Source organism: Streptomyces paromomycinus, from assembly GCF_003865155.1.
GTDB lineage: Bacteria > Actinomycetota > Actinomycetes > Streptomycetales > Streptomycetaceae > Streptomyces > Streptomyces chrestomyceticus.
Genome location: NZ_BHZD01000001.1, coordinates 3,371,082 through 3,427,150, shown reverse-complemented (window position 1 = coordinate 3,427,150; position 56,069 = coordinate 3,371,082). Strand labels below are relative to the sequence as shown.

General features: G+C 72.8%; 52 protein-coding genes (1 of these 52 only partly in view). 28 read left to right on the top strand and 24 right to left on the bottom strand.

From position 1 onward, the window contains the following. The 3 genes from OEIGOIKO_RS13865 to OEIGOIKO_RS13855 form a co-directional block, all read right to left on the bottom strand. Positions 1-165 carry the beginning of a magnesium and cobalt transport protein CorA gene (locus OEIGOIKO_RS13865; protein WP_125058680.1) on the bottom strand. 966 nt of this gene lie to the left of the window's left edge, so only the first 165 of its 1,131 coding nucleotides appear in the window; the start codon lies at positions 163-165; its stop codon lies beyond the left edge, outside the window. Positions 166-661: 496 nt separating this feature from the next. Continuing rightward, a complete protein-coding gene (locus OEIGOIKO_RS13860) occupies positions 662-2,002 on the bottom strand; it encodes a CynX/NimT family MFS transporter (RefSeq protein WP_125054310.1) in 1,341 nt (446 codons plus the stop codon). Next, entirely contained in the window at positions 1,995-2,756 is a 762-nt protein-coding gene (locus tag OEIGOIKO_RS13855) for a FadR/GntR family transcriptional regulator (RefSeq protein WP_125054309.1), read from the bottom strand. Before OEIGOIKO_RS13855 ends, OEIGOIKO_RS13860 begins: the two co-directional genes overlap by 8 nt. Positions 2,757-2,971: 215 nt before the next feature. Here OEIGOIKO_RS13855 and crcB (OEIGOIKO_RS13850) point away from each other — a divergent pair, with 215 nt between their 5' ends. From crcB (OEIGOIKO_RS13850) to OEIGOIKO_RS13830, 5 genes are all read left to right on the top strand, one after another. Continuing rightward, the gene (gene crcB, locus OEIGOIKO_RS13850) at positions 2,972-3,502 is read left to right on the top strand and encodes a fluoride efflux transporter CrcB (protein WP_125054308.1); all 531 of its coding nucleotides are present in this window, start codon (positions 2,972-2,974) and stop codon (positions 3,500-3,502) included. Continuing rightward, positions 3,499-3,873 (top strand): fluoride efflux transporter CrcB, encoded by a 375-nt coding sequence (gene crcB, locus OEIGOIKO_RS13845; RefSeq protein ID WP_125054307.1) that lies wholly within the window; start codon positions 3,499-3,501, stop codon positions 3,871-3,873. The genes crcB (OEIGOIKO_RS13850) and crcB (OEIGOIKO_RS13845) overlap by 4 nt, the downstream gene beginning before the upstream one ends. 232 nt (positions 3,874-4,105) lie before the next feature. Next, the gene (locus tag OEIGOIKO_RS13840) at positions 4,106-4,465 is read left to right on the top strand and encodes an STAS domain-containing protein (RefSeq protein WP_031001192.1); all 360 of its coding nucleotides are present in this window, start codon (positions 4,106-4,108) and stop codon (positions 4,463-4,465) included. Between the two features lie 163 nt (positions 4,466-4,628). Continuing rightward, the gene (locus OEIGOIKO_RS13835; RefSeq protein WP_170251700.1) at positions 4,629-5,372 is read left to right on the top strand and encodes an ANTAR domain-containing protein; all 744 of its coding nucleotides are present in this window, start codon (positions 4,629-4,631) and stop codon (positions 5,370-5,372) included. 25 nt (positions 5,373-5,397) lie between these two features. Then, positions 5,398-5,943, top strand: coding sequence for a GNAT family N-acetyltransferase (locus tag OEIGOIKO_RS13830; RefSeq protein ID WP_246177334.1), 546 nt, complete (start codon positions 5,398-5,400; stop codon positions 5,941-5,943). 180 nt (positions 5,944-6,123) lie between these two features. On the opposite strand, the gene snpA is transcribed toward OEIGOIKO_RS13830, so the two are convergent. Continuing rightward, entirely contained in the window at positions 6,124-6,771 is a 648-nt protein-coding gene (gene snpA, locus OEIGOIKO_RS13825; protein ID WP_125054305.1) for a snapalysin, read from the bottom strand. 223 nt (positions 6,772-6,994) lie between these two features. Here snpA and OEIGOIKO_RS13820 point away from each other — a divergent pair, with 223 nt between their 5' ends. Further along, positions 6,995-7,954 (top strand): LysR family transcriptional regulator, encoded by a 960-nt coding sequence (locus OEIGOIKO_RS13820; RefSeq protein ID WP_244955122.1) that lies wholly within the window; start codon positions 6,995-6,997, stop codon positions 7,952-7,954. An 86-nt stretch (positions 7,955-8,040) separates the two neighbouring features. On the opposite strand, the gene OEIGOIKO_RS13815 is transcribed toward OEIGOIKO_RS13820, so the two are convergent. The 5 genes from OEIGOIKO_RS13815 to sodN form a co-directional block, all read right to left on the bottom strand. Beyond that, positions 8,041-8,760, bottom strand: coding sequence for a GAF and ANTAR domain-containing protein (locus OEIGOIKO_RS13815; protein WP_125054304.1), 720 nt, complete (start codon positions 8,758-8,760; stop codon positions 8,041-8,043). A 23-nt stretch (positions 8,761-8,783) separates the two neighbouring features. Beyond that, positions 8,784-9,641, bottom strand: a complete 858-nt coding sequence (locus OEIGOIKO_RS13810) for a GAF domain-containing protein (protein ID WP_125054303.1) — start codon at positions 9,639-9,641, stop codon at positions 8,784-8,786. Positions 9,642-9,668: 27 nt separating this feature from the next. After that, complete coding sequence (locus tag OEIGOIKO_RS13805; RefSeq protein ID WP_125054302.1) at positions 9,669-11,537, bottom strand: CheR family methyltransferase; 1,869 nt, start codon at positions 11,535-11,537, stop codon at positions 9,669-9,671. After that, positions 11,537-12,136, bottom strand: coding sequence for a chemotaxis protein CheB (locus OEIGOIKO_RS13800; RefSeq protein WP_125054301.1), 600 nt, complete (start codon positions 12,134-12,136; stop codon positions 11,537-11,539). Before OEIGOIKO_RS13800 ends, OEIGOIKO_RS13805 begins: the two co-directional genes overlap by 1 nt. A 185-nt stretch (positions 12,137-12,321) precedes the next feature. Next, positions 12,322-12,717, bottom strand: coding sequence for a superoxide dismutase, Ni (sodN, locus tag OEIGOIKO_RS13795; RefSeq protein WP_125054300.1), 396 nt, complete (start codon positions 12,715-12,717; stop codon positions 12,322-12,324). A 186-nt stretch (positions 12,718-12,903) separates the two neighbouring features. On the opposite strand from sodN, the gene sodX reads away from it, so the two are divergent. Further along, positions 12,904-13,368 (top strand): nickel-type superoxide dismutase maturation protease, encoded by a 465-nt coding sequence (sodX, locus tag OEIGOIKO_RS13790; protein WP_032926229.1) that lies wholly within the window; start codon positions 12,904-12,906, stop codon positions 13,366-13,368. Here the strand turns inward: sodX and OEIGOIKO_RS13785 are convergent. Then, entirely contained in the window at positions 13,272-13,901 is a 630-nt protein-coding gene (locus OEIGOIKO_RS13785; RefSeq protein ID WP_031001212.1) for a CGNR zinc finger domain-containing protein, read from the bottom strand. The genes sodX and OEIGOIKO_RS13785 overlap by 97 nt on opposite strands. Positions 13,902-13,980: 79 nt before the next feature. Here OEIGOIKO_RS13785 and OEIGOIKO_RS13780 point away from each other — a divergent pair, with 79 nt between their 5' ends. After that, the gene (locus tag OEIGOIKO_RS13780; protein ID WP_125054299.1) at positions 13,981-14,742 is read left to right on the top strand and encodes a class I SAM-dependent methyltransferase; all 762 of its coding nucleotides are present in this window, start codon (positions 13,981-13,983) and stop codon (positions 14,740-14,742) included. Between the two features lie 102 nt (positions 14,743-14,844). On the opposite strand, the gene OEIGOIKO_RS13775 is transcribed toward OEIGOIKO_RS13780, so the two are convergent. The 3 genes from OEIGOIKO_RS13775 to OEIGOIKO_RS13765 all read right to left on the bottom strand — a co-directional run bounded on the left by OEIGOIKO_RS13775 (position 14,845) and on the right by OEIGOIKO_RS13765 (position 17,621). Further along, entirely contained in the window at positions 14,845-15,597 is a 753-nt protein-coding gene (locus OEIGOIKO_RS13775) for an amino acid ABC transporter ATP-binding protein (RefSeq protein WP_078623906.1), read from the bottom strand. A gap of 17 nt (positions 15,598-15,614) precedes the next feature. Further along, complete coding sequence (locus OEIGOIKO_RS13770) at positions 15,615-16,562, bottom strand: amino acid ABC transporter permease (RefSeq protein ID WP_125054298.1); 948 nt, start codon at positions 16,560-16,562, stop codon at positions 15,615-15,617. Positions 16,563-16,646: 84 nt separating this feature from the next. Beyond that, a complete protein-coding gene (locus tag OEIGOIKO_RS13765) occupies positions 16,647-17,621 on the bottom strand; it encodes an ABC transporter substrate-binding protein (protein ID WP_125054297.1) in 975 nt (324 codons plus the stop codon). Positions 17,622-18,159: 538 nt separating this feature from the next. On the opposite strand from OEIGOIKO_RS13765, the gene OEIGOIKO_RS13760 reads away from it, so the two are divergent. The 3 genes from OEIGOIKO_RS13760 to OEIGOIKO_RS13750 all read left to right on the top strand — a co-directional run bounded on the left by OEIGOIKO_RS13760 (position 18,160) and on the right by OEIGOIKO_RS13750 (position 21,319). Continuing rightward, positions 18,160-19,425, top strand: coding sequence for an NAD(P)-dependent malic enzyme (locus tag OEIGOIKO_RS13760; RefSeq protein ID WP_125054296.1), 1,266 nt, complete (start codon positions 18,160-18,162; stop codon positions 19,423-19,425). A 241-nt stretch (positions 19,426-19,666) separates the two neighbouring features. Beyond that, positions 19,667-20,629 (top strand): zinc-binding dehydrogenase, encoded by a 963-nt coding sequence (locus tag OEIGOIKO_RS13755; protein ID WP_125054295.1) that lies wholly within the window; start codon positions 19,667-19,669, stop codon positions 20,627-20,629. 39 nt (positions 20,630-20,668) lie between these two features. Continuing rightward, on the top strand, positions 20,669-21,319 hold the full coding sequence (locus OEIGOIKO_RS13750) for a HutD/Ves family protein (RefSeq protein WP_125054294.1): 651 nt from the start codon (positions 20,669-20,671) through the stop codon (positions 21,317-21,319). Here OEIGOIKO_RS13750 and OEIGOIKO_RS13745 read toward each other — a convergent pair. Next, on the bottom strand, positions 21,282-22,196 hold the full coding sequence (locus tag OEIGOIKO_RS13745) for a LysR family transcriptional regulator (RefSeq protein ID WP_125054293.1): 915 nt from the start codon (positions 22,194-22,196) through the stop codon (positions 21,282-21,284). The two genes, OEIGOIKO_RS13750 and OEIGOIKO_RS13745, sit on opposite strands and share 38 nt — an antisense overlap. 128 nt (positions 22,197-22,324) lie before the next feature. Here OEIGOIKO_RS13745 and OEIGOIKO_RS13740 point away from each other — a divergent pair, with 128 nt between their 5' ends. Beyond that, positions 22,325-22,936 carry a short chain dehydrogenase gene (locus OEIGOIKO_RS13740; protein ID WP_125054292.1) on the top strand — a complete coding sequence of 204 codons (612 nt, stop codon included), beginning with the start codon at positions 22,325-22,327 and terminating at the stop codon, positions 22,934-22,936. A gap of 36 nt (positions 22,937-22,972) precedes the next feature. On the opposite strand, the gene OEIGOIKO_RS13735 is transcribed toward OEIGOIKO_RS13740, so the two are convergent. Further along, the gene (locus OEIGOIKO_RS13735) at positions 22,973-23,254 is read right to left on the bottom strand and encodes a hypothetical protein (protein ID WP_125054291.1); all 282 of its coding nucleotides are present in this window, start codon (positions 23,252-23,254) and stop codon (positions 22,973-22,975) included. Positions 23,255-23,391: 137 nt separating this feature from the next. Between OEIGOIKO_RS13735 and OEIGOIKO_RS13730 the strand changes: the two genes are divergently transcribed. The 3 genes from OEIGOIKO_RS13730 to OEIGOIKO_RS13715 all read left to right on the top strand — a co-directional run bounded on the left by OEIGOIKO_RS13730 (position 23,392) and on the right by OEIGOIKO_RS13715 (position 25,203). Then, positions 23,392-24,171 (top strand): TetR/AcrR family transcriptional regulator, encoded by a 780-nt coding sequence (locus OEIGOIKO_RS13730; RefSeq protein WP_246177333.1) that lies wholly within the window; start codon positions 23,392-23,394, stop codon positions 24,169-24,171. 259 nt (positions 24,172-24,430) lie between these two features. After that, positions 24,431-24,640: an RNA polymerase sigma factor sigma-70 region 4 domain-containing protein gene (locus OEIGOIKO_RS13720; RefSeq protein WP_031001233.1), complete on the top strand. Its 210-nt coding sequence runs from the start codon at positions 24,431-24,433 to the stop codon at positions 24,638-24,640. Next, on the top strand, positions 24,640-25,203 hold the full coding sequence (locus OEIGOIKO_RS13715; protein ID WP_125054290.1) for a Clp protease N-terminal domain-containing protein: 564 nt from the start codon (positions 24,640-24,642) through the stop codon (positions 25,201-25,203). The genes OEIGOIKO_RS13720 and OEIGOIKO_RS13715 overlap by 1 nt, the downstream gene beginning before the upstream one ends. A gap of 72 nt (positions 25,204-25,275) precedes the next feature. Here OEIGOIKO_RS13715 and OEIGOIKO_RS13710 read toward each other — a convergent pair whose 3' ends face one another. The 4 genes from OEIGOIKO_RS13710 to OEIGOIKO_RS13695 form a co-directional block, all read right to left on the bottom strand. Further along, on the bottom strand, positions 25,276-26,160 hold the full coding sequence (locus OEIGOIKO_RS13710) for an SCO6745 family protein (protein WP_125054289.1): 885 nt from the start codon (positions 26,158-26,160) through the stop codon (positions 25,276-25,278). A gap of 204 nt (positions 26,161-26,364) precedes the next feature. Then, complete coding sequence (locus OEIGOIKO_RS13705; RefSeq protein WP_125054288.1) at positions 26,365-27,522, bottom strand: PadR family transcriptional regulator; 1,158 nt, start codon at positions 27,520-27,522, stop codon at positions 26,365-26,367. Between the two features lie 5 nt (positions 27,523-27,527). Then, the gene (locus tag OEIGOIKO_RS13700) at positions 27,528-28,406 is read right to left on the bottom strand and encodes a DUF4097 family beta strand repeat-containing protein (protein WP_125054287.1); all 879 of its coding nucleotides are present in this window, start codon (positions 28,404-28,406) and stop codon (positions 27,528-27,530) included. A gap of 210 nt (positions 28,407-28,616) precedes the next feature. Next, positions 28,617-28,796 (bottom strand): DUF6104 family protein, encoded by a 180-nt coding sequence (locus tag OEIGOIKO_RS13695; RefSeq protein ID WP_030017204.1) that lies wholly within the window; start codon positions 28,794-28,796, stop codon positions 28,617-28,619. Positions 28,797-28,947: 151 nt separating this feature from the next. On the opposite strand from OEIGOIKO_RS13695, the gene OEIGOIKO_RS13690 reads away from it, so the two are divergent. From OEIGOIKO_RS13690 to fxsT, 7 genes are all read left to right on the top strand, one after another. Then, entirely contained in the window at positions 28,948-29,358 is a 411-nt protein-coding gene (locus OEIGOIKO_RS13690; protein ID WP_125054286.1) for a CU044_2847 family protein, read from the top strand. Beyond that, entirely contained in the window at positions 29,358-31,628 is a 2,271-nt protein-coding gene (locus tag OEIGOIKO_RS13685; RefSeq protein WP_125054285.1) for a VMAP-C domain-containing protein, read from the top strand. Before OEIGOIKO_RS13690 ends, OEIGOIKO_RS13685 begins: the two co-directional genes overlap by 1 nt. Before the next feature lie 188 nt (positions 31,629-31,816). After that, positions 31,817-32,875 carry an AAA family ATPase gene (locus OEIGOIKO_RS13680; RefSeq protein ID WP_125054284.1) on the top strand — a complete coding sequence of 353 codons (1,059 nt, stop codon included), beginning with the start codon at positions 31,817-31,819 and terminating at the stop codon, positions 32,873-32,875. Positions 32,876-32,881: 6 nt separating this feature from the next. Beyond that, the gene (locus tag OEIGOIKO_RS13675; protein ID WP_125054283.1) at positions 32,882-36,187 is read left to right on the top strand and encodes an SAV_2336 N-terminal domain-related protein; all 3,306 of its coding nucleotides are present in this window, start codon (positions 32,882-32,884) and stop codon (positions 36,185-36,187) included. Between the two features lie 81 nt (positions 36,188-36,268). Next, positions 36,269-36,502 carry a YxD-tail cyclophane-containing RiPP peptide gene (locus OEIGOIKO_RS13670; protein WP_125054282.1) on the top strand — a complete coding sequence of 78 codons (234 nt, stop codon included), beginning with the start codon at positions 36,269-36,271 and terminating at the stop codon, positions 36,500-36,502. Between the two features lie 167 nt (positions 36,503-36,669). Then, entirely contained in the window at positions 36,670-37,890 is a 1,221-nt protein-coding gene (locus OEIGOIKO_RS13665) for an FxsB family cyclophane-forming radical SAM/SPASM peptide maturase (RefSeq protein ID WP_246177332.1), read from the top strand. 93 nt (positions 37,891-37,983) lie between these two features. Further along, positions 37,984-40,989, top strand: coding sequence for an FxSxx-COOH system tetratricopeptide repeat protein (fxsT, locus tag OEIGOIKO_RS13660; protein ID WP_125054280.1), 3,006 nt, complete (start codon positions 37,984-37,986; stop codon positions 40,987-40,989). A gap of 89 nt (positions 40,990-41,078) precedes the next feature. On the opposite strand, the gene OEIGOIKO_RS13655 is transcribed toward fxsT, so the two are convergent. The 4 genes from OEIGOIKO_RS13655 to OEIGOIKO_RS13640 form a co-directional block, all read right to left on the bottom strand. Continuing rightward, positions 41,079-44,903, bottom strand: a complete 3,825-nt coding sequence (locus OEIGOIKO_RS13655) for a multifunctional oxoglutarate decarboxylase/oxoglutarate dehydrogenase thiamine pyrophosphate-binding subunit/dihydrolipoyllysine-residue succinyltransferase subunit (protein WP_125054279.1) — start codon at positions 44,901-44,903, stop codon at positions 41,079-41,081. A 237-nt stretch (positions 44,904-45,140) separates the two neighbouring features. Then, positions 45,141-46,358: a sensor histidine kinase gene (locus tag OEIGOIKO_RS13650; RefSeq protein ID WP_246177331.1), complete on the bottom strand. Its 1,218-nt coding sequence runs from the start codon at positions 46,356-46,358 to the stop codon at positions 45,141-45,143. Continuing rightward, positions 46,355-47,095, bottom strand: coding sequence for a response regulator transcription factor (locus OEIGOIKO_RS13645; RefSeq protein ID WP_125054278.1), 741 nt, complete (start codon positions 47,093-47,095; stop codon positions 46,355-46,357). Before OEIGOIKO_RS13645 ends, OEIGOIKO_RS13650 begins: the two co-directional genes overlap by 4 nt. Positions 47,096-47,173: 78 nt before the next feature. Next, positions 47,174-47,959, bottom strand: a complete 786-nt coding sequence (locus OEIGOIKO_RS13640) for a spermidine synthase family protein (protein ID WP_371858917.1) — start codon at positions 47,957-47,959, stop codon at positions 47,174-47,176. Between the two features lie 427 nt (positions 47,960-48,386). Between OEIGOIKO_RS13640 and OEIGOIKO_RS13635 the strand changes: the two genes are divergently transcribed. The 5 genes from OEIGOIKO_RS13635 to OEIGOIKO_RS13615 all read left to right on the top strand — a co-directional run bounded on the left by OEIGOIKO_RS13635 (position 48,387) and on the right by OEIGOIKO_RS13615 (position 54,301). Then, positions 48,387-49,043 carry a rhomboid-like protein gene (locus OEIGOIKO_RS13635; protein WP_125054277.1) on the top strand — a complete coding sequence of 219 codons (657 nt, stop codon included), beginning with the start codon at positions 48,387-48,389 and terminating at the stop codon, positions 49,041-49,043. Positions 49,044-49,145: 102 nt separating this feature from the next. Beyond that, entirely contained in the window at positions 49,146-49,535 is a 390-nt protein-coding gene (locus tag OEIGOIKO_RS13630) for a VOC family protein (RefSeq protein WP_125054276.1), read from the top strand. Positions 49,536-50,438: 903 nt separating this feature from the next. Continuing rightward, positions 50,439-52,898: an endopeptidase La gene (lon, locus tag OEIGOIKO_RS13625; RefSeq protein ID WP_125054275.1), complete on the top strand. Its 2,460-nt coding sequence runs from the start codon at positions 50,439-50,441 to the stop codon at positions 52,896-52,898. Positions 52,899-53,028: 130 nt separating this feature from the next. Then, positions 53,029-53,625: a Uma2 family endonuclease gene (locus tag OEIGOIKO_RS13620; protein WP_170251699.1), complete on the top strand. Its 597-nt coding sequence runs from the start codon at positions 53,029-53,031 to the stop codon at positions 53,623-53,625. Positions 53,626-53,632: 7 nt separating this feature from the next. Then, positions 53,633-54,301 (top strand): Uma2 family endonuclease, encoded by a 669-nt coding sequence (locus OEIGOIKO_RS13615; protein ID WP_307721230.1) that lies wholly within the window; start codon positions 53,633-53,635, stop codon positions 54,299-54,301. Here OEIGOIKO_RS13615 and OEIGOIKO_RS13610 read toward each other — a convergent pair. Further along, complete coding sequence (locus OEIGOIKO_RS13610; RefSeq protein WP_125054274.1) at positions 54,258-55,115, bottom strand: lysozyme; 858 nt, start codon at positions 55,113-55,115, stop codon at positions 54,258-54,260. The two genes, OEIGOIKO_RS13615 and OEIGOIKO_RS13610, sit on opposite strands and share 44 nt — an antisense overlap. A gap of 289 nt (positions 55,116-55,404) precedes the next feature. On the opposite strand from OEIGOIKO_RS13610, the gene OEIGOIKO_RS13605 reads away from it, so the two are divergent. Then, positions 55,405-55,944, top strand: a complete 540-nt coding sequence (locus OEIGOIKO_RS13605; protein ID WP_032926168.1) for a MarR family winged helix-turn-helix transcriptional regulator — start codon at positions 55,405-55,407, stop codon at positions 55,942-55,944. Positions 55,945-56,069: the final 125 nt, after the last annotated feature.

Here is a 56,069-nt window from a genome sequence, read left to right as displayed (position 1 = left end):
GACGGCGTCCTCGGCCGGGTGGTCGCCGGGCTGCCGGACGCCGTTCTCGTAGACGGCGCAGTTCACCACGGCGGTGCCCAGCGGTGACCGCGCGGGGTGACTGAGGTCGACGCCGCGGCGCTGCTGCTGCGGCAGCCGGACCGCTTTACGAAGGTTGCTGATCACCGACACCGCACCAGTATGGACCGGCTGCGGGGCAGGGCGGGAGGCGTGACGGCGGCTCCCGCCCCACCGTCACAGCTCCCGCCCGTACGGACCGGCGCGCTCCGGCCCGCTCCTGCCAGTACGGGCTGACCCGCTTCGGTTCTCCCGGACCGGCCCGCTTCGGCTCTTCCGGACCGGCCCGCTTCCGCCCGTACGGGCTGGCCCGCTTCGGCTCTCCCGGACCAGCCTGCTCCGGCCCGCCCGGATCGGTCCCGCTTCGGCTCTCCCGGACCAGCCCGTTCCCGCCCGCCCGGACTGGCCCGCTCCGGCTCTTCCGGACTGGCCCGCTCCGGCGCGTCCGTACCGAGTCAGCATCGGGTGGGCAGAGGCCCGCGCCCGGATCTACGCGCAGAGGCCCGCGCCCGGCTCTACGCGCAGAGGCCCGCGCCCGCCTCTACGCGCAGAGGCCCGCGCCCGCCTCTACGCGCAGGGGCCGGCCCCGGGCGCCGTACCGGTCTCAGTGCCCGGCGACGTGCCGTGGACGCGCGGCGCCGAGGCCCATGGCCACCTGTGGGACGAGCAGCACCAGCAGCACGACCACCGGTACCGTCCAGCCGCCCGAGGCGTCGTGCACGGCGCCCAGCACCGCGGGCCCGGTGGCCGCCAGGATGTAGCCGAAGCACTGGGCCATGCTGGACAGCTGCGCGGTGTGCCGGATGTCCGGGGCGCGCTGGACGATGAACAGCAGGGCCAGGCTGATCGCCGCGCCCTGGCCGAGGCCCAGCAGCGTCATCCACACGTACGCACCGCCGGCCGGCGCGGCCAGCATCCCGGCGAACCCGGCCGCGCAGAGCACTGCGCCGATCGTGGCCAGCGCACCGGCCGACAGCCGACGGCCGACGATCACCGGGGCGAAGAAGGAGCCCGCGATGCCCAGCAGCGAGGAGAACGACAGCATCCAGCCCGCGTCGCCCGCGCTCATCCCGGCGTCGGTGAGCATGGTCGGCAGCCAGGCGGCCGCCGCGTAGTAGCTGAGGGACTGGAGGCCCATGTACAGGGTGACCTGCCAGGCCAGGGGGGAGCGCCACAGGCCGCGTACCGGGTGGGCCGCCTCACGGGCGGCGGAGGCGGAGGTCCGCGTACGGCTGCGGGTCTGCGGCAGCCACACCACCAGCGCGACGACCGCCAGCGATCCCCAGCACGCCAGCGTGGCCTGCCAGCTCAGCCCGGCCGCGCGCTGCACCGGCACGGTGACACCGGCCGCCAGGGCCGCGCCGCCGAACAGCGACATCGAGTACAGGCCGGTCATCAGCCCGGACCGGGCCGCGAAGTCGCGCTTGATCAGGCCGGGCAGCAGCACGTTGGCGACGGCGATGCCCGCGCCGATGACGACCGTCCCGGCGAACAGCGCCACCACCGAGTCCAGCAGCCGCAGCGCCGTACCCGCGCAGATCAGCGCCATGGTGCCGAGGAGTGAGCGCTCCATGCCGAAGCGGCGGCCGAGCCGCGGCGCGATCGGGGCGAGCAGGCCGAAGCAGAGCAGCGGCAGCGCGGTCAGCAGGCTGGTGGCCGCGGCCGACATGCCGCTCTCGTCGTGGATGGTGCCGGCCAGCGGGGACACGGCGACGAGGGCGGGGCGCAGGTTGAGTGCGAGGAGGATGACGCCGGCGGCCAGGTAGAGCGCGCGGCGTCCGGTGGCGCCGGGCGCCGGGGCGGGCGGGGCGGCATCCCCGGCCGGAGCGCCGGCGGGTGCGTCAGTGGCTGCTTCAGTGGGTGCGCCGGTGGGCGCGTCAGCGGAGGCGTCCGGCCGCGCGGCGCCCGGGGCGCTCAGGGTGGCGGCCGGTCCGTGGTCATGCATGGTCTTCTTCTCCTGGGCTTGCTTCGCGTGCTCGGGGGGCCGCCGCCGGGGCCTCGTCGTCGGGACGTGCGGCGCGCAGCGCGTCCATGGCCTCGGTCAGGTGGGCCAGCGCGGCCCGCTCGGCGGCGTCCGGGTCCCGGGCCTCGACGGCGTCGACGATGGCGGTGTGCGCGTCGAACTGGTGGCGGACGGAATCGGGGAGCGGCCTGCGGACGACGGCCTGGAGGGTGGCGCGCAAGGCGTCGCTGAAGTGCTCGTACAGCTCAGCGAGGACGCTGTTGTGCGCGGCGGCCGCGACGGTCCGGTGGAAGTGCATGTCCGCGTCGATGAACGCGCAGACGTCGCTGTTCTCCCAGGCGCGGTCGCGCTCGGCGAGGGCGGCCCGCAGCGCAGCGAGGTCGTCGTCGGTGCGGCGCAGCGCCGCGTAGCGGGCGGCGTCGCGTTCCAGGGACGCCCGGACCTCGTACGCCTCCAGGTCGGCGGCCCGGCGCAGTCTGCGCTGCACGGCCGCGCCGAAGTCGCTGTTGGCCCGCACGTACGTCCCGTCGCCCTGCCGCGGCTCCAGCATCCCGGTGTGCACGAGGGCGCGGACCGCCTCGCGGACGGTGTTGCGGCCCACGTCGAGCGTCTCGACGAGGACGGGTTCGGCGGGGATCTTCCCGCCGACCGGCCACTCGCCGTCGGCGATGAGCTGTTCCATCTGCTCGATGACCAGACCCACCAGGCTGGTGCGGGCGGTGCTGCGCAGCGGCATGGACGCCGTCCTCCCTCTCGATTCCACCGGTGATGGGAACATCCCATGTTTGGCGGTGTCAAACGGTCGGGGTTAGCCTGGCATCGCCGGTGATCCTGCGATCACGGCGCGGCGGTGGGGCCCGCCGGACCCGAACCGCGGCCGTCCGAGGCCGCCAACGGTCCCTGCTTGCAGAGCGGAACGCAGCACGCACGCACCGCGCGAGTAGGAGACGTATGACCACCGGAGCCCCCCGCCCGGCGACGTCCGGCGCCACGGCCCGCCCGGCCGCACCGCACACCGCCGAGCCGTCCGAGCTGTCCGCAGAGCAGCCGGCCCGCTCCCGTCCGCAGCCGCCCTGGCAGGGGCAGTGGCCCGTCGTCGGCGCGGTCGCGCTCGGCGGCGGCATCGGCGCGGCTCTCCGGTACGGGGCCACGCTGCTGTGGCCCACCGCCCCCGGGACGTTCCCCACGACGGTCTTCCTGGTCAACGTCGTCGGCTGTGCGCTGATGGGCGTCCTGATGGCACTGATCACCGAACGGGGGACGCCCCACCCGCTGCTGCGCCCGTTTCTCGGCACCGGAGTCCTCGGCGGCTTCACGACCTTCTCCACGTACACCGCGGACATCCGGCACCTGACGGACACTGGGCGGCTCGCCGTCGGCCTGGCCTACCTGGCGGCCACCCTGCTCGCCGCGCTGGCGGCGGTGTGGGCCGCGCACGCGGGCACCCGGTACGCACTGACCCGCCGCGGAGGTGCGCGGTGAACTGGCTGCTCGTGGTGGCCGGCGGGATGGCCGGTGCGCCGCTGCGCTTCCTTACGGACCGCTTCGTGCAGTCCCGGCTCGGCGCGGCCTTTCCCTGGGGGACGTTCACGGTCAACGTCGTGGGTTCGCTGGTGCTGGGGCTGCTCACCGGTGCGGTGGCGGCGGGCGCCGCCTCCTCCTCCCTGTACCTCCTGCTCGGTACGGGCCTGTGCGGAGCGCTGACGACGTACTCGACCTTCTCGTACGAGACGCTGCGGCTGGCCGCCGGCGGGGCGCGGTGGCGGGCCGCCGCGAACGTGGCGGCGAGTGTGGCCGCCGGTCTCGCCGCGGTGTTCGCCGGGGGGTCTCTCGCCGAAGCGCTGTGGATCTGAACAAGTCCGAGCGGGCCCGGAGCGGTACGGGGGTGACCGTACGGGTCGGGTGGGCTCGCCCGTGCGACGCGGCCCCCGTACGAGTGAACGAATGCGGTCGAGTTTCGAACGGAACCTTTCTTCACCGCCGCCCGACGCACAGCCGGAATACGCTGATGGCGCGGTGCCCCGGACCCCGGTTCGCACGAAGAACAGTCAGTGCGGCATGTTTGATTTCAGGGGCGGGATCGCTATGGACCTCCACCACCGGATCGGTGTCAACAAGATCAACGTCGTGCGGCCCGAAGGGGAGTTGGACCTCATGACCGCTCCGCGCCTGCGCACCCTGCTGCGGCGCGGACACAGCCGCGCCACCGGCCCGCCCCGGGTGATCGTCGATCTCGGAGCGGTGACCTTCATGGACTGCTCCGCCCTGCGGGAGCTGTGCGCCGCGCAGAACTGGGCCGTCGAGCAAGGCGGCTGGCTGCGCGTCGTGCACGCCCACCGCGGTATCGCCACCCTGCTCAGGGCGACCCGGCTGACCGGCCGCTTTCCCCGCTACGCGAGCGTACGGGACGCGCGGTGCGACCAGATGGCGAACTGTTCGCCGTAGCGCGGGTGTCCGCCCCCGCCGGGTGCGGTTACCCGATCCGATGCCCGTGGCGCAGGCGGTCTCCCGCCGGAGGCTTGCCGGGGGCATAGTAGCCGTGCGGCTTCGATCCGAGAGACGATGGACACGGGCCACGACCGGTCGAAGGCGGAAAGGGATGATTTCCATGGCCCGTGAAGAGCCCCTGACACAGGTGTGGGCGGACTTACCCGAAGGACTCGTCGGCGACGTCGACTGCGCCGAGCTGCTGCGCCGCCTGTCCGCGCACTGCGCAGGCCTGCTCGGCGCCGCCGCGGCCGCCGTCCTCCTCGCCGACGCGCACCACCGCCTCCGGGTGGTCGCCGACTACGGCGACACCGCCCGCCTGCTGGGACCGGACGGGCCGCAGGAGGCCTGCGACCCGTATACCGACTGCTACCGCAGCGGCACCGCCGAGACGGACATCGCCCTGACCGACCCGCGCACCGCCGCACGGTGGCCGCACTTCACCGCCCTCGCGCGGGAACGCGGCCATGTGACGGCACACGCGCTGCCGATGCGCCTGCGCTCGCGGACCGTCGGCGTCCTGGCGCTCTTCTCCGGCACCGCCGTACCGCTCGGCGAACAGGCCGGCGCGTTCGCCCGGTCCCTGGCCGACCTCCTGGCCGTCACCGCCGTACAGCACAAGAGCCTGGAACGCAGCCACGCCGAGCGGTCCCAGCTGCAGCACGCGCTCAGCTCCCGCGTCGTCATCGAACAGGCCAAGGGCATGCTCGCCGAACGCTGGACGACGAGCGTGGACGAGGCGTTCACGGTCTTCCGTACCTATGCCAGGGCCCACCGCAGACGGCTGCCGGACCTGGCCCGCGAGGTCGTCGACGGCACGCTCGACAGCGGCCTCGTCATGGAGTACTTCCTCAACCGAAGGTGATTTCCTGGACCCTGTGGAGGACCGGATGGCAGAAGTCTTCTTGCGGCGCCTGACCAGGTGGCAGGCCGAGGCACAACGCGAGGCCGTCGCCGACCTGTACGTCGAGGCGTACCGCGGCCCCTCGGGCGAGGAGTTCCGCGGCCGGGGGGCCTTTCTGCAGCGGTTCGCGGAGCACATCCAGCGCCCCGGCTTCGAGATGGTGATCGCCAGCGACCCGGCGCTGGTCGGCTGCGCCTACGGTTTCCCCGCCGAGCGGGACGGCCGGTGGTGGCAGGGGTTCAACGGGCAGGTACCGCGTGAGCTGGAGGAACTGACGGCCTCGGGACGGGTGTTCGTGGTCGCCGAGCTGATGGTGCTGCCCGCGCACCGGCGCGGCCACGTCGCCACCCGGCTCCAGGAGACCCTGCTGGTCCGCAGCAACGCCACGGCGGTCGTCACCCTCGTCGAGACGGCGAACGGAGCGGCGCTCTCCGCGGTACGGGCGTGGGGGTGGCAGCGCACGGGCCGGCTGCGCCGCTCCGACGACGGAGAACCGGAACTGGAGGCGTGGAGCCGGGAGCTGGCGCACTGAGGCACGGCGCATCGGTACGAACAGGGCCGGGCGCGCGGCGCGGAACGCGTACGCGCGCGGCAGGGCTCCGGGGAGCCCGCCGCGCGCGTAGACGTTGTCGGACCGCGGCGCTCGCGCGCCGTAGTTTCCCGGGGCCGTGGCGTTGTCACGCCTTACCGGACCTGCCGGGGGAGGGGCCCGTCAGGGGCGTACGCCCTTGAGTCCGTTGGCCCAGAGCTGGTCCACCTTGGCCCGCTCGGTCTGGTCCGGCTGCGCGTTCGTGCAGGACGGGCCGGGGCCGCCGCCGGACATCAGCTCGCTGCACGGGCCCTCGTAGTGGTCCGGCAGACCCAGCACGTGGCCGGTCTCGTGCGTGGTCACGCGGGTCGAGTCGTACTCCTGGTTCTGCTTGTAGTCCAGGAAGACGAAGCCCTTGCCGTGGCCGTCGGTGCTGGCGTAGGAGCCGCGCGCGTCGTTGCCCTCGCGGTACTGGAAGTCGCCGCCGCTGCCTTCCTGCAGCTTGACGTTCTGCACCGCGCCGTTCCAGATCTGCGCGCTCTGCGATATCTGGCTCTTGAACGTGGGAGCCGCGCTCGCGTCGTAGGTGACGGTGACGACCTTGAGGTTCGGGTGGGCCGCCTGCTTGGCCTTGACCGACTTCATGACGGCCTGGAAGAACGCCTTGGTGTCGGCCTGCTCGGCGGCCGAACCGGCGTACGCGGCGGCGGTGACCCGGTGGGTCTGGGGTGCGGAGGAGGCGGAGGCCGCCGTCGCGGGGACCGATGCCGCCAGCGTCGCGACGAGGCCCAGGCCGAGTGCGGCCGACAGCGCGGTCTTGGGAGATCTCATGGTGGGGGGACTCCTTATCGCCCGTGGGGCCGTACGGTCGCCGTGTGGGGCGGCGGCCGGGGCCCTGCGGAGGAACTCTTGGTGCCGGAGAGTCTGTTCGAGAAGATCCGGGGCGCGGAGATGGCAGGTGGCGATAGCACCAGGTGATACCCCGGGGCGAAGCCGGCCCGAGCGTGCCCGAAGAGTCTGGTGTGACGTGCGCAAACGTCGTTATGCTCCGGTCGTGGAGCTCGAAGTGAGGCACCTTCGTGCGCTGTGCGCGATCGCCGACGCGGGCAGCGTACGCAAGGCCGCGCGGCAGCTGGGCATGACCCAGCCTTCCCTGACGACCCAGCTCCGCCGCATCGAGAACGCCCTGGGCGGCCAGTTGTTCTTCCGCGAGCGGACCGGCAGCCGGCCGACGCCGCTGGGGCACTCGGTGCTGAGCCGGGCCCGGCCGATAGTGGCCGACATGCGGGCGCTGGTCGACGAGATCGCCTCCGCCTCCCTGCGGGCCGGCGGCGCACGGCTGTGCATCGGCAGCACCAGCAGCCGGGCGGTGGCGGGCTGGCTGCGACGGCTGCGGGCCAGGCTGCCCGACACGGACACCGCCATCCGTATCGACGTGTCCGCCAACGCGCTGTTGCAGATGGTGGCGATGGGCCAGCTCGACGTCGCCTTCGTGCACGAGGTGGAGGGCGCGCCGCTGCGCCGGCCCGACGGCCTCGTCGAGCGGGAACTGATCGCCCGGGAGCCGCAGTTCGTCGCCCTGGCGGCCGACCACCCGGCGGCCCGCCACCCGGTGGTCGAACTCGCCGAGCTGGCCGGTGACCAGTGGATGGTCGACCCGTCGGTGGACGGCGAGTGGACCGGGCTGCGCCGGGTCTTCGCGGCCGCGGGCCTGGACCCCCGGGTGGTGCACGGGGACTACCTCACGGCGGCCGACCTGGTCGCGGCCGGCGAGGTGGTCGCCCCTTGCCAGCCGACCTCCCGGCCCCGGCACGGCATGGTCATCCGTCCGCTCCGCGGCGACCCGCTGGCCGTCCGGCTCTTCATGGCCCACCGCCCCGGCGCCGCCCCGGCCGCCCCCGCCGACGCCCTCTTCGCCGACCTGACCGCCTCGTACATGGAGGTGGCGTGGGAGAGCACGGCGTACCGCGAGTGGCTCGTACGGCACGACGGGCCGTTGCCGATCGGGACGTGAGGCGGTGCCGGACCCGGCCGTACGGCCGTGCGCGCCGCCCGTGACCTCCGGTCAGGCAGCCCCGCCCCCCCGCGACCACGCTGCCCTCACTTCGGATCGAGCCGGCCCTCCACCACCTCGCGGGCGACGTCGGTCAGCAGTCGCTGGTGGGAGCGGGCGTAGCCGCGCAGGACGGTGAAGGCGGCGTCGGGGGAGAGGTCGTGGCGTGCGGTGAGGGCTCCCTTGGCCTGTTCGATGACGACCCGGGTGGTCAGGGCGTGCTCCAGTTGGGCGGCGAGGGTGCGGCTCGCCTCCACCTCGTGCTCGCGCAGCAGGGTCACGGCGGCGAAGTCCGCGAGTGACTGGCCCAGTGCCATCAGGTCGCCGGTCAGCGCGGTCCGGCGGGTGGCGAGCAGGACCAGGGCGCCGACCGGGCCGGAGTGGCCCCTTATCGGCAGGGCGGCGGTGTGGGTGCAGCCCAGGGCGAGCGCGCGGGGCGCGTAGCGCGGCCAGCGCTGCCGGGCGACCGCTCCGCTCAGGGCCGTGCCGCCGAGCGGGCGGCCGGTGCGGCGGCAGGCGGGGCCGGGGCCTTCGCCCCAGGTGACCGCGTCCGTTTCGAGGCGGCGTACGTCGGCGTCGGAGGCCGCGACCCGGGGGGCGTCGCGGGCGCCGGTGGAGAAGGTCACGGCCGTCGCGCGGACCGCGAGCAGTTCCTTGCTGCGGTCGGTGAGCCGCTTGAGCAGGGTGGGGACGCCGGGCGGTCCCTGTCCTCCGCCGCCCGCCAGCTCCACGAAGACGGAGGCGAGATGGTGCGGAGCTGTGGTCATGGGTTGAGGTCCCCTCGGTGGGTTCAGCTGCCCTGGGCGAGTTTCAGCGTGCCGCGTACGACCTGCTCGGCGATGGCGTCCGGTGGCTGCCCGTCGGCGAAGGCGCGCGCCTTGATCATGGCGAGCGCGTCCTGCACCCGGCAGCCGGCCTGGACGGAGAGTATTCCGGCGGCCTGCTGGACGCAGTCCCGGTGATCGGCGTCCTCGTACAGTTCGGGGTCGGCGTCCGGGCCGAGGAGCACCGTACGGGTCAGTGCGTCGGCGATCACCGTGAGCGTGCCGGCGCCGGCCGTGCCGTCGCCGGGGTCGAAGACCGCGAGCGCGCCGATACAGCTGCCTTCGGTGCGCAGCGGAGCGGTGAGCACCTCGTGGATGCCCAGGGAGGTCAGCGCGGGACCGTAGGCGGGCCAGCGGCTCTCGATGGCCCGGCCGGACGCCGAGACCAGCCGGCCGCTCGCCGAGGCGTCGTGCGCCGGGCCTTCGCCGAGCATGAATTCCAGGTCCTGCGCGGCCCGGGAGGGCCCGTCGGACGAGGCGACGGAGAGCTGGCCGTGGTCGGTCCCCATCAGGGTGAGGGCCGCGCTGGTCGTCCCGCACGCCTCCGCGACGCCGGTCATGAAGCGAGGGCGGCTGGTCTCGTCCCCGCTCCACGCGGACATCCGTTCGGCGTAGGCCTCCTGGAGGCGCGCCGACGACAGGTGGCACTCCGCCGACCGCCGGTAGGCGTCCGCCAGATGGAGGTGCAGGTCACCGCCGGCCGAGGCCGCCAGGATCTCCTGCTGTTCGGCGCAGGCCGCGGCATGCTCGGCGCGCTGGCGGGCCCTGGCCGCACGGCGACGCGCCAGCTGTGCCTGGACGTCCCTGCGTTGACCCCAAACCATGTCCTCAGCGTACGCCCATGGTGGCGCTCAGTCGCTGTTATCGCCCCGGTCCGCCTCCAGCAGCAGGACCACGCCGCCGTTGTGCCGGTCGAAGGGGGAGCACAGGACGTTGCAGGTGATGGGGCGGCCGATCCGGTTGACGGCGGAGACCCGCGAGGGCGACGTCCGCTTGCCGGATTCCAGACACTTCTCCACGGCCGGGCGCAGCATCTCGGTGGGCAGCCCGAAGTCCAGCGAGAAGAACGGTTCGTCGATCACCTCGTCCGGGCGCAGGCCCCACATGTCCACCGCGCCGCGGTTCCAGCTCTTGACCTTCAGCTCCTTGTCGAGGACGACCACGCCCGCGGCGATGGAGGTGACGACCCCTTCGAGGAAGGCACGGGCCTCGTCCAGCTCCTCGGTGCGGGTGCGCATCTCCTCGTTCATCGTCTCCAGTTCCTCGTTGCCCGACTGGAGCTCTTCGTTGGTGGTCTCCAGCTCTTCGTTGGTCGACTGGAGTTCCTCGTTGGTGGTCTCCAGTTCCTCGATGCTCGACTGGAGCTCTTCGTTGGTGGTCTCCAGCTCCTCGTTGGTGGACTGGAGTTCCTCGTACGCCGTCTCCAGGTCCTCGCGGACCCGCTTGTTCTCCGACTTGAGCTGGGTGGCGACGGTGACGTCGGTGAAGGTGATGTTGGTGGCGGCCAGCAGTCCGTTGGAGCCCATCAGCGGCTGGATGAGGATGTCGAAGTACTGGATCTCCTCGCCGACCCGCCGCTCGGCGCCGTTGACCCGCAGGGTGCGGCGCTCGTGGGTGGCCTGCTCGATCAGCGAGCGCAGCTCGACGGGGCGGTAGGAGATCTCCAGGTCCTGGAAGGGCCGGCCGATGTCGTTGGAGGTCAGGCCGAACTGGGCCCGCGCCTGGCTGTTGATCAGCACCGCGGTGCCCTCGCCGTCGACCGCGATGGCCGGGGCGGGGTTGGCGTCCAGGATCAGGTCGCGCAGCTGCCGGCTGCGGGCGGCGGTGGTCAGTTTCTCGGTGCTTGTCCCGACCCGGATCTTCGCGGGCGTGGAGTGGTACGGCGGACCGGCGTCCCCGGGGCGCCGCCGGAAGGAGCGCTGGCGCATGCTGAGCACTTCGAACCGCTCGGCGTCGTTGAGCAGCATCTCGGCCTTGCCGAGGAAGAGGAAGCCGCGCTCGCGCAGGGCGAAGTGGAACCGGTCGATGATCTGCCGCTGCGCCTCGACGTTGAAGTACATCAGGGCGTTGCGGCAGACCAGCAGGTCCAGCCGGGAGATCGGGGCGTCGCGGGTGATGTCGTGCCGGCCGAAGATGACCCGGCGCCGCAGGTCGGTGCGGAAGTTGAAGCGGGTGCCGTTCTGCTCGAAGTAGGTGTCGCGCAGCTCGGGGGAGAGCGGCTCCAGCGCCTTGGCCGTGTACAGGCCGGAGCGGGCGTCGCGCAGCGCTTCCTCGTCCACGTCGGTGGCGTAGATCTTGACCCGGTTCAGGGCCTCCTCGACGCCCATCGCCTCGGCGAACATGATGGCGAGGGAGTACGCCTCCTCACCGCTGGAGCAGCCCGCGCTCCAGACCCGGATCTCCTCGTCGGCGGCGGTGTCCGCGAGCAGCTCGGGCACCACCTCGCGTTGCAGGAACGTCCAGGCGTCCGGGTCGCGGAAGAAGGACGTCACATTGATCAGGATGGTGTTGAAGAGCGCGTTGAACTCGTCGGCGTTCGTCTCCAGGCGGTCGCGGTAGTCCGCGTAGGTCTCGGTCTCCACATCCGCCATCCGCTTGCGGATGCGCCGGCCCAGCGACGAGCGCTTGTAGCCGGTGAAGTCGAATCCGCGGGCGTCCCTCAGGAAGCCGAGCAGCTGCTCCAGTTCCTCGTCCGTCTCGACATCCCGAGCTTGACCCATTACTGCCTCTTGGTCTCGACAAGACCGCGGATCACCGCGGCGATCTCTTCCAGGGGCAGCACGAAGTCCACCGAACCGGTGCCCACCGCTGCCTCTGGCATTCCCTTGAACTCGGCCGTACGGGGATCTTCCGCGATCACCGTGCCGCCGCGTGACGTGACGGCCTCCACCCCCATGGCGCCGTCGCTGCCGGTCCCGGTCAGCACACAGGCGATCGCCTGCGCCCCGTAGGCCCCGGCGACCGACTCGAAGAGCAGATCGGCGGAGGGACGCAGGAAGTGGACCAGTTCGCTCCCGGAGAGCGTCAGCGTACCTCCGGGGCCCACCAGAAGGTGCCGGTCGGGGGGTGCGATGTAGACCGTGCCGGGCCGGGCCCGCTCCTCGGCCTCGGCCAGCTTGACCCGCAGCGCGGTGCGCCGGGTGAGCACCTCGGCGATGATGGTGCGGTGGCGCGGGTCCAGGTGCTGGACCACCAGAACCGGAACCGAGAGGTCGGGTCCGAGGGCGCCGAGAATCTCGGTCAGGGCCTTGATGCCGCCCGCGGACGACGCGAGGGCCACGACCTCGTAGTGGTCCGCTGTGCTGCGGTCTGCCGTCACGTTCCGAGCCTATCGAAAGCCGGGCCCCGCGGCGGGTACGCGGACGTGCCAACGTGCGGAAACGGCCGCACCCGGCCCCTGGAAGCCGGTGGACGGCGCCCGCGCGGGCCGGGTACGGCGATGGTACGTACCGCAGCGGCCGCGCGCCCCGGTCGGGACGCACGGCCGCCGTGGCGCGGGGCGGGTCAGCCCTGCTTGGTCTCCCAGAAGATCTTGTCGATCTGGGCGATGTGGTCCAGGGCCTTCTGACCGGTCGCCGGGTCGTTGGAGCCCTTGGCGGCGCTCAGCGCCTTGAGGGTGTCGTTGACCAGCTGGTGCAGCTCCGGGTACTTCTCGAAGTGCGGCGGCTTGAAGTAGTCGCTCCACAGCACCGAGACGTGGTGCTTGGCCAGCTCGGCGCGCTGCTCCTTGATGAGGACGGCGCGGGTACGGAAGTCCGCGTCCTCGTTGGCCTGGTACTTCTCCTGGACGGCCTTGACCGACTCGGCCTCGATACGGGCCTGGGCCGGGTCGTACACGCCGCACGGCAGGTCGCAGTGGGCGCTGACCTTCACCTTGGGGGCGAACAGGCGGGAAAGCATGTTCAGTCCTTCCTCGTGATCGTCTTCTCAGGTGCGAGATTACTCGCCGGGGGAAGGCTTTTCTCGGGTGGCTCGGGGTCTTAGGGCAAAAGGCCGGTTCCGGGCCGGGTCTGATGGAGGATGGGACCGGTGACGGACGACCGGGCCGTGGTGGTCGCCGGGCCGGGACCGGGAGGTGTGACGGGGATGCCGGAGCGGGTGGAAGAGCGCGGGCCGGAGCAGGGTGAGGAGCACGGGCGGGAGCGCGGCGGACTGCTGCGGGCCTTCGGCCTGGCCGAGGTCTACAACCCGTCGATGGTGCCGACGCTGCGGCCCGGCGACCAGCTGGTGGTGCAGTACGGGGCGGTGGTGCGGGCGGGTGACGTGGTCGTCCTGCGGCACCCGTTCCGGCAGGACCTGCTGATCGTCAAACGGGCCGTCGAGCGGCGCGACGGCGGCTGGTGGGTCCAGGGGGACAATCCGTTCGTGGAGAACGACAGCCGCGAGTTCGGGGTGGTGCCCGACGAGCTGGTGATCGCGCGGGCCTGGGTGCGGGTGCGGCCGCCGCGCGGGGTTCAGCGCTCGCTGTCGGGCGCGCTGTCCTGGGCGGTCTCCGCGGTGCGTCCGGTACGGGCCGACCGCTCGCTGTCCAGGCGCTTGCGGGCCCGGTAGGCCGCGACGTTGGCGCGGGTCGCGCAGCGGTCCGAGCAGTAGCGCCGGGAGCGGTTGGTGGAGGTGTCGAGGTAGGCGTTGCGGCACGGGCGTGCCTGGCAGATGCCGAGCCGGTCGACGCCCAGCTCGGTGAGCTGGAAGGCCAGCCCCATGGAGGCGGTGGCGGTGTAGCCGGCGGTGGCGTTGGCCGCGTGGTCGGCGATGTGCAGGTGCCACTTGGGGCGCCCGTCCTCGTCGCGGAACTCGTGCCCGGAGACCTGCGGGCTGACGGGGAACTCCATCATCAGCGCGTTGAGCAGGTCCACCGCCCGTACCTCGTCGCCCTCGTCCGCCGCCTCGAAGACGGCGCGCAGCCGGGTCCGTACGCCGCGCAGGCGGGTCACGTCGCTCTCGTTGGCCCGGCGGGCCATCTGCTGGGCGGGCCCGAACAGCTCGCGGACGGCCTCGACCGAGGTCAGGGTGTCGCCGCCGCGCTCGGGCTGCTCGGTGTTGACCAGGCGAACGGCATAGTCCGAGTAATAGGCCAGTTCCACTTGTAGTCCTTACGGGCGCGGTCTAGTGTTCGTAATAGGTGTTGTTGCTACGAGGGTATTACGGCCTGGAGGTAACGGTATGACCGAGACTGTCGTCGGCACTGACTGGCAGGGCTGGCAGGACAGTTGGGACCGCCAGCAGGAGTGGTACATGCCGGACCGCGAGGAGCGGTTCCGCGTGATGCTCGACATGGTCGAGGCCCTGGTGGGCACCGAGCCCCGGGTGCTGGACCTGGCCTGCGGCACGGGCAGTATCTCCGACCGGCTGCTCAAGCGCTTTCCCAAGGCAGTCAGCGTGGGCGTGGACCTCGACCCGGCGCTGCTGGCCATCGCCGGCGGACACTTCGCGGGGGACGACCGGGTGACGTTCGTCCGCGCGGACCTCAAGGACCCCCGGTGGACCGAGGCCCTGCCGCACGACTCGTACGATGCCGTACTCACCGCCACGGCCCTGCACTGGATGCACACCGGGCCGCTGCGCGGGCTGTACGGGCAGCTCGGCGGGCTGGTCAGGGAGGGCGGCGTCTTCATGAACGCCGACCACATGCCCGAAGGGGACACTCCGCGCATCGACGCCGCCGAGCGCGCCTTCCGGCACGCGCGGCAGGACGCGGCCAAGGCGGCGGGCGCCCTGGACTGGAGCGCCTGGTGGGAGAAGGCCGCCGCCGACCCGGTGCTGGCCGGCCCGACCGCCGAGCGCTTCGAGATCTACGGTGAGCACGCCGACGGCGACACCCCTTCGGTGACGTGGCACTGCGAGGTGCTGCGCGAGTCGGGCTTCGGCGAGGCGCGCGCGGTGTGGCGCTCGCCGTCGGACGCGCTGGTCCTCGGACTGAAGTAGCGCGCGTACGGTTCGTCCGACGGCCGGGCGGTACGTACCGGGGCGCCTGCCGCGCCCGTACGTACCGCCCTTCGTATGTGCCGTACGGCCGTGCCCGCCGGGTCAGAGCACCTTCGACAGGAACGACTTGGTGCGCTCGTGCTGCGGCTTGCCCAGCACGTCGCGCGGGTGCCCGGACTCGACCACCACACCGTCGTCCATGAAGACCAGCGAGTCGCCGACCTCGCGCGCGAAGCCCATCTCGTGCGTGACGACGATCATCGTCATGCCGTCCGACGCCAGGTCCTTCATCACGTCCAGCACGTCGCCGACCAGCTCCGGGTCGAGCGCCGAGGTCGGCTCGTCGAAGAGCATCAGCTTCGGCTCCATGGCCAGCGCGCGGGCGATCGCGACGCGCTGCTGCTGGCCGCCGGAGAGCTGCGACGGGTAGTTGCCGGCCTTGTCGGCCAGGCCGACCCGGTCCAGCAGCTTGCCCGCGCGCTCCCGGGCGGTCGCCTTGGACTCGCCCTTGACCTGGACCGGCGCCTCCATGATGTTCTCCAGCGCCGTCATGTGCGGGAACAGGTTGAAGCGCTGGAAGACCATGCCGATGTCGCGGCGGCGCGCGGCCACCTCGCGGTCGCGCAGCTCGTACAGCTTGCCGTTGGCCTCCCGGTAGCCGACCAGCTCGCCGTCGACCGACAGCCGGCCGGCGTTGATCTTCTCCAGGTGGTTGATGCAGCGCAGGAACGTCGACTTGCCGGAACCGGACGGGCCGATCAGGCAGAACACCTCACGGGGCGCGACCTCCAGGTCGATGCCCTTGAGGATGTGGGCCGTGCCGAAGGACTTGTGGACGCCCTCGGCCTTGACCATGGGGGTGGACTTGCTGGTCATGCGGCACCTCCGGCCGACGAACGGGTGGCGCCGCCGGACAGCCGGGCCCGCAGCCGCTGGATCGGCGTGGGCGGCAGCTGGCGGCTTGCGCCGCGGGCGTAGTAGCGCTCCAGGTAGTACTGGCCGACGCTGAGCACCGAAGTGGCGATCAGGTACCAGACCGCGGCGAGGATGAGCATCTCCACCACGGGACCGGCGTCGCGGCCCACGTTCTGCGCCGACTGCAGCAGGTCGTAGTACTGCACCGCGATGACCAGCGAGGAGGTCTTGAGCATGTTGATGACCTCGTTGCCGGTCGGCGGCACGATCACCCGCATGGCCTGCGGCACGACGATCCGGCGCAGCGTCTTGCCGTGGCTCATGCCCAGCGCGTGCGCCGCCTCGGTCTGGCCCTCGTCGACGGCGAGCAGGCCGCCGCGGCAGATCTCCGCCATGTACGCCGCCTCGTTGAGGCCGAGGCCCAGCAGCGCGCACAGGAACGGGGTCATGAAGTCCGACCACTCGTCCTTGTAGATCGGCATGATGTCGATGTACTGGAAGACCAGGCCCAGGTTGAACCAGAGGAACAGCTGGACGTAGACCGGCGTGCCGCGGAAGAACCAGACGTAGAACCACGCGACCGTCGAGGTCACCGGGTTCTTCGACTGCCGCATCACGGCGAGGATCACACCCAGCACGATGCCGATGACCATCGACAGCACGGTGATCAGCAGCGTGTTGCGCAGACCCCGCAGGATGTCCGCGTTGAACATGTACTCGGGTATCGCGCCCCAGTTGACCTTGCCCGAGGCGAAGGCCCGCACGAGCAGGGCGAGCAGCGCGAGGACGACCAGCGCCGCGACCCAGCGCCCGTAGTGCCGGACGGGAATGGCCTTGATCGGCTCGGGAGCGGGCGGCGGGGCGTCCGCCGGCGGCTGGGCCGGCTTGTCGACGTCAACTGACACGGGTGTTGCCTTTCAGCGTTCGGCGGGAGGGACGGGCCGTGCGCGGCCGGGCGGGCACGCGGCGGAGGGAACTCGGGCAGGCGCTCAGCTGCCGCCGTTGAGCTTGACTTCCTTGACCGCGGCGTCCGTGACGTTCCACTTCTTGAGCACCTTGGCGTAGCTGCCCTTCTTGACGATGGCCTCCATGGCCGCCTTGAGGGCGTCGCGCAGCTTCGGGCTGTCCTTGGGCACCGCGATGCCGTACGGGGCGGCCTTGACCGGAGCGCCGCCGACCAGCTGGAAGTCGTTGCCGCCGCCGGAGGTCTTGACCGCGTACGCCGCGACCGGGTAGTCGCTGGAGACCGCGTCCACGCCGCCGGTGCGCAGCCGCGTCTGTGCCTCGGTGTCGTTGTCGAACGCCTCGATGGAGATCGCGTCCGTGCCGGACTCCTCGCACTTCTCGGACTGGTCCTTGGCCAGGTCGTGCGAGACGGTGCCGCGCTGCACCGCGATCTTCTTGCCGCACAGCGCTTCCCAGCCGTCGATCCCCTGGGTCTTGCCCTTCTGCGTGTAGATCGAGACGCCGACGTCGAGGTAGTCGATGAAGTCGACCCCGTCGCTGACCTTTTTGCCGGTGGAGCTGTCCACGCCCTGCTGGCGGTCCTTGGTGTCGGTCATCGCCGACATGGCGATGTCGTAGCGCTTGGACTTCATGCCGCCCATGAGGGTGTCGAAGGTGGCGTTGTTGAAGTTGAGCTTGACGCCCAACTCCTCGCCCAGCGCCTCGGCGAGGTCCGGGTCGATGCCGGTGACCTCGCCGTTGGTACGGAACTCCACCGGCTTGTAGCTGATGTCCGAACCGACCTGGATCATCGCCTTGTCCTGGATCTCCTGGGGCAGGAGCTTGAACAGCGGGGCGTCGGGGTTGCGGTTCTTGGCCGCCTCGCGCTTGGCGATCGCCGCGTCGGTCTGGTCGCCGCAGGCACTGAGCAGCAGCAGCGAGGCCGCGACCGCGGTCGCGGCGGCCACGGCTGAACGAGACCTGCCGGGGGCCGGGCGACGGGTGGGGCTTGCGGTCATGCTGATCCTCCTGCGGATGAGGGAGAAGCCGACTGAGCAGGGGCCGGGCACACACCTTCGGGCGTCGCGACCTCGTTCGGTGACGGAATCTTGCCATCCGGACACCGCTATCCGGACTGCCGTCCAGGTCAAAATCGGATAACGGACGGGGACGAAGCCGTACATCCCAGGTGTCCCTTGGGTGCTGCGCGCCAAGTGGCCGGCGGAAGGCCGGGCCGCACGGGCCCGCGTCTCGCAGTGCGGACAGCGCACGGGGGACTTCAACCGGTTCGCGGCGTTCGCCTCTGATGCCGTGGTTGTGACCTCAGAGGTGACCCATGGGTAACGAATCCGACTCGTCGGGGCGCACGCCCGTCCGGTAGAAAGGTTCGTTACACCCCTCATCCGGGGCTCAGGGCGCGCGTGCGGCGCGCCCGGCGTCCGTACCTCCCCCCGCGGGACGGCCATCCGTCGCGCAGGGCACGGACGCGGTGCCCGCCCACCCCTTGACCAGGGAGTGGACACCCTCAACTGATTGACGAACAAAGGGGTTGGACCAGTGACAGCCAAGACCGCCCAGGACCACGACGGCGGCAACACGCACAAGAACGCCGATACCGGCACGCACGCCCAGGGCACGCCCGGCTCCGGACCCGACGGCGGGGAGCAGTGCCAGGACCCCGCCTTCCTCCTGCACCGCGGCGGCAAGATGGCGATCCAGGCGACCGTCCCGGTGCGCGACAGCGAGGACCTCTCCCTCGCCTACACGCCCGGCGTCGCCAAGGTGTGCAGCGCCATCGCCGAAGAACCCGAGCTGGTGCACGACTACACCTGGAAGTCCCAGGTCGTGGCCGTCGTCACGGACGGCACCGCGGTGCTGGGCCTCGGTGACATCGGGGCCGAGGCGTCGCTGCCCGTGATGGAGGGCAAGGCGATCCTCTTCAAGCAGTTCGGCGGCGTGGACGCGGTGCCGATCGCCCTCGCGACGACCGACGCCGACGAGATCGTCGACACCGTCGTGCGGATGGCGCCGTCCTTCGGCGGCGTCAACCTGGAGGACATCTCCGCGCCCCGCTGCTTCGAGATCGAGCGCAAGATCCAGGAACGCCTGGACATTCCGGTCTTCCACGACGACCAGCACGGCACCGCCGTGGTCACGCTGGCCGCGCTGCGCAACGCCGCGCAGCTGACGAACCGTTCGCTCGGACAGCTGCGCGCCGTCATCTCCGGCGCCGGCGCGGCCGGGTTCGCCATCGCCAAGATCCTCGTCGAGGCGGGCATCGGTGACGTCGCGGTCTGCGACCGCAAGGGCATCGTCACCGCCGACCGCGACGAGCACATCACCGACGTCAAGCGCGAGCTGGCCTCCTTCACCAACAAGGCCGGACTGACCGGCTCCCTGGAGACGGCGCTGGACGGCGCGGACGTCTTCATCGGCGTCTCCGGCGGCACGGTGCCGGAGGAGGCGGTCTCCAAGATGGCGAAGGACGCGCTGATCTTCGCCATGGCCAACCCGAACCCGGAGATCCACCCGGACGTCGCGCACAAGTACGCGGCCGTCGTCGCCACCGGCCGCAGCGACTACCCCAACCAGATCAACAACGTGCTGGCCTTCCCCGGCATCTTCGCCGGCGCGCTCCAGGTGCGCGCCAGCCGGATCACCGAGGGCATGAAGCTGGCCGCCGCCGAGGCGCTGGCCTCGGTGGTCGCCGACGACCTGAGCGCCGAGTGCGTCATCCCGTCGCCGTTCGACGAGCGGGTCGCCCCGGCGGTGACCTCGGCCGTCGCGGCCGCCGCCCGCGCGGAGGGCGTCGCGCGCCGCTGACCCCGCGTCCGTGGGAAGGCCCCGTCTCCGGGCGGGGCCTTTTCGCTGCGCACTGCTCGGGCATCCGTACGACACCGACTTCCCCCTCGGCCCTGCCCGTCGGCCGCAGCGGGCGGCGCGGCGGCAGCTGCCCGCGCGAGGAGCCTGGCGGGGGCCAGACGCCAGGGGCCGGACGGCGGCGCGGCGCGTGTCACACCGCGGGCCGGTACCGCCCGGACCCCGAGCGCCCTACGTTGGGATCATGTTTGCTGCCTACGCCGCCCGCATCGACCGCGACCAGCCGCTGAACGGCCTCGAACTGGGGGAGCGTCCGGCCCCCGGCGCACGCCCCGGCTGGACGACCGTCAACGTCAAGGCCGCCTCCCTCAACCACCACGACCTGTGGTCGCTGCGCGGCGTGGGCCTGGGCGAGGAGGCGCTGCCGATGATCCTCGGCTGTGACGCGGCCGGCACCGACCAGGACGGCAACGAGGTCGTGCTGCACTCGGTGATCGGCCAGAGCGGCCACGGCGTCGGCCCGGACGAGCCGCGCTCGATCCTCACCGAGCGCTACCAGGGCACCTTCGCCGAACAGGTCACCGTCCCCGCCTGGAACGTGCTGCCCAAGCCGAAGGAACTGTCCTTCGCCGAGGCCGCGTGCCTGCCGACCGCCTGGCTGACCGCGTACCGGATGCTGTTCACCAACGCCGGGGTACGGCCCGGGGACAGCGTGCTCGTGCAGGGCGCGGGCGGCGGCGTGGCCACCGCGGCGATCGTGCTGGGCGCGGCGGCCGGGCTGCGGGTCTTCGCCACCAGCCGCAGCGCGGACAAGCGCGAGCGCGCCGTCGAACTGGGCGCCGAGGCCGCCCTGCCCAGCGGCGAGCGGCTGCCCGAGCGGGTGGACGCGGTGATCGAGACGGTCGGCGCCGCCACCTGGTCGCACTCGGTGAAGTCGCTCAAGCCCGGCGGCACGCTCGTCATCTCCGGCGCCACCTCCGGCTTCAACCCCGAGCGCACCGAACTCAACCGCATCTTCTTCCTGGAGCTGAAGGTCGTCGGCTCGACCATGGGCAGCAAGGACGAACTGGCCTCGCTGCTGAACTTCTGCGCGGCCAAGGGCGTCCGGCCCGTCATCGACACCACCCTGCCGCTGGACCGGGCGCGCGAGGGCTTCGCGAAGCTGGCCGAGGGCGAGATGTTCGGCAAGGTCGTCCTGACGGTCTGAGGCACGGGAGCGCGGGAGACACCGGGAGGGGCGGGACGGGTGCGGGTGCTGCGTGCGGCCGGGCGTACGGCGACGGCCTGGAGCAACGGCGGCGGGGTGACGCGGGAGATCGCCGCCGCGCCGCCCGGCGCGGGCTGGGACACCTTCGACTGGCGGGTGAGCCTGGCCGAAGTGGGCCGCGACGGCCCGTACTCCGCACTGCCCGGCGTGGACCGCGTCCTGACGGTGGCCGAGGGCGCCGGACTGGAACTGACCGTCGACGGCACCCGCCACGTCCTGCCCGGCCCGTACCGCCCGTTCGCCTTCCCCGGCGACGCCCCGGCCGGCTGCCGCCTCCTGGACGGGCCGGTCGTCAACTTCAACGTCATGCTGCGGCGCGGGCGTTCGACGGCGGTCGTGGAGATGGTGCGCGGGCGGTACGTCGCCGCGTCACGGCCGGGGGGCGCCGCGGAGACGCCCGGCGAGCGGCGGACGCGGCTGGTGGTCGCGCTGTCCGGCCGTACGCGGCTGGACGGACCGGACTGCCGCCGCAAGTGGCCGGCCGGGTCGGGCTCCGACCGCACCCTCACGCTGGAGCGGCACGACGCCGCGCTGCTGTCCGCGGACGCGGGCCTCTCGCTGCACACCGACGGGGTCACGGCCGTCGTCACCCTCACCGTACGGGCGGCGGGACCTGCGCGGTGTCCGTGACCGGGGTGCCGGTCGCGCCGGCGCGGCGCAGGGTGTGCCGCGCGTGGGCGGTGAAGGCGTCGGTGGCGGGGTGCGTGGCCGTGCGGGGGCGGGCCAGCAGGACCGTGACCGGGCCGGCGTCGGTGATCGGTACGTAACGGACGCCCGGGTGCGGATGGCTGTGCACGGTGGCCTCGGCCGTCACCCCGGCCGCCGCCCCGGTCGCGATCATGGTCAGCCACTCGTCGACGTTGGCGACCTCGAACGTGCTGCGCGGACGCTGCCCGGCGGGCCACAGCGCGGCGCTGGTGGTGCACGCGGTGGCGCACAGGGCGATGGCGTGGTGCGTCAGGTCGGCCAGCGAGACCGCCGCCTCCCCGGCCAGCGGGTCGCTCTCGCACAGGGCGGCGATCCGGCGCTCGCGGTACAGCGCCACGGTGTCCAGCACCCCGTCGTCCGCCGGGACCGTCCGCAGGAAGGCGAGATCGACGGTGCCACGGCGCAGCGCCGCCTCCGCGTCGTCGAGCCGGTGCACCTCGACGGGCTCGCCGGGACGCCCCTCCCGCCACTCGCGCAGCAGCGGCACGGTGTGCCGGCCGAGCGCGGCCCAGGCGAAGCCGACGCGCAGCGGGCGCGGCCCGGACACCGCCTCGGCGAGCGCGTCGTCGAGCTGGGCGAGGATGCGGTGGGCGTGCTCGTGCAGCCGCCGGCCCGCCGGGGTGAGCCGCAGCCGGCGGGTGGTCCGCTCGACCAGTGAGGTGCCCAGGCGGCTCTCCAGCTGGTCCAGGATGCGCGAGAGCGCGGGCTGGCTGACACGCAGGACCGCCGCCGCGCCGGTGATCGTGCCCTCGTCCCCGATGGCGGCCAGCGCCCGCAGATGCCGCAACTCCACGTTCACCGTGCGCCTCCGTCCTCGGTACGGCCGGACCGCCCGTCCAGGAGCCGCACACCACCCATGTCCCCCGAGCATAAATCCCGTACGGAAGGCATTTCCCTCCCCGCACGGCCCGTCCTAGCGTCGGCGGCATGAGGATTCTGCTGATCGGCGCGACCGGAAAGCTGGGCGCCGCCGTACACGAGACGCTGGCCGGACGCGGCCACGAGATCATCACCGTCGGCCGCGGCGGCGGCGACCTGCGGCTGGACATCTCCGACCCGGCGCAGGTCACCGAGGCCTACGACCGGGCCGCCGAACGGGCCGGAACCCTGGACGCGGTGGTGAGCGCGGCCGGCGACACCCCGTTCAAGCCGGTCGCCGAGATGGCCGCGGAGGACTACGCGGCGGGCTTCCGCGGCAAGGTGCTCAGTCAGATCGAGCTGGTGCGCCAGGGCACCGCCCGCATCGCCGGGCGCGGCTCCTTCACCCTGATCACCGGGGTGCTCTCCCGCGACCCCGTCCCCACCGGCAGCGCGGCGGCGATGGCCAACGGCGCGGTGGAGGCGTTCGTACGGGCCGCCGCGCTCGACATCGCGCCGCAGCGGGTGAACGCCGTGAGTCCGACCGTGGTCACCGAATCCCTCGCGGATTACGGGGACTTCTTCCCCGGCGTCAAGCCGGTCGACCTGGCGCAGGTGGCCGCGGCGTACGTGCGGTCGGTCGAGGGCGGACAGACCGGGCAGGTCTACGAGCCGGTGTGACGGCCGGGCGGCGGGCGCGGGCGCGGACGGGGGCGCTCAGCCCGTGTGCGTGCCCGCGTGGGCGCGGGCGGACCCGGCGTCGCGCTCGCGGGCGAGTGCCTTCTGGCGCCCCTTGTCCAGTACGGCGAGCAGGGCGACGGCGACGACGATCGCCGCGCCGGAGGCGACGAAGTTCCACGGCGCGTCGAGGTAGTTGACGGGCCGCATGGGGTGGCCGTGGTCGTCGCCGATGATCCGGTAGAGGATGGCCGCCGGGCCCTCCCAGAAGCCCGCGGTGAACACCAGGATGGACAGCAGTCGGTACCAGGCTTCATGCATGGTCGTCTCCCCGTTCCGTGACGGTATTGCTCCGTTCGTGGGTACGACCGTATCAAAAATTCGCCCGCACTGCCTTGACGTATCCTGGCTCGTCTGATATTCGTCACGCTTTTTTGGGGGCGCGGTACGCTCTGTGTGTGCGTGACGAAAAGACGGCCGAGTGCCGGATCTGCGGTGCCGGGCTGCCCGAGGCGGTCCGCGGCCGCCCGCCCGCGTACTGTTCGCGGAGCTGCCAGGCGAAGGCGTACCGGCGGCGCAAGAAGGCGGCCCGTGCGGCCGGGGAGGAGCGCCCCGAGCACGTGGCGCCCGATCCCGCAGCTACTCCTCCGCCGTCCGCCGGCGGCGCGCGGGAGCGGCGGCGCCGTGAGGTCGCCGAAGCCGTCTGGCGGATCGCGGCCGCCCGCGGTCTGGAGTCGGCGAGCATGCGCGAGGTCGCGGCGGAGGCGGGGGTGTCGCTGCGGGTGGTGCAGTACTACTTCGGCAGCAAGCACCGACTGCTGGTCGAGTCGCTGCGCCTGCTGCACGAAGAGAACGACCGTCGCGCCCGCGCGCGCATGGCGGAGCTGCACGACGCCGGTGAGCTGCGGGCCGTACTGCGCGCCGTACTGGTCGAGTTCCTGCCGCTGGACGCGCAACGCGCCCTCGCGCTGCGCGTGTTCACGGCGTACTTCGTCCGCAGCCTGACCGACCCGGCGATGGCCGAGGTCTTCCTGCACGGCGAGCAGGCGGTGGAGTCCCTGGTCGCCACCCTGATCCGGGAGGCCGGCGGCGTACGGCCCGGCGTCGATCCCGCGCGCGAGGCGGACCTGCTGGTGTCGGGCGTCTCCGGACTGGGCCTCGACGTGCTGCACGGGCGCCGCACGATGGCGGAGGTCCAGCGCACCATCGACTATCACCTCGACCGGATCTTCGTCTGAGTGGGGCGGGGTGTGGGTCGGGGGTGTCCGGGGTGTCGTCCGGGCGTCCGCCGAGTGGCGTAGTGGGGGCTGCGTCCCTACGGGGGCACCTCGGGCCGTCGGATGCCGGGAATCGGCTCGTCGACATGGACGACGGCGGCGGGGCGCCGATGGCGGGCCCGTTCCCGGTACGCGTCGTCGTCCGTCCACGGGTGGCGAGCGGGCGTTCAGTCGTCAACTGCCGTTGACACAGCCCGGTGCGTCAACCTAAATTGACATCATGAGCGAAGCAACGAAGCTCGCCGAGCGGGCGGGCGACCAGGACCCCCGGATCGGCCTGCGTGCGGTGGCCGCGCTCCGCCGGCTGCTGGAGCAGCTGGAAGCCGTACAGGTGCGCAGTGCCCGCGTGAAGGGCTGGTCGTGGCAGGACATCGCCGCCGAGCTGGGTGTCAGCCGGCAGGCGGTCCACAAGAAGTACGGGAGGCGTTGATGTTCGAACGGTTCACGGCGAGCGCCCGCGACGTGGTGCGCGGCGCTCCCGCCTACGCGGTACGGCCGGGCCCCGGCACGGTCGGCGAGGGCGAACTGCTGCTCGCCCTGCTGGACGGCCGGGGCTCCCCGGGCGCCGAGGCGCTCGCCGCCCTCGGGGTGCGCGAGCGCCGGGCGTCCGTGGAGCGGTCGCTGGACCAGGCCCGCCGGCGGGGCGGCCTGACGGCCGCCGACGCGGAGGCGCTGGCCGGGCTCGGCATCGACGTGACGGAGGTCGTCACCCGGGTGGAACGGGCGCACGGCGCCGGAGCGCTGGACTCCGCCTCCGTACCGAAGGGGCGCCGCGGGCGCTCGTTGCGCGGACCGTTCCGTCCGGAGGCCAAGGCCGTACTGGAACGGTCGTTGCGCGTCGCGCTCGGCCGCGGCGACAAGCACATCGGCGACGAACACCTGCTGCTCGCCATGGTGACCGGTCCGGGCCTCGCCGCGTCCGTGCTGGCCGAACACGGCGTCGAGCACGCCGATGTCGTACGGGCGCTGGGGGAGCGGGCCGCGGCGGGGTGAGGGGGCCGCCGTGGTGGCGTGACGGACGGGGGTGGTCCGGGCGTGGAGCGGGCGCCGAAAGGCCGCCGCACGCTACGGGTACGCGACCTTCACCGCCCCGATCCCCGACGTGCCGTGCCGCGGCAGCAGCCCGGCCTCGGAGACCGCGCCCAGCAGCGGGTTGAGCAGCTGGGCGAGCCGTTCCGCGCGGGACCGGCCCAGCGCCCGCCAGGGCCCGGCGGCCAGCCGGTCCGTCATGCGCTCGACGTCGTCCCGGCCCTCGCGCGCCCGGTCCGTCGGCCGCCCGGCCGGGTCGATCCAGCCGCGCGCGGCGAGCCGGTCGTGCGCGGCGCTCCACTCCTGCGACGTCCAGCCGCGCCCCTTGAAGTTGGCCTTCGGCACGGCGCCGATCGCGGCGAACGACACCAAAGCCTCGCACGGTTCGAGGTCGTAGGTCAGCAGAGCCGCCAGATGCCCGTCGCCGCGGTGCTCGCGCAGCACCGTGATGGCGTGCCAGAGCGCCAGGTGCGGGGCGTCCGGCCAGGGCAGGTCGCGGTTGGCGGCGGCCAGCGGGCGGGCGGCCGTCGAGGCGTTCTCGGCGGCCTGCCGGGCCAGCCCGGCCGCCTCGGCGAGCTGCGCGGCGGACATCCCGGCGGCTCTCGTCAGACCGGTCATTATGCGGTCCACCGCCTGCATCCGGGCGTCCAGGACCTTGCCGGGCGCCGCCGTCGACCAGATCGCCGGCACGTACCGGGCGATCATCCGCGGACTGAAGCTGTAGAACGTCGCGGCCACCAGCTCGGGACCCGCCGCACCGAGCGGCGCCGTGCGCCAGGCGAAGTAGCTGGGCCAGCGGGAATCGGTGTCGTAACCGAGTGCCGCCGCCTCCTCGAACGCTTCGGGTGCGAAGTAGACAATGGCGTGGACGGGCTCCAGCTGGCGCCACATCCGGCGGGCCACGGCAGGGTATTCCGACATCGCTTACCTCTTGGCCTTCAAGATCCGTTCAGACAGGGAGAGTTGACTGTAAGGGCGGACACGGCCACAGGTCTGCGATTTCCTACGGCAGATCCCGTCGTCGGGCAAAAAGCCGTGCGAGGGTCTGAGTTCCCCGATTACGGGCGGTGAATCCAGACCCCCGCAGACAACTCTGCGTGACGGACGGGCGATCGGCCGGAGCGGTCAGTGCGGTGGTTCCTGCCCGGCCGCATATGCCTCCGGGTCACGCAGCAGTGCTCCGACGTGCGCAGCAGTCGAAGACAGACGGCGGCGTACGTCCGTCAACTGCTCGGCGCTGACGCCGTGGTCGCGCGCCGCGTCCCGCAGGTCGTCCCGGAAGCGGTCCAGCAGCCGGTCGAAGTCCCGGGCCGGGTCGCCGGACCCGGGCTCGGACGCCCACGCGGGCTCGGCGGGCGCACCGCCGCCGGGCTCCGTCCGGGCCGCCCGCGAGCCGCCTGTCCCGTCGGCTCCCGCCGCCGCGTCTTCCTTGGTGAGACCGGTACCTGACGCGTCCGCCGGGCCCTGCCCGCGCGCGCCGCCGGGACGGTCCGCGTCCGCCGGTCCGCCCTCGGCCGGCTCCGGTCCGGCGCCGAAGCGGCCCATCTCGCGCGAGACTTCCGACAGCGCCTCGCGCAGCGCCCCCGCCCAGTCCCCGGTGCGTACGTGCTCCTGGGCCTGTTCCTGTACGCGCTTGATGGCCTGCTGCACCTCGTCCCGTACGAACGACTGCGCGTCCCGGGCCTGTTTGCGGGCCCGCTGCGCGTCCTGCTTCGCGCGCCGGCTCTCCTCCTTGGCCCGCCGTGCCTGTTCCTTCCACTCCTCCTTGGCGCGCCGGAACTCCTCCTTCGCCTGCCGCCAGCCCTCCTTGTCGCCGAAGCGGCCCTCGAAGTACTCGGCGGCGTCCGGGAATCCGTGCTCCGCGCCGCTGTCCCCGGCGGCACTCCGCCGGCCCTCGCGGGCCTGCTGCGCCGCCTCGCGCATCTCGCGGCGCAGGTTCCGCGCCGAGCCGCTCACGTCCTCCCGGATGTCGGAGGCCAGCGCCGCGACCGACTCCCGGATCTCCAGCTCCAGGTCGGCCAGTTCACCGCCCCGGTCGGCCAGTTCGGCGCGGCCGGCCGCGGTGATCGCGTAGACCTTGCGGCCGCCCTCGCTGGTATGGGTGACCAGGCCCTCGGCCGCCAGTTTGGCCAGCCGCGGGTAGACCGTCCCGGCGGACGGCGCGTAGAGGCCCTGGAAGCGTTCCTCCAGGAGCCGGATGATCTCGTAACCGTGCCGCGGGGCCTCGTCCAGCAGCTTGAGGAGGTAGAGGCGGAGGCGGCCGTGGGCGAAGACGGGGGGCATGGCGTTCAGAGCACCTTCTTGTCGGCCTGGTCGGCGCGGTCGGCGGGGGAGTCCTCAGGGGCCTCGGACGGTGGGCGGCGCAGGAGGGCCAGGCCTCCGGAGACCGTGGTGACCTTCAGTGTGCCGTTGCCCGAGCCGAGCCGGCCCGTGATCCGCTTGGCCCCCCACCGGCCGCTGACCCGCAGCTCCTCGAAGGCGTTGGCGACCGTGCCGCTGGTGGTGTTCGCGTCGACCCGGGTGTCGCCCGGCGCGGGCAGCCGGATGGCGACCTCGCCGGAGACGGTGGACAGCCGCACGTCCGCGCCCGCGGCCGCCGGATCGAGGTCCAGGGCCAGGTCGCCGCTGACCGACTCGGCCCGTACGGAGCCGCCGGAGCCCTCCAGGAGCGTCAGGCCGCCGGAGACGGAGTGGAAGCTCAGGTCCCCCGTGACGGCCTGCCCCTCGACCCCGCCCGACACGGTCTCGGCGCGCACCGGGCCGGTCAGGCCGACCAGGGTGCTGTCGCCGCTGACGCCGCGCAGCTCCGTACGCCCGGAGATCCCCGAGAGCACCGCGCTCGCGCCCACCGTGCCGACCCCGACGCGGGTCGCGGCGGGCACGGTGACCGAGACGACCGCGGTACGCCGCCAGGCCCCCCGGTCGATCATTTTCAGCAGGCCCTTCCAGGGCAGGTCCTCGTACGTGACGGTGAGCGTCCCCGCCTCCCGCCGGACGGTCAGCGGCGGCCCGGAGACCTCGCTGATCTCCACCCGCGCCGCGCCGCCGTCCGTCGTACCGACGACGTTGACGGTCCCGCCGGCCACCCGCACCTCCAGTGCGGTGACGGCCCCCTCGATCTCCAGCATGCACGGCTCGCAGACCGACCACTCTTCCCGTTCCGGCATGTCCTGGCCTCCCTGGCATGACGACACGCAACATATCGCGTCTCTACCGACACGATATATCGCGCCCGGCGTCCTTTCCAAGGGCGGCGCTCCGGATACCGCGGCAGCGCCGCAGCGGCGCCGCGGCACGCAAAAGCGCCCGGCCGGGACGGCGGGAAGACCGCCGGCCGGCCGGGCTCGGGCACGCACCGCGCCGCACGCGGTGCCGGGTCAGTCGTCGTCCTCGTCGTCCAGCCGCGCCAGCCAGGTGGCCAGCCGCTCGACGGGGACCTCGAAGTCGGGGTTGAGGTCGACAAAGGTCCGCAGCTGTTCGGCGACCCAGCCGAGGGTGACCTCCTCCTCGCCGCGCCGGCTCTCCAGCTCCTCGATACCGCGATCCGTGAAATACACGCGCTCTCCACCAGGTTTTCGGGACGTACCCGGCCAGGATAGGCAGGCGTCGCGACCCCTCGCGTCACTCGCACCCTGGGGATAACCTGATCACCTGTCAACGGCCCTGGGGCAGGGGGACTCTGCCGCTCAGGGGGAGCAGGAGGCCGTGATGCGCGATCGCGCACATCTCATCGAGCTGCCCGACGGTACGGCGGTCTGGGCCCGGGTCTCCCGGCTGGACGTCGCCGGGGGAACGGACGAGGAATACGACGACGTCGGGGCCTGGGAGGCGCTCGGCGCCCGGGTCGAGGGGCTGCGGGACCTGGTCGGCGGGGTCGCGGCGAGCCTGCGCGAGGCGACCGAACGGGTGGCGCCGGACGAGACCAGTGTGACCTTCGGCGTGGAGGTGGCGGCCAAGCCCGGCCGGGCGGTGGCGCTGCTCGCGGACGGCGAGGCCAAGGCGAACCTGTCGGTGACGCTCACGTGGCGGAAGCGGGAGACCCCTGAGGGCGATACGGGCACCGTCCCGGAGGAGAGCGGCCGCGCCGGCGGCCGAGGGCCGCACGACCCGGGTGAGTGATGGCGGCCCCCGAAGGCGGCCACGGGCCCGGACGGGGTGAACGCGCGGACCGCGAGAAGTACGCGCACCTCCTCGGGCACGCGGGCCGGGCCACCGTCGCCGTCCGCCCGGCGCCCGGGGTGACCCCGGCACCGTTATGGGGCAGCGGCGTCTTCGTCGCCCCCGGTTGGGTGCTGACCTGCGCCCACGTGCTCACCAGCGGTGACGGCCGACGCCGTCCGACGGGCCCGGACGGCGAGATCGGAGTGGCGTTCGACGGCCGGGTGGCCGCCGCGCGCCTGGAGTACGACCTGAGCCGGCCGGCCCCCGTACGGGCGGCTGCCCCGCCGTGCGGGACGGGCGGGGAGGAGAGACCGGAAGCATCGGAAGCACCGGAAGCACCGGAAGTCCTGGAGGCCGACCGGGAGGCGGCCGGGAGCGGCCCGGCGTCCGCTCCGGGCCCCCGCGTGGACCTGGCCCTTCTGCGGCTCCTCGACCCCGGCGTCCCGCACCCGTGCGCCTGGCTCAGCGACCAGCCGGCCGCGCTCCTGGAGGACGCGTTCATCTTCCGCGGCCACGACCAGGACCCGCCGGGCACGGCAGGGGCCCCGTGCGGCGCCGGACGCGGCCCCGGGACCGGCCCGGACCCGGGTGCCGCCCCCGGCACGGACGCCGCCTCCGCCCCCGTCCACCCCTTCATCGCCGTCCGCTTCGGCGCCCGCGACGCCCGCGGCCTCCAGTTCGGCACCGACGTCCGGGTGACGCCGGGCGCGTCCGGCGGACCGCTGCTGGACTGCGACCGGGGGGAGGTCGTCGGCATCGTCAAAGGCAGTCACCGCGAGGACCGGCTCGGTCTCGCGGTGCCGGTCACCGAACTGCGCGGGCTGGCGCCGCACCACCTCGTACCGGGCGCCGCCGGGCTCGGCGACGACCCGTACCACGCGCTGATGGGCCTGCACGACCGCTGGCACTGGGCCGGTCAGGACCTCGGCGGGCCGGGCGAGCCCACCTGGTTCGACGCGCAGCACGCGATCATGTCGGGGCGCGGCCGGTTGTGGGGCGTGCAGGAGCGGCTGCAGGCGCTCGACCTGCTGGCGTCGCTGCCCGCGCCGCGTGACCCCCTCGTGGTGGCCGCCGCGGTCGCCGAGGCGCTGGGCCGCGCGGACCCGCGGGGCCGTACCGGCCGGGCCGGGCCGTGGACGCTGCGCACCTGGCGGGACGGGCACGGGGCGCTCTACCAGGGCAGCGACCCGTACACGGAGCTGTGCGCCTTCGTGCACTACCTGCGCATCGTCGCGCAGCGCACGGCCGACGAGGCGCGGGAGGCCCCCGGTGACGAGGGCGTCGCGCTCCGCACGGCGGCCGAGCGGCTGGAACTGTTCGTCACGGCCAAGGCGGTCGTGCTGCTGCCCCGGGACCGGGAGCGGATCGGACCGGTACGGCGCCGCCCCGACGCGCTGCTGGTGGAGTTCGAGCCGCTGTTCTACGACGACGCGGGCGGCCGGCAGCTGTTCAACTGGTCGGTCAGCGAGGGGTACGGGCAGGGCCGGTGGCAGCGCGTGGAGATCCAGGAATCGCGGGACGGCATGCCCTTCGAGCAGGCCTGCGACCAGGTGCTGCAACGGCTCGGTCCGCGGCTGCTGCGCGCCGACGACGCGGCGGGTGGCGCCCGGGTGCGCCTGGAGGTCGCGGTGCCGGAGGAGCGGTGGCACACGCCGGCGGACCGCTGGCGCGTACCGGCCTCGACGCGCCGGGCCGCGCGCCTGCGCCCGCTGGGCCCGACGCGCGCGGTGGTGCTGCGCGACCAGGGGCGCCGCCAGGAGGTGGACCCGGTCTGGCTGCGGCGCTGGCAGGGCCTGGCCGCGGCCGGGCGGATGACCGCGCTGCGGGTGCCGGCCGGCCCCCGCGCCTCGGTGTCGGGGCTGTCGCGGCTGCTGGAGGAGGCGGACGAGGGAGCGGTGCCGGCGCTGTGCCGGTCGGTGGCGGACGGTACGGGGCTGGAGGCCGTCGGCTGGACCCTGGACACCGGCCATCCGGTCGCGCTGTGGCTCGCGGAGGGCCACGGCGAGCGGGACTGCGACCGGGTGTGCGACGCGTTCCACCGGGAGGTGGCGCAGCTGCTCGGCGCGCCGAAGTCGGTCGCCGAGATCCCCGAACTGGTGCGGGAACTACGGGCCAAGGCCGCCGAGGGCGGCGCGTCCTGGGCCCGCGACCTCGTGCTCCTCTACGACGATCCGGACAACCCGATTCCCCAACTCTTCCCCGGCGCCACGCAATTGTCGCCCCCATGACGTCCCCCGAGACCGGAAAACGCCCCGTATCCTTCCGTCCGGCTGGCTACTGTCCTAGCGTCGTGAGAGATTGCTAGGGGGACGGGTCCGGGGGAGGGCGGGAAGCGGATGCCGACGCTTGCCGGGAATGCTCTTCCACGGCCCCTTCGCCCCTGCCCGATGGCCGGCCGGCGACGAGGAGTTCCGACGTGAGCGACTGGCTCATCTACCGTGGCGCGGGGGCTCCGCACGACGGCATCGAGCAGTTACCACCGCCCCCTCCCTGGCGGGATTTCGACGGCGGCCCGCCGGTGGCGCCGCCCGCCGCCCTCGACCACGCCTCCGAGCGCAGGCTCGGCGTGCAGCGCCGCGAGGCCAGCTACCACCGGCCGGGCGAGACCGAGCGCGAGCTGGTCAACGCCGCGCTCTACCTGCGCCGTCCGCTGCTGGTCACCGGTGCCCCGGGCAGCGGCAAGTCCACCCTCGCCCACTCGGTCGCCTACGAGCTGGGCCTGGGCCGGGTGCTGAACTGGTCCATCGTCAGCCGCAGTTCGCTGCGCGACGGGCTGTACGAGTACGACGCCATCGGCCGCCTCCAGGACCTCCAGATCGCCCGCGCCGCCCAGCCGCAGCCCGGCCCCGGGCCGGCCGAGGGACGCCCGCGCACACCGGACGAGCCGGGCGGCGGCATCGGCCGTTACATCCGCCTCGGCCCGCTCGGCACGGCCCTGCTGCCCGCCGCGAAGCCCCGCGTCCTGCTCGTCGACGAGCTGGACAAGAGCGACATCGACCTGCCGAACGACCTGCTCAACGTCCTGGAGGAAGGGGAGTTCCGGATTCCGGAGCTGGAGCGGCTGGCCGGATCCGCCCCCGAGGTGCCGGTGCTCAGCGACGACGGCGGCCAGGTCACCGTCCGCGACGGCCGGGTGCGCTGCCGCGCCTTCCCGTTCATCGTGCTGACCAGCAACGGCGAACGGGACTTCCCCGCTCCGCTGCTGCGCCGCTGCATCCACCTGAACATCCCCACACCGGACAAGGAACGGCTCGCCGACATGGTCCGGGCGCACTTCGGCGAGAGCGCGGCCGCCGACTACGAACCGCTGATCGACCGCTTCCTGGACCGCGAGCCCGGTGACGTACGCGCCGTCGACCAGCTGCTGAACGCCATCCACCTGACGCAGAAGGCCGGCTGGGCGGACGAGGACGAGGAGGAGACGCGGCGGCGCCTGACGGCCGAACTGCTGCGGCCCCTGGATCGGACCAGGTGACCCGCGGTGCCGGCCGGCGGACCGGGCTTCGGCCCCCTCGGTGAGATCGTCGCGCGGCTGCGCGCGGCCGGGCTGCCCGCCGACGCCCGCTCCATGGCGGACGCGCTGTGGCTGGCCCGGTGGATCACCCCCGGGCCCGCCGAGGGCGCCGGGGAACCCGCCGACGGCACCGTTCCGGCCGCCGCGCAGAGGCCAAAACCGGCCACATTCTCCGTGGATCCCCGCAGCCGCGAACCGGCCCGCGACACACCGTCCCGTACGGAGCCCGCCGCGCGCGACCGCCCCCGCCGCCCGGAGGTGGACCTGCTGCCCGCGCAGGACGAGCGCACCCTCAGCCCCGGCCAGGGGCGGCTGGGCGAGGTCGGTATCCCCGTCGCCTCCGCCTTCCCCGGACTGCTGCCGCTCCAGCGCGCCCTGCGGCCGGTCCAGCGCTACCACCCCCCGGTCGCCCCGGCCCGCCAGGAACTGGACGAGGCCGCCACCGCCGACCTCTCCGCACACGCCGAACTGATCATCCCGGTGCTGCGCGGCGTCCGCCGCCGCGCGGCCAGCCTGCGCCTGCTGATGGACGGCTCCCCCTCCATGGCCGTGTGGGAGCAGATGCTGCACGACCTGCGGCAGGTCTGCGAACGGGTCGGCGCCTTCCGCGACGTCACGGTGCACTACCTCCACCCGCACGGCGACGAGGTCGGCGTCGCCGCCGGCCCCGGCCGGGACGCCCCGCTGCGCCCCGCCGACCAGCTGCACGACCCCACGGGCCACCACCTCACCCTCGTCGTCAGCGACTGCGCGGGCGCGCTGTGGCGCGACGGGCGCATCCAGCGGCTGCTGTACCGCTGGGCGGCCGACGCGCCGCTCGCCGTGGTGCAGCCGCTGCCGCAGCGGATGTGGGCCCGCACCCAGCTCCCGGCCGTCGCGGGCACCCTCGTACGGCGCCAGGGGCCGTACAGCGCCCTCGGCTTCAGGCCCGCCCGGCGCCGCCGCCGCGCCCCGTCCGCGGGCGGGCGCCCGCAGGGCGAGGTGCGCGAGCGCGCCGTGCCGGTCCTGTCGGCCGCACCCGCCGCCCTCGGCTCCTGGGCCCGGCTGGCCGCGGCCGAGTCGGGCCTCTCGCTGCGCGGCGCCGCCGCCGTCGTCCGCTGCGACCACGGCCTCGGTACGGACCTCACCCGCCGCGCCGAACGCCCCGCCCCCGACCGGCTGGTGCGCGAGTTCGAACAGGCCGCCTCCCCGGACGCCCGGCACCTGGCCGTCCATCTGTCGGCCGTACCGCTCGCGCTGCCCGTCATCCAGCTCGTCCAGCGCGCCATGCTGCCCCAGACCGGCCCCGCCGAACTGGCGGAGGTGCTGCTCAGCGGCCTGGTCGAGCAACTGCCCGACCCGACGGGCGGGCCCGCCCGCGCAGGCGCGGCCGGCGGCCCCTGGTACGAGTTCGTGCCCGGCGTACGCGACGAGCTGCTGAGCCGCCTGAGCGCCGGTGAGGCCGCCCTCGTCCTCAAGCACTGCTCCCTGTACATCGAGCGCACGTTCGGCCGCAGCGCCCGCAACTTCCCGGCCGTGGCGGTCGCCATGCTCTCCGGCAGCGGCCGGGAGCCGACCACCGGGCAGCGCGCCGTGCCCGAGCCGTTCGCCCGGATCTCCGAGCGGGTCCTGCGCCGCTTCGAACCGGCCCTCAGGACACCCGTCCCGCCGCCGTACGCGCCCGACGGACCCGCCGCCGAGGGTGCCGCGCTGCTGGACCGCTACGAACAGGACGGCGCCGTACGCGACTTGATGGAAGCGGTGCGCCTGCTGCGCGCCGCGGCCCGGCAGCTGCCCGCCGCGGGCACCGACCTCGCCCGCGCGCTGCTGCACGGCTGGGCGGAGTGGCGGCAGCCGGACGCCCTGGAAGAGGCGGAACGGTCGGTCCGGGCGGCGGCGGAAGCCGTCGGCGGCGACCCGGCACAGGCGCCGGACGGGGACGGCGAAGCACGCGTCAGAGCTCTGATCGTGCTCGCCCGGGTGCGCTACGCCGGCGCGCAGGAACGCGGCGCCGCGGGGTACCCGGACGGTGAACGGAGCGCGCTGGAGGACGCCGCGCGCCACCTGGACACCGCGTGCGGGCTGATGAGCCTGCTGGACCCCCGCGTATTGGAGAGCATGGTGCTGCGTACCGAAGTGCTGCGGCGGCTGGCCGCGCTGGCCCCGGCCACCGGAGCCGCCGGCCGCCCCGGCGACCCGCTCGACGAGGCCGAGCACGCCCTGACCGTCCTCCTCGAACAGTGGCCCAGCGGCGAACAGGTGCCCGGCGAGATCTACGCCGCCCGCGGCGGTGTCCTGCTGGACCAGGCGCGCCGCGCCGCCGGCGCGGAGACCGGCGCCGAGGCGCACACCGGAGCGCTCGCCCTGCGTGCCACCGCCGACCTGGACACCGCCACGGTCCTGCTGCGCCGCAAGGGCGGCACCGCCGACCGCAAGGTCTGCGAGACGCTGCTGGAGCTGGCCCAGGCCCGCTCGCTGCTCGGCGCCGGCACCGGACCGGACGCCGTCCTGCCCGTCCTCGCCCGGGCCCGCGCGCTCGCCCGCGAACTGCGCGACCCGGCCCTGGAGGCGGAGAGCCTGAGCCGTACGGCCACCGCGCACCGCGCCGTGCACACCCGCACCGGCGACGCCGCCGCCCTGGACAAGGCGATCGAGGCACTGGCCGCCGCACTGCGCCTGACCACCCCCGACTCGCCCGAACACAGCTCCCTGCTGGCCGAGCGCGGCGCGGCCCTGCTGCTGCGCGCCCGGCTGGAGCCCCCCGGCGAACAGGGCAAACGACTGGCGAACGAGGCGGTCCACGTCCTGCGCGAAGCACTCGGCCGGGTCGCTCCCAACGACCCCGAACTGGGCGCCCACCGGCTGCTGTTCGGCCGCGCCCTGCGGCTGCGCCACGACCGGCAGCCCTCGCTGGCCGACCTGCACGAGGCCGACTGGGTGCTGGAGCTGGCCGCGCGCAGCTCGGGCGACCCGGCCGTCGCCGCGGAGGCCTGGCTGGAGGTCGGCGACGTCCAGCTCGCGCTCGACCGGCGCTTCGGCTCCCGGGAGCGGCACGACCGCGCCGCCGCCTGCTACCGCCGGGCCGCGGCCGACGCCGACCGCGCGGGCAGCCCCCTGCTGGCGGCGCGCGCCCACCACCGGCGGGCCGGGGTGCTGGAGGACACGGCCGGGCCGCAGGCGGCCCTGGTGGCGTACCGGGAGAGCTGGGAGCAGTGGCAGCAGGCGTCCGAGGAGAACGGCCCCGAGGCCCGGCGCACGAGGGAGCGGATGCGCGCCCTGGACCCGTCCGAATGACCGTCTGACCCGGCCGGCCCGGGGGTTTCCGTGCCCGCGCGCGCGGGAAACACCCGTCCACCCGGCCCAGAGGAGAACAGCGTGGCGACAGTCCCCGTCACCGGTACGGCCCCGGCCGCACCGGCCGAGCCGTCCGGCCCGTCGGCCGAGCCGCTGCCGGACTTCGGCGGTGTCGATGTGGCCGCGGTGGCCGCAGGGACGGACCACCGGGTACTGGGGGAGGTGACGGCCCTCCTGCTGCGCACCTGGGTCCCCGCCGAGCGGGCGGTGGCGTACTACGACGACGGCCCGGGGGACCCCAAGGACGACCGCTGAGGGGCGTGCCCCGACCGCCCCTGAGCAGCGGTATCCGGCCAACCAGGCCGCGTATCCGGACAGTTGTCGATGCCCTGTGCATGTCTCCCGGCGGCCGAGCCATGTATGGCGACAGCGGGCCGTCTCCGGGGTGCCCGGACGTCGGACGCGGGCAGGGGGGCGGCGTCGTGGTGTGCCAGAACCAGCAGCGGGCCGCGATCCCCTTCCGGCAGTTCGTCCTGAAAGCACACAGTCGCTGCAACCTCGCCTGCACCTACTGCTACATCTACACGAGCCCGGACCGCAGCTGGCGTGACCGTCCGCCGCACGCCCCGCCCGGCACCGTACGCCAGACCGCCCGCCGCATAGCGGAACACGTACGCGCCCACGGCCTGGACGAGATACGCATCGACCTGCACGGCGGCGAACCCCTGCTCACCGGCCCCGGCCCGCTCCTCGACCAGGCGGCCGCCCTGCGCGCCGAGCTCCCCGCCGACTGCCGCACCCACCTGGGCGTACAGACCAACGGCACCCTCCTCACCCCGGCCGTCCTCGACACCCTGGCCGGCGCGGGCTTCCGCGTCGGCCTCAGCCTGGACGGCGGCACCCCCGGCCTCAACCGCCGCCGCGTCGACCACGCGGGGCGCGCCTCCTGGCCCGCGGCGTCCCGCGCCGCCCGGCTGCTGGCCGGGCGCCCCGGCGTCTTCGCCGGCATCCTGTGCACCGTCGACCTCACCTCCGACCCCGCCCGGGTCTACGGCTCGCTGCGCGCGCTCGGACCGCCGATGCTCGACTTCCTCCTCCCGCACGCCAACTGGACCAGCCGCCCGCCGCTGCCGCCCGGCCCGGCGGGCCCCACCCCGTACGGCGACTGGCTGTGCACCGTCTTCGACCTGTGGTGGGCCGAGCGGGAGCCGGCGCCCCGCGTCCGCCTCTTCACCGAGATCATCGGACTGCTGCTGGGCCGCCCCAGCACCAGCGAGGCGGTGGGCCTGTCACCCGTCGTCGCGCTCATCGTCGACACCGACGGCGCCATCGAGCAGGTCGACTCCCTCAAATCGGCGTACGAGGGCGCCGCCGCCACCGGCCTGGACGTCTTCCGCAACAGCTTCGACGAGGCGCTCCGCCACCCCGGGATGACCGCCCGGCGGCTCGGCGCGGACGGCCTGTGCGACCGGTGCCGCGGCTGCGCGCTGATGACGGTCTGCGGCGGCGGCAACTACGCGCACCGCTACCGGGCCGGCGGCAGCGGCTTCCGTAACCCGTCCGTGTACTGCGCCGACCTGGAACGGGTGATCCGGCACATCGCCGCCCGGCTGGACGCCGAGGTCCAGGTGGGCCGGTCGGCCCGGCCGGCCCCCGCGCCGACCGGCGTATCCGTCAACTGGCGTACGGTGAACAAGACCTGACGTGGCGTCGCCGTGCGGGGCGATACTTGGGCTATCGTGCCGAACAGCCAGCTCGCGCCCGCGCGAACCACCGCATACCGAGGAGACGGTCGCATGGTCGATCAGTCCGGTAACACCGGCTCCGCAGAGCACATCACCATCAGCTATGCGGGCTTCAACCGGCCGTGGGCGGCGTGGATTTCGCACCAGCTGGAACAGCTCGGCCACGGCACCACCATGCTGCGCTGGGACCCCCCGGCCGACAGCCCCCTCACCGAGGAGCTGGCCGGTCTGCTCGCGGCCGAGGGCCGCCTGCTGATGGTGCTGGACGACTGGTACTTCAAACTCGGCCCCAAGACGCACGACGAGTGGACGACCGCCCTCCAGGAGGTCGTGCCGGACCACGCCGACCGGTTCGCCGCCGTCAGCGTCGCCACCCAGCGGCTGCCCGCCACCGCCTCCGTGCTGCGCCCCGCCGACCTGCGCGACCTGGACGCCGTCGAGGCCAACCGCCGCGTCCTGAACCGTCTCGGCGTCCCGGCCGGCGCCCGCCGCCCCACCGAGCCCGCCGCCAACGCGCCGCGCTTCCCCAACGACCCGCCCGAGATCTGGAACATCCCCCGCCGCAACAACCGCTTCACCGGCCGCGACACCGCGCTGGAGGAGCTGCACGGCAAGCTGGCGGGCCCGGTGCCCGGCCTCGGCCAGCCGCTGGAGACCCGGATCGCCCTGTACGGCATCTCCGGCGTCGGCAAGAGCCAGATCGCCGCCGAGTACGCCCACCGCTTCGGCAACGACTACGACGTCGTGTGGTGGATCAGCGCCACCAACCGGGGCGCCGCCCGCGAACAGCTCGCCGAGCTGGCCACCCGCCTCGGACTGCCGGTCGGGCAGGAGCTGGGCGACCGGATCCGCGCCGTCCACGAGGCGCTGCGGGTCGGCCGCCCGTACCGCCGCTGGCTGCTGATCTTCGACAGCGCGGACGACATGGAGCAGATCGAGGACCTGGTGCCGGACGGCCGCGGCCACGTCCTGATCACCACCCTCACCCGCGACTGGTCCGGCTCCGGCAGCGCCCAGGAGATCGAGGTGCTGCCCTTCACCCGGATCGAGTCCGTCGCCTACGCGCGGCGCCGCGCGCCCCGGCTGACCACCATGGAAGCCGACCTGCTCGCCGAAGCCGTGCAGGACCTGCCGCTGCTGCTCGCCCAGACCGCCGCCTGGCTGGACGCCAACCCGATGGCGCCCAAGGAGTACATCGAGCTGATCCGCCGCGGCGAGCCGAGCCTGGTCGGCATCCGCATCTCCACCGACTACCCGATGGCCTTCCAGACCAGCTGGGCCATAACGCTGAACACGCTGCGCGAACGCAGCCCCGCCGCCGTCGAACTGCTCAAACTGTTCGCCTTCTTCGCGCCGGACGCGATCCCGGTGCCGATGCTCGCCCGCGCCCGCCGCGGCGACCTGCCCGAATACCTCGCCGACCTGGCCGCCGAGCCCATCGCCTGGAACACCGCGCTGCGCCGGCTCACCGAGTCCACCGCCGTACGCCTGGACTACCAGCTCGCCCAGACCACCTCGGACCCCGCCGTCGAGACCGCGCAGATGCACCGGCTCTACCACCGGTTCCTGCGCAGCGACATGGCGGAGGACGAGCGGGACGCGATGTCCGCCACGGCCTGCCGCGTGCTGGCCACCGCCGACCCGCAGGGCCCCTCCGACACCCGGACCTGGGAGCAGTACGCCGCCCTCATCCCGCACCTGGAACCGGCCGGCGTCCTGGACAGCCCGGAGACCGCCGTCCAGGAACTGCTGCTGAACTGCATCGAGTACCTGCGGGTCCGCGGCGAGTACCGCATCGGCCTGCGGCTGTGCGAACAGTTCCTCTCCCGCTGGCGCAACCGCATCGCCCCCACCCAGCGCACCATGCTCGTCGTCACCCATCAGCACGCCAACATGCTGCGCAGGCTGGGCCGCTACCGCGAGGCCGAAGCGGTCGGCAGCGCCATCGTCGAGGAGCTGACCGCGGAGCGGGAGCCGGGCGACGGCGCGCTGCTGCGCGCCCAGGACGGTCTCGCCGGCACCCTGATGGCGCTCGGCTCCTACGGGCACGCGCTGGAGATGTTCGAGTCGGTCGTCCGGGGCCGTACGGAACTCCTCGGTCCCGAGGCGCCGCTCACCCTCTCCTCCCGCAGTAACCTCGCCTCGGCGCTCAGCGCCCTGGGCCGCTACCAGGACGCCCTCGAACTCTTCGGCGAAGTGCTGCTCGTCTGGGAACGCGAACTGCGCGCCCGCCACCACCTCACCCTCGGGGCCGCCTACTCCTACGCCCGGATGCTGCGCCTGCTCGGCCACTACACCGACGCACTGTCCCGCCAGGAGCTGAACGCACGGCTCTACCGCCAGATCATGGGCAAGCACACCCCGCTGACCCTGCGCGCCGAGCACAACCTCGCGCTGTGCCTGCGCCGCTCCGGCGCCGTCACCCAGGCCGACGCCCTGATGGGTGACGTCGTGGAACGCTCCCGCCGGGTGCACGGCCCCCGGCACCCGGAGACGCTCATGATGCAGGCCAACTACGCCACGTTCCTGCGCGAGCACGGCGACCTCGGCCGGGCCAGGGAACTGGGCGAGGAGGCCGCCGAGCGGTACCGCACGCTGGTCGGCGAGGCCCACCCGTTCGCGGTCGGCACGCTCGGCAACACCGGCCTGGTGTGCTGGGAGTTCGGCGAGCGCGACAACGCGCTGGCCATCGCCGAGGAGGCGCTCCGGGGCATGACCCGGGCGGTGGGCGCCGACCACCCCTGGACGCTGGGCTGCGCCCTGAACGCCGCCGGCGCCCGCAACCGCGTCGACGACGAGGAGAGCGCCGCACAGCTGAGCCGGGAGACCCTGGAGCGGGCCAAGCAGGTGCTCGGCGACACCCACCCGCTGACGCTCTCCGCCAAGACGGCGCTCGCCGACGACCTGCGGGCGCTGCGGCGCGGACAGGAAGCCTCCAAGCTGGAGCAGCAGGCCGTGCAGCAGCTCACCGAGACGCTGGGCGCCGAACACCCGCACACGCTCTCCGCGCGCCGCAGGCGCCGCCCGTACTGGGACTTCGAGCCGCAGCCGGTCTGAGCCCGCAGCTACGGAAAAGGCCCGGGGCCCCGCCGCGAACGACCGATGTTCGCGGCGGGGCCCCGGGCTGTCACACCGGTGTCCGCGGGTTACGCGTCGAACGCCTCGGCGATCAGCGCGGCCTGCTCGGCCTGGTGGCGCTTGGCCGAACCCACGGCCGGCGACGAGGAGTGCGGCCGCGAGATGCGGCGCAGGCGCTCGCCGTGCGGCACGTCGGCGCCGACGGACAGGTCCAGGTGGTCGATCAGGTTCAGACCCAGGAACGGCCACGCACCCTGGTTCGCCGGCTCCTCCTGCACCCACAGGTACTTGCCCGCGTTCGGGTACTTGGCGATCTCCGCCTGGAGCTCCTTGCCGGGCAGCGGGTACAGCCGCTCGATACGGACCAGCGCCGTGTCGAACGCGCCGCGCTTGACCCGCTCCGCCTCCAGGTCGTAGTAGACCTTGCCGGAGCAGAAGATGACCTTGGTGACGTCCGCGGCCTGCGCCGCGTCGTCCGAGATCACCGGCCGGAAGCCGCCCGTGGTGAACTCCGCCGTCTTCGACGCCGCGGCCTTCAGACGCAGCATCGACTTCGGGGTGAAGACGACCAGCGGCTTGTGGTGCGGGTTGTGCACCTGCCAGCGCAGCAGGTGGAAGTAGTTCGACGGGAGCGTCGGCATGGCGACGGTCATGTTGTTCTGCGCGCACAGCTGGAGGAAGCGCTCGATACGGGCCGAGGAGTGGTCCGGGCCCTGGCCCTCGTAGCCGTGCGGCAGCAGCAGGGTGACGCCGGAGGTCTGGCCCCACTTCTGCTCCGCCGAGGAGATGAACTCGTCGACGACGGTCTGCGCGCCGTTGACGAAGTCACCGAACTGCGCCTCCCACATGACCAGCGCCTCGGGGCGGGCGAGCGAGTAGCCGTACTCGAAGCCCATCGCCGCGTACTCGCTGAGCAGCGAGTCGTAGACGTTGAAGCGCGCCTGGTCCTCGGACAGGTAGAGCAGCGGGGTGTAGTCCTCGCCGGTCTCCCGGTCCACCAGCACCGCGTGGCGCTGGCCGAAGGTGCCGCGGCGGGAGTCCTGGCCCGACAGGCGGACGGGGGTGCCCTCCATCAACAGGGAGCCGAAGGCGAGGGTCTCGCCGGTGCCCCAGTCGATCGTGTCGTCCTCCACCTGGGCCGCGCGGCGCTGCAGCTGCGGCAGCAGGCGCGGGTGGACGGTGACCCGCTCGGGGATGTTGACCTGGGACTCGGCGATCCGCTTGACGACCTCCTGGGAGATCGCGGTGTCCACGGCGACCGGGAACTCGGCCTGCGGCTCCGGCACCTCGGGGGCGGCCGGGGCGGTGGTGGCCTCGCGGACCTCCGTGAAGACCTTCTCCAGCTGGCCCTGGAAGTCCTGGAGGGCCTGCTCGGCCTCCTCCAGCGTGATGTCGCCGCGGCCGATCAGCGACTCGGTGTAGAGCTTGCGCACCGAGCGCTTCTTGTCGATCAGGTCGTACATCAGCGGCTGCGTGAAGCCCGGGTTGTCGGTCTCGTTGTGACCGCGGCGCCGGTAGCAGATCAGGTCGATGACGACGTCCTTGTTGAACGCCTGGCGGAACTCGAAGGCGAGGCGCGCGACCCGCACCACGGCCTCCGGGTCGTCACCGTTCACGTGGAAGATCGGCGCCTCGATCATGCGGGCCACGTCGGTGGCGTACATGGAGGAGCGGGCCGACTCCGGCGCGGCGGTGAAGCCGACCTGGTTGTTGATGACGATGTGCACCGTGCCGCCGGTGCGGTAGCCGCGCAGCTGCGACATGTTCAGCGTCTCGGCGACCACACCCTGGCCCGCGAAGGCCGCGTCACCGTGCAGCTGGACCGGCAGGACGGTGAAGTCCGTGCCGCCCTTGCCGATGATGTCCTGCTTGGCGCGGGAGATGCCCTCGACGATCGGGTCGACCGCTTCGAGGTGCGAGGGGTTGGCGGCCAGCGAGACCTTGATCTGCTCGCCGTCCAGGCCGGTGAAGGTGCCCTCGGCGCCCAGGTGGTACTTCACGTCGCCGGAGCCGTGCATCGACTTCGGGTCGAGGTTGCCCTCGAACTCGCGGAAGATCTGCGCGTACGACTTGCCGACGATGTTGGCGAGCACGTTCAGGCGGCCGCGGTGGGCCATGCCGATGACGACCTCGTCCAGGCGCGACTCGGCGGCCGAGTCGATGACCGCGTCCAGCAGCGGGATGACGGACTCGCCGCCCTCCAGGGAGAACCGCTTCTGGCCGACGTACTTCGTCTGGAGGAAGGTCTCGAACGCCTCGGCGGAGTTCAGCCGGCGCAGGATGCGCAGCTGCTCCTCGCGCTCCGGCTTGGAGTGCCCGCGCTCGACCCGGTCCTGGATCCACTTGCGCTGCTTGGGGTCCTGGATGTGCATGAACTCGATGCCGGTGGTGCGGCAGTACGAGTCGCGCAGCACGCCCAGGATGTCGCGCAGCTTCATCATGGTCTTGCCGGCGAAGCCGCCGACGGCGAACTCCCGCTCCAGGTCCCACAGCGTCAGCCCGTGCTCGATGATGTCGAGGTCGGGGTGCTTGCGCTGCTCGTACTCCAGCGGGTCGGTGTCGGCCATGACGTGGCCGCGCACCCGGTAGGCGTGGATCAGGTCGAAGACCCGGGCCGCCTTGGTGACGTCGTCGTCGTGGCTGACGTCGATGTCGCGCAGCCAGCGCACCGGCTCGTAGGGGATGCGCAGCGACTTGAAGATGTCGTCGAAGAAGTCGTTCTCGCCGAGCAGCAGCTGGTTCATGATGCGCAGGAACTCGCCGGAGGCGGCACCCTGGATCACCCGGTGGTCGTACGTGCTGGTCAGCGTCATGACCTTGGCGATGCCCAGCTTGTTCAGGGTGTCCTGCGAGGTGCCCTGGAACTCCGCCGGGTAGTCCATCGCGCCGACGCCGATGATGAGGCCCTGGCCGGGCATCAGGCGGGGCACGGAGTGGACGGTGCCGATGCCGCCCGGGTTGGTCAGCGACGCGGTGACTCCGGTGAAGTCGTCCATCGTCAGCTTGTTGTTGCGGGCGCGGCGGACGATGTCCTCGTACGCCTGCCAGAACTCGAAGAAGCTGAGCGTCTCCGCCTTCTTGATGGCGGCGACGACGAGCTGGCGGTCACCGTTGGGCTTCACCAGGTCGATGGCCAGACCGAGGTTGACGTGCTCGGGCTTGACCAGGGTCGGCTTGCCGTCCTTCTCCTGGAAGGAGTAGTTCATCGACGGCATGGCCTTGAGGGCCTGCACCATCGCGTACCCGATGAGGTGGGTGAAGGAGACCTTCCCGCCGCGGGCGCGCTTGAGGTGGTTGTTGATGACGATGCGGTTGTCGAACAGCAGCTTCACCGGGACGGCGCGCACGGACGTGGCCGTGGGCAGCTCCAGGGAGGCGTTCATGTTCTTCGCGACAGCGGCGGAGGGGCCACGGAGGGTGACCAGTTCCGGGCCTGCGGGCGCCTCGTCGGGCTTCACGTCGTCCTTCTTGGGAGCGGGCTGTGCGGGTGCGGTCTTCGCCGGAGCGGCCTTGGCGGGCGCCGGGGCGCTCGCGGCGGGCTTCGCCGGGGCGGCGGGCTGCTGCGCGGCGGGCGCGGCGGCCTTCGGCGCGGGCTGCTGCGCGGCGGGTGCCGCGGGCGCGCTCGGCGCCGCCGGGGCGGCCTGGGGCGTTCCGGAGGCCGGGGCGGCGGGGCTGCCTTCACTCGCCGCGGCCGGCGTGCTGGCGCCCGCTCCCGGCTTGTAGTCGGCGAAGAAGTCCCACCAGGCTCGGTCTACCGAGTTCGGGTCCTGGAGGTACTGCTGGTAGATCTCGTCGACGAGCCACTCGTTCGGACCGAACGCGGCAGCAGGGTTCTTACCCTGCCCCTCTTGGTCAGTCGAAGTGCTCGAACTGTTGGGGGACTGTGGCGACACGGCGGCAACCGCCCTCTTCCGCTTCCTAAGGTGGTGGACAGCGGGAATAAAGGCTACGCCTCTCCGGACCTTCGGTGCAGTCCGGGGCCGTCAGTCGTCGTGCACGTCACATTCGGCACGGGGTTTCGGGGCATGACTTGGCGGGAAACACACCAGGTTCACCTGCGTTCGGGTACGCGGCATCGCCACTGCACCCCGGATTGTGTGCTTCCACCACCGACCCTACGACACCCGGCGTCAACCTCGAACGGAGTCGCTTCCCGGAAGGGTGACGCGGATGCGGCAGCCGCGCGGTGATTCGGCCACCCGGATCCGTCCCCCGTGCAGATCCACCGCCCAGCGCGCGATCGCCAGGCCCAGCCCCGTACCGCCGTCGCTGCCCGGGCCCGACGCCGCCGGGTCGCCCCGGTTGAACCGCTCGAAGACGTGGTGCCGCTCGGCCTCCGGGATGCCCGGACCCTCGTCCTGCACCTCCAGCTCCAGGCCCCCGGGCGTCTCGCCGCCCCGCGCCAGCACCGTGACCCGGCCGTGCCGCGGGCTGTGCTTGATGGCGTTGTCGATCAGGTTCGCGACGACCTGGTGGAGCCGCTCGGCGTCCGCGTACGCGGCCAGCTCCGGCGGCGAGACGTCCAGGTGCAGATGTACGTCCGTACGGGTGTGGGTGCCGGAGCCGGCCAGCCCCGAGAGCGTGGAGGCGCCACGGCTCATGTTGGCCTCCTTCAGCACCCCCGACAGATAGGGCCACACCTCGAAGCGGCGGGCGTGCAGCGGCACCACCCCGTTGTCCAGCCGCGACAGGTCCAGCAGGTGCTCCACCAGCCGCCCCAGCCGCTCGGTCTGCTTCAGCGCCGTACGCATCGTCTCCGGATCGGGCTCGCAGACCCCGTCCACCACGTTCTCCAGGACGGCGCGCAGGGCCGCTATCGGGGTGCGCAGCTCGTGCGAGACGTTGGCGACCAGCTCCTTGCGGTGGGTGTCCACCGCCTCCAGGTCGGCGGCCATCCGGTTGAACGCGTCGGCCAGGTCGCCGAACTCGTCGCGCCGCCCGCCGCGCACCCGGCGGGTGTAGTCGCCGTCCGCCATCGCCCGGGTCACGTCCGTCATGTCGTCCAGCGGCGCCGTCAGACCCTGCGCGACGAACTGGGTGACCAGCAGCGAGGCGATGATCGAAAAGACCGTGATGACCCGCAGCTCGGTGTCGGAGTGGATGGCGACGAACACCAGCAGCGTCGTGATGATCACCGAGACGATGACCAGTGCGCCGAGCGCCGCCTTGACCGAGCGGTACGGGTCCAGCGGGCGCAGCCCCTCCCACACCCGCCGCCAGAACGGCTTCCAGACCCGCTCCCGCAGGGCTGCCCGGCCGTCCCACGGACTCTCCCCGGCCCGGTCGCGGGCCGGGCGTCCGGCCCGCTCCTTCTCGGTGGCCGGCCGGCGGCGGGTGGGGGCCGTCATACCGGCGGGGTCTCCAGCGCGTACCCGACACCGTGCACCGTACGGATACGCTCCGCGCCGATCTTGCGGCGCAGCGCCTTGATGTGACTGTCGACCGTACGGGTGCCGGAGGCGTCCGCCCAGTCCCACACCTCGGCCAGCAGCTGCTCACGGGAGAGCACCGCGCGCGGCGTGTTGGCCAGACACACCAGCAGGTCGAACTCGGTCGGCGTCAGGTGCACGTCGGTGCTGCGCACCCGCACCCGGCGCTGCGCGTGGTCGATCTCCAGCTCTCCCAGGCGCAGGATGCCGCTGCGCGGGGTGTGCGCGGCCAGCGCCGCCCGCTCCACGCGCCGCAGCAGCACGTGCACCCGGGCCGCCAGCTCCCGCATGGAGAACGGTTTGGTCATGTAGTCGTCCGCGCCGACACCGAGACCCACCAGCATGTCCGTCTCGTCGTCACGCGCGGTGAGCATCATGACGGGCACCGGACGCCGCGCCTGCACCCGGCGGCACACCTCCAGCCCGTCGAAGCCCGGCAGCATCACGTCCAGGACCAGCAGGTCCGGCTGCCATGCCTCGGCGGTGTCCACCGCGGCCGGGCCGTCGGTGGCCGTCTGCACCTGGAAGCCCTCGGCGCGCAGCCGGGCCGCGATGGCGTCGACGATCGTCGGGTCGTCCTCCACGACGAGGATCCGGCGCTGGGCGCCGGGCGTGGCCGCGGCGGTGCCGCCCTGGGTGGTCTGCGTCTGATCCATCGCCCGCCCCTGCGTGTCCCCGTGCTGCATGGTCGCGTACTGCTGGGCAGCAGCGTAAGGGCAGGGTATGACCATCGGCTACGCGCCCTTGCGCGCGAGGTGCACCACGTCCGGGACGCCTCGGACAACGGGGATCTCTTCGGTACGTACGCCGGTGAACCCGGCATTTCGCAGCGCCTGTTCGAACGCGGACGACGGCTGCGCCGACCACACGGCGAGCACCCCGCCGGGCGTCAGCCGCTTCCGGCAGGCCGCCAGACCGGCGGGGGAGTAGAGGCCGCCGTTGTCCTCGGTGACGGTCCACTCCGGCCCGTTGTCGATGTCCAGGCACAGCGCGTCGAACCTGCGCGGCCCGGCGCCCTCCCGCACGTACGCGACCAGGTCGGCGGCGACGATCTCCGTACGGGGATCGGCGAGCGCAGCCCCGGACACGGCCGAGAGCGGCCCGGCGCGGTGCCAGTCGATGACCGCGGCCTCCCGCTCCACCACCGTGATCTGCCCCCACCGGCTCTCCTCCACCGCCCTGACCAGGGAGAACCCGACCCCGAGCCCGCCGATCAGCACACGGTGCGCCACGCCGTGCGGCCCCTTCGCACCGCCCGGTTCCCCCGGTTCCCCCGGTTCCCCCGGCTCCGCCAACTCCGCCAGTGCCGCATCCACCAGCAGCCGCTCGGACCGCCCGTCCGAGGTGTCCATCAGGAAGCACCCGTTCGCGATGATCTCGAAGTGCTCGCCCCGCTCCCGCAGCACCACCTCGCCGTACGGGCCCTCACGGCGGTCGAGGACCCGTGGCCCGCCACCGGGCGCGGGCGGGCCGGACACGTGCACGGGGCGGTCGGGCATGGCGTGCGCGGGATGAGACATGACGGCCATCCTGACCAACCGGGGCGGGACGGGTCCAACCGGTTTACGGGCCCGGGGCCGGGCGGCGCCGCCCGTGACGCACGTCACGGGCACAGCTCGCTCATGGGTTGAACGTGCAGGCTGTCCCGTACGTAGATCCTCAATGGCGGGCGCGCCGACGGCGCCGGCAGCCACGGACGGAAGGGGCCAGCCACCAGTGAGCCGGGTGAACACGGCAGGAGCCTCCGCCAAGACCCCACCCAACGAGGGAGCCCCCGCCCCTCAAACGGCCTCTTTCGCGGGAAGCGGGGGCGCCGGCGGGGTGGCGCCTCTGGAAGGGGTGCCGAGGCCGCGGGCGGCCGGGAGCGCGGAGGTCGGGGGCGCGGCGGTCGTCGGTCCCGTGCCGGCCCTGGGGCCCGTTCGGGTGACGCGGCCGTCATGGTCCGGCTTGAGCCGGAGCCGGTGGCCCAAGCCCTGGCGTCTGCTCCCCGGTCCCCGCACCACCCCTTTCACCTTCGGCTACACGCTCCTCCTCGTCGCCACCTCGCTCTTCGCCGAGCACGCCGACCCGGAGCTGGTCCACCGCCTGCTCCAGGCATCCAGCACGGACGTCGAGCACCTGGCGCAGGCGCCCTTGCTGGTGCTCGTCGCCAGCGCCCTGTGGATCGCCGGTGGCCCGGCCTCCGCGTACGCCGTCGCCTTCCTGATCGTCCTGACGGCCCTGGAGCGCCGGGCCGGTGCCCTGCGGACGGCCGCGGTCTTCTTCGGCGGCCACGTGATCGCGACGCTCGCCACCGAACTCCCGGTCGGCGCCGCGGTCGCCCTCGGCCACCTCCCTGTCGACGCGCTGCAACGCCTCGACTACGGCATCAGCTTCGGCGTGATGGCCTGCACCGGCGCCCTGGCGGGCCTGCTGCCGGGCTGGGCCCGGTGGCCGCTCCTCGGAGGCGTGACCTGGTTCGCCGTCAGCAACCTGCTGCTCTCCGGCGACCCCGTCAGCGACTCGGGCCACTTCCTCGCCCTCGTCCTCGGCACCCTCGCCTGGCCCCTCCTGCGACGCCCCCGCGGGCCTCGTCCGGCGGCGATTGTCAGTGGCCGTTGCTAGCTTCCTGAGCATGCTTCTCCACGGCTCGACGGGGGAGTGGAGCGAGGGTTGCACCCGGCCACGAAGACCGGGGCCCCGCTCCGTCAGGAAGAGGCACCCACCATGCGCATGATCTTCGTCAACCTGCCGGTCAAGGACATCGCCGCGTCCCGCGAGTTCTTCACCCGCCTCGGCTTCGCCTTCAACCCCGACTTCTCCGACGAGCACACCCTGTGCATGGTCGTCGAGGAGAACATCTGCGTCATGCTCCTTCAGGAGGCCCGCTTCCGGGACTTCATCAACGGCGACATCAGCGACGCCGCGAAGACGAAGGAAGTCCTCACGTGTCTGTCCTGCGACAGCCGCGAAGAAGCCGACACCATCCTTGGCAAGGCCCTGGCCGCCGGCGCTAGCCCTTGGAAGCCGGCGATGGAGGCGGGTCCGATGTATGGCGTCAGCTTCCAGGACCTCGACGGTCACGTCTGGGAGTTCATGCACATGGCTCAGGGCTGAGCGCGCGCGGGGGTTGCGCTTCGCGCGGGGGTGTGTGCCGGCGTTCGGTTCGCATTGCTTGGGTGGTGGGGGCGGGGGCGCGCAGGGGGCCAACTCCTCGGCATCCTTTAGTTGAAGTGAATCGGATAGTGGGGCAGCGTGCGGACTGCCTGCGGGGATGGCCCCCTACGCGCCCCCTCCGGCCGGATTGGCGAGCCGAGGTCGGTGGGGGAGTTTTCGATGGCGCCCGGGTCCGCTTCTCCTGGTGGTGAGGCTCGCGGGATGGTGGCGGCACGGCAGGCCACTCCCCGGCGGTGGAACGCGCGCCCTGGGCCAGCCCACCCCGACGCGGCTCCGCCGCGCCACCCGGGCGCTGACGCGCCGGACCACACCCGGCCACTCGGGCACCCGGACGCTCGCGCACTCGGACGCTGACGCGCCGGACGACGCGCGGCCACTCGGGCACTCGCGCACCCGGGCACTCGGGCGCCGAGGCGCACCGGGGTGCCGGGACGCACCGGGACGCGCCCGGCTTGTGAAAGTCCCCAGCCCGATCGCTCGGAAAGCCGCCATTCCGGCCAGGGCTCGGGTCGCGCAGGGGTCTCCCCGCAGGCAGTCCGCAGGCTGGCGCAGGTATCCGATTCACTGCAGCTAAAGGATGCCGAGGAGTGACCCCGGAGTGGCCCCGAGCCCCACCCACCGGACCCTCCGCGCAGAACGCGCACCCCCACCCGGCCCCCCGGCCAAAGGACCCGGCCAGCGCACCCCAAGCCCGTCCGGCGATTGAGGACACAGGAACCCCAGCCACAACGGGCGAACACGAAAAATGATCGCTCACAGCGAACAGGGCAGGGCGCAGGGAACATCCGCGCAGCGGCACGCATTGAGTGGACGTAACTCAACTTGCCTGCCGAAGGGGAGATCATGGCTTCGACGTCCACCTCGCTCACTCTGCCCGTGCTGCCCCTCGACGACGAGGTCGTGCTGCCCGGCATGGTGGTGCCGCTGGACCTTTCCGAGGCGGACGTGCGGGCCGCGGTCGAGGCCGCGCAGTCCGCCGCCTCACCGGGTAACAAGCCGCGGGTGCTTCTTGTGCCGCGGATCGACGGCGCGTACGCGGGCATCGGTGTGCTGGGCCGCGTCGAGCAGGTCGGGCGGCTGTCCGACGGTGACCCCGGCGCGCTGATCCGCGGACTCGGCCGCGTCAAGATCGGCGCCGGTACCACCGGCCCCGGCGCCGCCCTGTGGGTGGAGGGCACCACCGTCGACGAGACGGTGCCCGAGCCGCTGCCCGGCGCGGTCACCGAGCTGGTCAAGGAGTACAAGGCGCTGGCCACCGACTGGCTCAAGAAGCGCGGCGCCTGGCAGGTCGTGGACCGCGTCCAGCAGATCGAGGACGTCTCGCAGCTCGCGGACAACTCCGGCTACTCGCCGTTCCTGAGCACCCAACAGAAGGTGCTCCTGCTGGAGACCACCGACCCGGTGGCGCGGCTGAAGCAGGCCACCGAAGCGCTGCGCGAGCACCTCGCCGAGCAGGACGTGGCGGAGGCCATCGCCAAGGACGTCCAGGAGGGCGTCGACAAGCAGCAGCGCGAGTTCCTGCTGCGCCGCCAGATGGAGGCCGTCCGCAAGGAGCTGGCCGAGCTGAACGGCGACCCGGAGGACGAGGGCGAGGACTACCGCGCCCGCGTCGAGGCCGCCCAGCTGCCCGAGGACGTCCGCAAGGCGGCCCTCAAGGAGGTCGACAAGCTGGAACGGTCCAGCGACCAGAGCCCCGAGGGCAGCTGGATCAGGACCTGGCTGGACACGGTCCTGGAGCTGCCGTGGAACGAGCGCACGGAGGACGCGTACGACATCCCCGGCGCCAAGGAGATCCTGGACGCCGACCATGCCGGTCTGGAGGACGTCAAGGAGCGCATCACCGAGTACCTGGCCGTGCGCAAGCGGCGCGCGGACCGCGGCCTCGGGCTGGTCGGCGGCCCGACAGCAGGGGCATCGCGCAGCGATTCCGGCAAGGGTGGTGGTGGGCGACGGGCGGGCGGCGCCGTGCTGGCCCTGGTCGGGCCGCCCGGCGTCGGCAAGACCTCGCTGGGCGAGTCCGTGGCCCGTGCCATGGGCCGCAAGTTCGTCCGGGTCGCGCTCGGCGGCGTACGGGACGAGGCGGAGATCCGCGGTCACCGGCGTACGTACGTCGGAGCGCTGCCCGGCCGTATCGTCCGGGCCGTCAAGGAGGCCGGTTCGATGAACCCGGTCGTCCTGCTCGACGAGATCGACAAGGTCGGCTCGGACTTCCGGGGCGACCCGGCCGCCGCCCTCCTCGAAGTCCTCGACCCGGCGCAGAACCACACCTTCCGGGACCACTACCTGGAGGTCGAGCTGGACCTGAGCGACGTGGTCTTCCTGGCCACCGCCAACGTCCTGGAGGCCATACCGGAGCCGCTGCTCGACCGCATGGAGCTGGTCCGGCTCGACGGTTACACCCAGGACGAGAAGGTCGTCATCGCCCGGGACCACCTGCTGCCGCGCCAGCTGGAGCGGGCCGGACTGGAGTCCGGCGAGGTCACGCTCACGGACGCGGCGCTGCACAAGCTGGCCGGCGAGTACACCCGCGAGGCGGGCGTACGGAACCTGGAGCGGGCCGTCGGGCGGCTGCTGCGCAAGGTCGCGGCCCAGAGCGAACTGGGCGAGCGCGACCTGCCCTTCACGGTGGGTGTGGACGAGCTGCGCCCGCTGATCGGGCGTCCGCACCACACCCCGGAGTCGGCGCAGGACCCGGCCGAGCGGCGCACGTCCGTACCGGGCGTGGTCACCGGCCTCGCGGTCACCGGCGCGGGCGGCGACGTGCTGTACGTGGAAGCCTCGCTGGCCGACCCGGAGACCGGCGCGTCCGGACTTCAGCTCACCGGGCAGCTGGGCGACGTGATGAAGGAGTCCGCGCACATCGCGCTGTCCTTCCTGCGCTCGCACGGCGCCGAACTGGAACTGCCGGTCGGCGACTTGAAGGAGCGTGGCGTCCACCTGCACGTACCGGCGGGCGCGGTCCCGAAGGACGGCCCGAGCGCGGGCGTGACCATGACGACGGCGCTGGCCTCGCTGCTCTCCGGGCGGACGGTGCGCCCGGACGTGGCGATGACCGGCGAGGTCTCGCTGACCGGGCGGGTGCTGCCGATCGGCGGCGTCAAGCAGAAGCTGCTCGCGGCGCACCGGGCGGGCATCACGACCGTGGTCATCCCCAAGCGCAACGAGCCGGATCTGGACGACGTCCCCGCCGAGATCCTGGAGAAGCTGGACGTCCACCCGGTCTCCGACGTCCGCCAGGTCCTCGACCTGGCCCTGACCCCGGCCTCGGCCCCGGCCGCCCCGGAGGTCCCGGTCGCGGCGTGACGGACGCGACCGGCCCCACCGGCCCGGAGTCCCCTGGCACGGGGGCTCCGGGCCGCGCGTGTCCCGGTCACCGTGCGTATCGTTGTACTGCGCGACTGCCCGCACTTCGCGGCGGTGGGGAGGAGCGCAGATGACCATCGAGCTGACCGACAACAGGATCGAGATCGAGATGGCCGACAGCGACGAGCTCAGCCTGGACATGCTGTTCGACTGGCTGGAGCGGATGCCCGTCCCCGAGGGCTACAAGGCAGAGATCGTCGAGGGGGCCATTTTCATGACGCCGCAACGGGACAACCATTGGGACATCATCGCCGCGATTTACGATCAATTGCGGTCCCGCTACCCGCGGAAGCGGGTGAAGTCCGATGTCCGCTTGGACTTCCCCGGCCACCTCAACGGTTTCGCTTGCGACGTGGTCGCGCTGCGGGACGGTGCGGAGAAGGACGACAAGGGACGCTGGCGATACCAGGACATCGAATGCGTCGCCGAAGTCATCTCCAGGGACACGTCGCGCAACGACTATGGCCCCAAGAAGGACGCCTACGCCCTGGCGGGAGTGCCCGTCTATCTCATTGTCGATCCGTACCTCGGGCAGTGCCACCTCTACACGGCTCCCAAAGACGGCACCTACCGCCTCGGTCCGGCCATCAAGTTCGGCGACCCGGTCGACCTGACCGACACGGTCGTCGGCCTTTCGCTGGACACGGCGGAATTCGGCCGGGAGTGACGGCGCTTTGAGGAATGAGCCGGGTGACGGCAGCGACCGCAGAGCGCTGAACGAGTTGTTCGAGCCGCTTTACGAGACCGTCCCGGAGGGGATGAAGGCGGAAGTCGTCGACGGTGTCGTCAGCACGTGGCCGCAGCGGAGCATGTACTGGGAGATCACCATGAGTGTTCTGTGCCAGTTGGACATCCGCTGCGGGCAGCGGAGCCGGCTCATGTCCGACGTCCGCCTCGACCTCCCGAGGCGCCTCAACGCTTTCTGCCCTGACCTTTTCAAGCTGTCGGACGGGGCGGAGCCGGACGAAGAAGGGCATTGGCGCTATCAGGACGTCGAGTTCGTCCTTGAGGTCATCTCTCGGGAAACCGGACTCCACGATTACGGACCGAAGAAAGCCGCCTACGCCGAGGGTAAGGTACCCGTCCACCTGATCGTGGACCCGTACACCGCGAAGTGGCACCTCCACACCCTCCCCGAGAACGGCGCGTACCGCTCGCAGCAGAGCATGGACTTCGGCGCTCCCGTCGACCTGACGAGCACGGCACTCGGACTGACGTTGGAAACCGGCGAGTTTCCCAGGGACTGCCGACGGAGAAGCGGGCCCCGGTGCGCGCCCCGCGACGCCGGGACCCACCGCCTCACCCGTTCGCCAACGCCCGCAACCGCTCGTACGCCCCGTTGAACCGGTTCCGGTCGCCGACCGTGGTGCCCGACGACGTGTACTGCCAGACGGTGTGGAAGTCCCAGCCTGCCGGGAGTTCGCCGGCCGAGGAGCCGTAGCGGGGGATCCACAGGGGGTTGACGGAGCCGAAGCCCGCGTAGTTGCCGGTGCACTGTTTCCACCAGCTGGTGGAGGTGTAGATGACGGCGTCCCTGCCGGTGCGTGCCTTGTACGTCGCGAAGAAGTCCTTTATCCAGGCGACCAGGCCGGCCGCGCTCTTGCCGTAGCAGGTGGAACCGTACGGGTTGTACTCCATGTCGAGGGCGCCGGGCAGGGTGCGGCCGTCCTTGGACCAGCCGCCGCCGTGGTCGACGAAGTAGTTGGCCTGGGCGGTGCCGCTGGAGGTGTCGGGGGTGGCGAAGTGGTACGCGCCGCGGGTCATGCCGACGTTGTAGGAGCCGTTGTACTGCTGCGCGAAGTAGGGGTTGGTGTAGCTGGTGGACTCGGTGGCTTTGACGTAGGCGAAGCGGACTCCGGCGTTCCAGAGGGTCTGCCACGGGACGTCGCCGTTGTGGCTGCTGACGTCGACGCCTTCGACGGAGGCGAGGGTGGGCGGCGGCGCCTCGCCCGGCGCGTCGCCCTCGTGGTGGGTGACCTGGGAGCCGGCCCAGTCCAGACCGGGGTGGGCGGGTTCGGGGGCGGCGCCGTACGGGGTGGCGCCGGCGGTGCCCGGCAGCCCGAGGAGCAGGGCGGCGACGGTGAGGAACGTCAATGCCGCGGCCGCGAAGGGGCTCGGGCGGCGGACGGCGGGGCGGCCGGATCTGTGCACGGGCATACGTGCCTCCGAGGATCTCGGTGAACTGACCTGAGGGGGGACCGGCCGGACGGGCCACGGCGCGCCGCGGGGCGCGTGGGGCGGGACGAGGGGAGTGGCGTGGCCGTACCGAGCGGTGTGGTGTGGTCATGCCAAGAACGTGCCGACGACGGTACGCGCGTAGATGCGGCGGGCAAAGAGGGGAGCCGGGCTTCCGTTGGTCTAATCCTGCGAAATACTGGACAAGCTGCGGCTTCGGCCGCCGCCGCAGGAAACTTTCACGGTACGGAAAGCGGGAGAGGGCGCCGACGTGCACGACACCAGAGCCGACAGCGTGGCAGGGACGGACGAACCCGGTGGTGTGGACCAGGTGTTCCTCTCCCTGGAGCGGGAGCTGGCGGTCTTCCTGCGCCGCGCCCGGGCCACCTCCGGCGAGCTGGCCCGGGAGGTGCACCCGGAGCTGGAGGCGGCCGCGTACGGCCTGCTCGTCCGTCTCGCCGACGCGGGGCAGCAGCGGGCCACCGAACTCGCCGGTTACTTCGGCGTGGGCAAGGCGACCATGAGCCGGCAGCTGCGTGCCCTGGAGGACCTCGGGCTGATCGACCGCGAGCCGGACCCGGCCGACGGGCGGGCCGTCCTGGTGCGCCTCACCGACGAGGGGCACGACCGGTTCGGCCGGGTACGCAACAGCCGCCGTGCCCAGTACGCGCGGCGGCTCGCCTCCTGGGACCGCCGCGAGGTCGCCGAACTGGCGCGCCTGCTCCACCGGTTGAACGCGGAGCAGGACGCGGAAGAGGGGTGCGGGGCGGCCGCCAGGGGCGAGCGGAGCGGGAAGGGCGGGAACGGCTGAGAGCCGGCGCGGCCCCTGCGAGGCGTGCGCACCGGCTCTCGGTGGGTCGTCCGTGACGGCCGCCTCCTCCGCGGACGGCCGGCATCGCGTACGGGGCTGTGTACGGATCTCCTCGTACGGACCTT

Coding starts and splice junctions, on each gene's coding strand:
- OEIGOIKO_RS13630 (WP_125054276.1), top strand. CDS start 49,146: ATGCGCATGATCTTCGTCAACCTGCCGGTCAAGGACATCGCCGCGTCC.
- OEIGOIKO_RS13855 (WP_125054309.1), bottom strand. CDS start 2,756: ATGCCGCTGCGCAGCACCGCCCGCACCAGCCTGGTGGGTCTGGTCATC.
- OEIGOIKO_RS13805 (WP_125054302.1), bottom strand. CDS start 11,537: ATGGGTCAAGCTCGGGATGTCGAGACGGACGAGGAACTGGAGCAGCTG.
- OEIGOIKO_RS13610 (WP_125054274.1), bottom strand. CDS start 55,115: ATGCCCGTGCACAGATCCGGCCGCCCCGCCGTCCGCCGCCCGAGCCCC.
- crcB (WP_125054308.1), top strand. CDS start 2,972: ATGACCACCGGAGCCCCCCGCCCGGCGACGTCCGGCGCCACGGCCCGC.
- OEIGOIKO_RS13685 (WP_125054285.1), top strand. CDS start 29,358: ATGGCGGCCCCCGAAGGCGGCCACGGGCCCGGACGGGGTGAACGCGCG.
- OEIGOIKO_RS13645 (WP_125054278.1), bottom strand. CDS start 47,095: ATGGATCAGACGCAGACCACCCAGGGCGGCACCGCCGCGGCCACGCCC.
- OEIGOIKO_RS13780 (WP_125054299.1), top strand. CDS start 13,981: ATGACCGAGACTGTCGTCGGCACTGACTGGCAGGGCTGGCAGGACAGT.
- fxsT (WP_125054280.1), top strand. CDS start 37,984: ATGGTCGATCAGTCCGGTAACACCGGCTCCGCAGAGCACATCACCATC.
- lon (WP_125054275.1), top strand. CDS start 50,439: ATGGCTTCGACGTCCACCTCGCTCACTCTGCCCGTGCTGCCCCTCGAC.
- OEIGOIKO_RS13735 (WP_125054291.1), bottom strand. CDS start 23,254: ATGCATGAAGCCTGGTACCGACTGCTGTCCATCCTGGTGTTCACCGCG.
- OEIGOIKO_RS13720 (WP_031001233.1), top strand. CDS start 24,431: ATGAGCGAAGCAACGAAGCTCGCCGAGCGGGCGGGCGACCAGGACCCC.
- OEIGOIKO_RS13860 (WP_125054310.1), bottom strand. CDS start 2,002: ATGCATGACCACGGACCGGCCGCCACCCTGAGCGCCCCGGGCGCCGCG.
- OEIGOIKO_RS13715 (WP_125054290.1), top strand. CDS start 24,640: ATGTTCGAACGGTTCACGGCGAGCGCCCGCGACGTGGTGCGCGGCGCT.
- sodN (WP_125054300.1), bottom strand. CDS start 12,717: ATGCTTTCCCGCCTGTTCGCCCCCAAGGTGAAGGTCAGCGCCCACTGC.
- OEIGOIKO_RS13620 (WP_170251699.1), top strand. CDS start 53,029: ATGACCATCGAGCTGACCGACAACAGGATCGAGATCGAGATGGCCGAC.
- OEIGOIKO_RS13705 (WP_125054288.1), bottom strand. CDS start 27,522: ATGCCCCCCGTCTTCGCCCACGGCCGCCTCCGCCTCTACCTCCTCAAG.
- OEIGOIKO_RS13815 (WP_125054304.1), bottom strand. CDS start 8,760: ATGACCACAGCTCCGCACCATCTCGCCTCCGTCTTCGTGGAGCTGGCG.
- OEIGOIKO_RS13835 (WP_170251700.1), top strand. CDS start 4,629: ATGGCCCGTGAAGAGCCCCTGACACAGGTGTGGGCGGACTTACCCGAA.
- OEIGOIKO_RS13840 (WP_031001192.1), top strand. CDS start 4,106: ATGGACCTCCACCACCGGATCGGTGTCAACAAGATCAACGTCGTGCGG.
- OEIGOIKO_RS13690 (WP_125054286.1), top strand. CDS start 28,948: ATGCGCGATCGCGCACATCTCATCGAGCTGCCCGACGGTACGGCGGTC.
- OEIGOIKO_RS13765 (WP_125054297.1), bottom strand. CDS start 17,621: ATGACCGCAAGCCCCACCCGTCGCCCGGCCCCCGGCAGGTCTCGTTCA.
- sodX (WP_032926229.1), top strand. CDS start 12,904: ATGCCGGAGCGGGTGGAAGAGCGCGGGCCGGAGCAGGGTGAGGAGCAC.
- OEIGOIKO_RS13710 (WP_125054289.1), bottom strand. CDS start 26,160: ATGTCGGAATACCCTGCCGTGGCCCGCCGGATGTGGCGCCAGCTGGAG.
- OEIGOIKO_RS13740 (WP_125054292.1), top strand. CDS start 22,325: ATGAGGATTCTGCTGATCGGCGCGACCGGAAAGCTGGGCGCCGCCGTA.
- OEIGOIKO_RS13775 (WP_078623906.1), bottom strand. CDS start 15,597: ATGGTCAAGGCCGAGGGCGTCCACAAGTCCTTCGGCACGGCCCACATC.
- OEIGOIKO_RS13810 (WP_125054303.1), bottom strand. CDS start 9,641: ATGGTTTGGGGTCAACGCAGGGACGTCCAGGCACAGCTGGCGCGTCGC.
- snpA (WP_125054305.1), bottom strand. CDS start 6,771: ATGAGATCTCCCAAGACCGCGCTGTCGGCCGCACTCGGCCTGGGCCTC.
- OEIGOIKO_RS13640 (WP_371858917.1), bottom strand. CDS start 47,959: ATGTCTCATCCCGCGCACGCCATGCCCGACCGCCCCGTGCACGTGTCC.
- OEIGOIKO_RS13650 (WP_246177331.1), bottom strand. CDS start 46,358: ATGACGGCCCCCACCCGCCGCCGGCCGGCCACCGAGAAGGAGCGGGCC.
- OEIGOIKO_RS13755 (WP_125054295.1), top strand. CDS start 19,667: ATGTTTGCTGCCTACGCCGCCCGCATCGACCGCGACCAGCCGCTGAAC.
- OEIGOIKO_RS13830 (WP_246177334.1), top strand. CDS start 5,398: ATGGCAGAAGTCTTCTTGCGGCGCCTGACCAGGTGGCAGGCCGAGGCA.
- OEIGOIKO_RS13700 (WP_125054287.1), bottom strand. CDS start 28,406: ATGCCGGAACGGGAAGAGTGGTCGGTCTGCGAGCCGTGCATGCTGGAG.